Below are 50,022 nucleotides of genomic sequence, written 5' to 3' on the forward strand. Positions count from 1 at the left end.
TCTCCTCTTGCTTTTATTTGTGTACCTCATGACCAGAATGCAAACATCGATTTCACTCCGCCATCGTAAGAAATCTTTTTGTCCGTTCTTCCTTCGGATTATCAAATAGTTCCTTGGGGTCCCCTTGTTCGACAATGACACCGCCATCCATGAAAATCACTCGATCTGCCACTTCCCTCGCGAAATTCATTTCATGTGTAACGATGACCATGGTCATTCCCTCTTCTGCCAAATCTTTAATGACCTGTAGAACTTCTCTGACTAGTTCAGGGTCCAAAGCAGACGTAGGTTCATCATAGAGCATGACGGTAGGATTTAGAGATAACGCCCTAGCAATCGCCACGCGTTGCTGTTGACCCCCTGACAACTGGGAAGGATAATGATCACAACGATCTCCAAGACCTACTTTGCTAAGAAGGGATTCCGCTAATTCCTTTGCTTCGGCCGGTTTCACGCCATAAATAGTCAAGGGACCTTCCATCACGTTTTCAATGGCAGTCTTATTCGGAAATAGATTAAATGATTGAAAAACAAAACCAGTTTTCTTTCGTAACTCCCTAATCTCTTTCTTGCGTTTTCGATCCACTTTTCCACCTGTATGTAGTTCATGTGGACCGATTCTAATAATGCCTTCGTTCGGCTCTTCTAAATAGGTTAAACATCTGAGAAAAGTCGATTTTCCTGAACCGCTTGGCCCCATTATAACGACGACTTCACTTTTGTTTACAGCCAAATCGACTCCATCTAAAACCGGATTGTCTCCGAATGCTTTTTTAAGATTTTTAACTTCAATAACCTGCAAGATACCCTCCCCCTAAACCTAGATTTCCTACCTTCGTTATCGAACTAAATGCTTTGATGAGCGCTTTTCGAATTTATCCAGCAATGTAGTAAAGAACGTTATCAGAATCCAATAAATGGCTGCTGCTGTTAAATAAATCGTTAGCGGCTCAAACGTTTTTGCAATGATCAAACTAGACATTTGCAGTAGTTCAGTAACGGTTATGACAGAGACTAGCGATGTATCCTTCACTAGAACGATAAATGAGTTTGATAATGTCGGAATTGCAATCCGAAGACTTTGAGGGATAATTATCCTTCTCATCGCTTGCCCATATGTCATCCCCATTGAAATAGCAGCTTCCATCTGGCCCCTGTCGACAGCGAGGATGGATGCACGGAATGATTCAGAAAGATAGGCACCCGCATTTAGACTTAGTGCCATAATCCCCGAAGAAATAGGATCTAGTGAAATACCGATTTGAGGCAATCCATAGTAAATGACAAATATTTGTACAAGAAGTGGGGTTCCACGAATTACGGATATATAGATACTGGCGATTTGATAGACAACTTTGATCTTTAGAATTCGGATAATCGCTGTGGAAAATCCTATCACCAGTGCTATGAGTACTGATATACAACTTAAAAAAAGCGTCATGATTGTTGCTTTTAATAGGGAGGGCAATGAGTCAATTATTATCGTGACATCCACTACTTCACTTCCTTCCAGACTTTCTATCGAGCAAGCCAAATCACTCTAAATGCTAACCCTTAAATTCAATGTGAATTCCCAGCTCTTTTAGTTCTTCAATAAAAGGATCAAACCTCTCGTTAACAATGATTGTTTCTATAGGGACCACACCTGTTTCTAGTATCCTTTTCTCTGCAATCCACTTTGCCGCTAGTGCAGCGGGAAGTGCAGTTGTTTTTGCCATGGAAGATATATTTCGTTCATGGTCGTACACATCAACCATTTCCCATGTATAGTTTTTAGATTTTCCATCTTTAGTACCTTTAACTTCCACTCGAACAACCGTTACATCTTCATTTGATACCCCTACCATTTTTGGCGCAAGTATCTTCTCAGATATTTTTACGGGAGTAGTGATGACCCCTTCGACTTCAATTGGCTTATTATCTAAAAAGCCCAACTCACCTAATACCTTCATCTTCTCCCAATGGCCAGGATAGCGAACTGTTTTTTCAGTTAAGTTGCCCACTTTTCCTTTTAACGTGAATGCAGTGCTATGTGCATCAGTTATGACGGCTTCACAGTCACCAACCGGGTAAGGGAACGACATTGACTCAAGCTCTGAGAGGGCCGGTAATTCTACAATTTCACCATTTTTGATTGCGAATGCAGGCTTTGTATAGAGCCCTAATACACTTTCTAGTCGAAACACGACCTGGTACCAAAGTGGTGGAACTGGCCATCTAGGAATCCCCCCGCAAATCAGAACTGCTTCATCGGCTTCATCAAGCATTTCGATTCCTTGTGCTGCAAGGAAGTTTGTGATGCCAGGCGCAACACCACACCCTGGGATAATCGTGACTCCAGCCTCTTTTGCTTGAGTATGTAATTCTAGTTTTTCTTTAAACATGGACCCAACCAAATCTACTAAATGACATTGTGAAGCGATTGCAGCTTTTACAGCGGTTAAGCTTAACGAATGAGGGAGACATCCAACTGCTACATCCGATCCCTCGAGTACTTTTATGAAATCATCTTCCGTTGACAACGTTACCGTCTTTCCAAACACCTTTGGATTATCCGCAATTTCGAGACATTTATCGATACTCTCCTGTCTGACATCGACTGCCGTGACCGATTCAATTTCTTCGAATTTTGCCATTTCGCTAACGATTGTTGTGCCAATCATCCCAGTTCCTAAAACGACTACTCTCATATAATTTGTTCACCTCTGTCAATTTTTTATGAAAGAAAATCCTAGAGTAAACAACCTCCTGCTTCTGGTTACTCTAGGGAATTATTACTTGTCTAAAGGATCTGTTCCAAACCACTTTTTATAAATTTCTTTATAAGTTCCATCTTCTTTCATTTCCTTAAGTGCGTTATTCACTTTTTCTACAAAGTCTTCATTTCCTTTATTAACAGCCATTCCAATTTCATCTTTATTTAAGATGTCGCTGGTGACTTTAATCGGTAAGTTGTTCTCTTTGATGTTATAGTTCATTAGCAACTGGTCATTGATGATGACATCCAGGCGTTTATTCGTTAAATCTTGAATGTAATCGCTTACAGCTTTATACAACTTTACATCTGCACCATCAACACTGTTCGCAACTTCCTCAAAAGTTGTTCCCCCACCCACGCCTACTTTCTTCCCTTTAATATCAGCGAGTTCGGTTATATCATCTGTGTCTTCGCGCGTTACTAAAACAGAACCAGTCACAACGTATGGATCTGTGAAGTCTACGCTTTTTTTACGTTCTTCTGTGACCGTCATCTGACCAATAATAATATCGAATTTATCAGCTTTAAGTCCTCCGATTAGTCCATCCCATTTCGTTGCGATAAATTCAGCTTCAACGCCCAATCTTTTAGCGATTTCATTTGAAATGTCTACATCAAATCCTTGGAACTCGTCCTTGTCGTTGAGAAAGTTAAACGGTGGGTATGTCCCTTCAAAAGCTACTTTCATGACTTTAGAATCTGTGATCCGATCTGCCACAGCTGTCGTGACTGCTTTTTCAGCCTTTTCCTTACTTTTCCCTCCACACCCTGCAAGTACTGCCGCTAATACTAGTGATAAAATAGATAGCCACAACATTTTTTTCATCTTTACCCCTCCAAATTTAATATTTACGAGCGCTTTCAATTAGAGATTTACATCTCCACCTTTCACCTTGTCCGTATCGATTGTTTGTCCCACGCCATTGAGGTACAAGTTAGTTAACTATATGTCCAAGCCATAGGAATGATTCGTGAACCTTTCTTAATAAGACTACAAAAAATTCAAAAGCCGCCAGCACTACTGACGAGGATTCAGCGTCAATACTGCTGGCAGCTACTATATTCTAAATTTAATAGTTATCGATTTGTGCTCGTTGCAATTTCCCACTGTAATCCACGTAGACGGATTTCCATTCTGTATAGACATCAAGTGCAGCTACACCTGAATCTCTATGTCCATTTCCAGTCCCTTTTGTCCCTCCGAAAGGCAGATGGATTTCTGCTCCCGTCGTTCCCGCATTGATATAAACAATCCCTGTATCGAGATCCCTCATCGCTTGGAAAGCTAGATTGACATTAGCGGTGAAGATTGAGCTGGACAATCCAAATTCCACACTATTGTTCACTTCGATGGCTTCTTCCAGGCTGTTCACCGGAATAATTGAGACTACTGGACCAAAGATTTCCTCTTGAGCAATTCTCATATCAACCGTTGCATCGGTGAATATGGTTGGCGCATAGAAATTCCCAGTAACGAGTCCGCTATCTGTTATCATACTTCCCCCAGCAAGAAGTGTAGCTCCCTCTTCGAGACCGATTTTCACGTACTCATGGATTTTTCCTAGAGATGAACGATTGATCACTGGACCTACTTTTACTGTTTCGTCTGCCCCATCACCAAGCGATAATTCACCAATTCGGTCAACAAGCTTGTTCTCCAGGTCTTCTTTCACATCCTGATGAACGATAATTCGACTTGTCGCTGTGCACCGTTGGCCGCTTGTACCAAATGCCCCCCACAATATACCGTCAACTGCAAGATCGAGATCCGCATCTTCCAATACAATGACAGCATTTTTTCCTCCCATTTCTAGAGATGTTCTTTTCAATAGTTCTCCAGCACGGGAATTGATAGCACTACCAACCTCATTTGACCCAGTAAAAGAAATCAAATCGATATCCGGGTGTTCGACCATTGCATTCCCTACTTCTCTTCCGGAACCATTCACTAAATTCATCAGACCTTTCGGTAATCCTGCTTCTTCAAAAATTTTCGCGAATTCGTATGCGATGATTGGTGTTTCTGTTGCAGGTTTCCATACTACTGCATTCCCTGAAACAAGGGCCGGAAACGACTTCCAAGAAGCAATTGCAATCGGAAAATTCCAAGGTGTGATCAGTCCCGCAACACCGATTGGCACACGTACACTCATCGCGAATTTGTTGCGCAGCTCTGACGGAACCGTATCCCCAAACAGGCGACGGCCTTCTCCTGCCATGTAATAAGCCATATCGATCGCTTCTTGTACTTCTCCGCGAGCTTCGTCAATCACTTTGCCCATTTCACTAGTCAAGATTTGCGATAATTCTTCTTTCCGGTCTTTCAGTAGGGTTGCTATTGTATATAAGTATTCTGCACGCTCAGGTGCCGGAACAAGACGCCATTCTTTTTGTGCTTTTTTTGCAGCTTGGACCGCACGATCCACGTCTTCATCAGTTGACTGTGTGACTTCCCCCAACACTTTTCCGTTCGCTGGATTTAGCACGTCGACAAATTTACCGGAAGAGGATTCGCACCACTCACCGTCGATGTAGTTAAGAAGTTTTTTCGTGTCAATGCCTCCGCTATCCTTTGTCCCTTTTTTAGATGGATGAACAACTTGAATTCCTTTACGATTTATCATATAACTGCCTCCTTCAACATTTTACGTATCTGTTAAATGCTTTCTTTGATTCGATGAATTGCTTCGAATAAACGTTCATTCGGAACCGACAGTGAGATGCGGAAATACCCCTCTCCACCGGGGCCAAAGGCATTGCCGGGTGTAACGATTACGCCTGTTTTCTCTAGAACACTTGTGACAAATTCCGTTGAAGTAAAGCCTTTCGGAACTGGTGCCCAAACAAATAAACTTCCTTTTGGAGGCTCTACCTGTATGCCGATAGAGGAGAGACCATCCAACACGACAGCCATTCTTTCTTCGTAAATGCCGTTATGTGCTGTAACACAACTCTGGTCGCTATTTAAAGCAAATGCAGCTGCTTTCTGGATCGGCGTGAATTGTCCAGTGTCCGTATTACTCTTTAGGACTGATAGCGCTTTAATGATTTCTTTATTGCCAACTACATATCCGATTCTCCAACCTGTCATATTATAGGTTTTCGAAAGCGAACCGAATTCGACCGAACCTTTTTTAGCACCCTCGACCTGCAGAATACTTGGCGCGGTATAGTTCGAATACGTCACCATGTTATAAGCAGAATCATGAGCGATCAGGATGCCATGTTCTTTTGAAAAAGCGACTGCCTTTTTGAAGAATTCAATATCAACAGTAGCCGAAGTCGGATTCCCTGGATAATTTAAAAACATCAGTTTGGAACGGGTTATGACTTCTTGAGGAATTAAACTAAAATCTGGTTCGAAATTATTCTCTTTCAGTAAAGGCATGTCGTAATACTTTCCATTCGCTAGTAACGTTGCCATTCTGTAGACGGGGTAGCTAGGATCTGGTATCAATACCGTATCCCCAGGATCGATCAGTGTTGGAATCAGATGAGCAATCCCTTCTTTCGAGCCGATGAGGGCTAGTACTTCTGTTTCTGGATCGAGATCTACACCATATTGTCGTAAATAGAAATCAGCAATGGACTGACGATATTCAAGGCATCCTATGAAACTGGGATACTTGAAGTTCGCAGGATCTTGCATCTCTTCTACTAATTTCTCGACAATATGCGGCGGTGTTGGCAAATCAGGATCCCCAATTCCTAAATCGATCACATCCACTCCCGCCCCAATCATTGCAGCCTTCTTCTTATTGATTTCTGCAAACAAATACGGAGGGATTTGTCCCAAACGATTCGATTGATAGTCCAAAAAACCACCTACCTTATCTTTAATCTCAACACTATATGCCACAATAGAAACTCTATGATGTTTTGTTTCTAAATATGCCGCAGAAGTCTCTCTTTATTTGCTTTACATGATGAGGTTCACTATATTGTTTAATATGATAATTTTCAGATAAAAAAGATATTTTTGAGTAGACAGTGGAGGAATACGGCAGATTAAAAGCCATTGAGGATGAAGCGTAGGTTGATGTACGGTAGTTATTCACTGATATATTAAAAGCCGTCAACTGCCACGGAGGCAGTTAACGGCTCTTGAATTCCATTATTGTGCTGTAAATTTGTAGTTTCCAGATTTTTGTCGGTCAGTGCATCCAAGTTTCTAGATTATTTAAACGTTCTTGTTTGTTTCTTACACAGGCATTGGTCACTGTTTTAAATCAACATACCTGCGATTGTAGCACTCAACAGATTCGCCAACGTTGCAGCAATAATCGCTTTCATTCCCAGCTCTGCAATGTCCTTTCTTCTTGAAGGTGCCATTCCTCCCAATCCGCCGACCAACATAGCAAAAGATGAAAGGTTTGCAAAACCACAAAGTGCAAAACTAATCATGGCTACACTTTTAGGTGACAGATCATCTATTTCAGGTGCAAATGAGGAGTAGGCAACAAATTCGTTCAGTACGAACTTCTGTCCAATAAAGGACGCTGCCTGTACGGCTTCATCCCAAGGAATTCCAATGACAAAAGCAAGTGGAGCCAATAGATAACCTAATAACTGTTCTAGTGTTAACGATTCAAAACCAAATACACCACCAGCAGCTCCAATTATCGTATTCAGTAAAAAGATAAGAGAGATAAAGGCGATGAGCATGGCACCCACACTTATTGCTATTTTCAAGCCATCCATGGCTCCTCGTGATGCTGCGTCGATGACATTTACCGATTCATCGTCTTTAACCATTTGAACATCTTCGTTTAAATCAATTGGTTCTGTTTGAGGAATGATTATTTTCGCGAATAACAATCCAGCAGGTGCGCCCATAAATGCTGCAGCCAATAAATAGTCTAGAGGGACACCCATAATTGCATATCCGCCTAAAACAGCTCCTGACACACAAGCCATCCCACCTACCATAACTGCAAACAATTCGGATTTGGTCATTTTCTCAATATAAGGTTTGACTACCAATGGGGCTTCAGTTGGACCTAGAAAGATATTAGCTGCTGCTGACATTGACTCAGTCTTACTAGTTTGTAAAATTTTCGACAAAATTCCACCGATGACTTTGGTTGCAAACTGCATAATCCCAAGATAATAAAGAACTGAGATTAATGAAGCGAAGAAAATGATAATCGGCAACACTTGAAATGCAAAGGTAAAACCGGCATTATCTGCGTTAAGGACGCCACCAAACACGAATTGGATTCCTTCATTGGAAGAGTCAATCACGGTTTGAACAAGTTTTGAAATGAATTGCAAAATCGTTCTTCCAAATTCCCATTTCAACACGATAAATGCAAAAATCAGTTGGAAGGCTAAGGCGCCTATAACGGTTCTTGGATTGATGGATTTTCGGTCTTTAGAAAGTACTAGTGCAATTGCTAATATGCTGATAATCCCTATAATTCCCCAAATGTATTGCATCGTCTCTCTCCCGTCTTGCAAATAAAATCTATAGAAGCGCTATACAATCTTTTGTTTTTCACCTTGTCCAAGTAACTGACGCTCGCATCCTTTATAAACAGGTACTTGTCCGCTTGTACCAGCCACTTGAACTGTAGTTAATGTAATTTCCATATGCCGATCAAATTGAACATTTCCGCCAGTGATCATAATGCCTTCAACTTAAAAATTGTGAAGAGCTGTTAAAATCGCTATCGTGTCGACACCAGCTGTAACTGTATCAATAGTAGCGAGTTTTTTCTCCATCATTTTGAGTTTTCCCCCGTTACTTTCTTCGCTAAGTCCGTCATGTAGTCAAAGAAAGCATCGCGATTCACATCATACACTACATTCACCGGGCGACCTTCAGAGGTTTCAACTGTACGTCCTTGGCTCGGTCCTTCTGTGATGACAACACTGTTAATTGTTTGTACCTTAACAAGATCACTGTTGCCAACAAATGCAGTCGTTAAAACATCCCATAAATAGTAAGTCGAATTTGTTGAAAAGTGAACTAGAGGTGGAACCATTGCATAACATTGACCGAGGAAGTCGACGCCAATATAGTTTCGCTCTTTAGCCCAACGTTCTCGCACATCTAAAGTCAAAGGTACTTGATTAGTACTTTCAAGCGCGACGAGATCGATTTTTATATTAGTTTCCCATACTCGTGCAGCAGCTTCCGGATCCCAAAACACATTCCACTCTGCCGTTCCGTCATGCTCGGGTTCATGTACATTCCCAGCTTCTCTAAATGTACCTCCCATCCAAACCAATCGCTCAATCTTCTCTTCAATCTCTGGTGCCTCATCCAATGCTCGTGCAAGGTCAGTAAGAGGTCCCGTGAATAATAACGTTGTTTTTCCAGTGGTATTGCTAAGTTTATCTATCATATGAAGATGCGCAGGCATGTCTGCTACAGGTGTATTGACTTCCCCGGATTCATTTAAAATCGGTAGTGCATCTACAAAAAATGCATGCATGCGCCAATCTGATGGAAACGAGTTTTTTCCGCGCGAATTAGATTTGGCTACTTCGAGACCACCTTCACCAAAGCGATCGATGATCTTTCTGCTGGCTACTACCGCCGGCTCCAAATAGCAATCCGCTGGAATAACCGATACCCCTGTCAATTCCACATTCTCCATCTTAAGTAGTAAAAATAATGAAACCAGATCATCGACTCCGCCATCATGATTAAAGTAAATTTGTTTTTTCGTCATTTTAGATTCCCAACCTTTTTACTAATTATTGTTTGTATGAATAGTTAATAACATAATAATTGGATTAAAGCCTTGTGTTGATTTGAAACTTTGGAAGGCAATCATTCATAAAAAAGTACAGGTCCCAATTCAATTTTCTGTACTCTAACAATTCCATGGAGGGTATGAGTAGCTCCCTCATAAAAGACTTAAAGATACGCTTGTGGACTTATGAAATTCAAGATGTCAACTTAAATTCGAGATAATTGCAAAAAAACCCAGGTAAATACATACCCAGGTTACAGATTTACAAAAAGAAGAAAGAAATGCATTTAATGATAAACACGATAACTAGTCATTCTTTAATGTAGTCCGGTAGTTTACGGTTACCCGGTAGAAACGCTCAAGCCATATTCTTAAGCATATACATTCATAAATATAATATTAATTATTTCAATGTATAATTTTTAGCATGAAAGCATTGAACTAGTCAATGGATAACACGAAAGTTGTTATATTGCGATATTTCAACGGTTTGAAATCACCTCATAAAAATAGCGTTATCCGATTGGACGACCCCAACTGGAAAACGCTTTCTTAACTAATTTATTTTTATGAACGTTTGTGACCATCTATTAGAAAGGAATCCTCTAGGGAAAACAGATGCTAACATTATGAGCTTTGATGTTATCAAATGTCTGTATCAGCCACGATAGAGTCTCACATAATTCACTAGCAGTTACCTCTGTACTATTCGTTACAGTACTCACAACTATTTACATAGTTTATTTGCATATATGTACTATTATTAAAAAACTCTTCAATGGGTACTATCAACACACCTGAACTATCGATTCTAGTAATAAGATCTTCTTTCGTTAGAAAAAACAAATCTTTTTCTGGAACATAAGTTTCGATCCAGGTCTGTAAGATGTTTTTTGTTGGTTTGATTTTCATTTTATCCCCCAAGATGTTCATATTTATATGGTGACAATTGCTTTTTCTATTAGATTGAACGGATATAATTGTCGACTGTAAACATATGTATCCCATCAAATGGGAGGAATTTCATTCTATAGATACATCAAACAAATAAGTCGCTCTTCCATGGTCCCACACTACATTCACTTCATAAATATAATACCCCGCTTTCCGTGGCAAGGTCATTTCATTGTCTTTAAGTTCAACAATCGCACGGGAATGATCTTCACTCAATTGATGGATTGAGATGGAAGAAGGATTTTGATCGATTTTAATTTTCAATTTCCCACCTTGTTCACCCTGCAAGGTATCGAATTCCTCAGTTTGCTCATGAATCTCTGAACTATCAATTTTTCTGAGCTAAAAATTCTTTTCTCGCCATTCGAATTCACCTACAGCCATTGTATACTCTTGGTCATCTAAGATAACTGTTCCTTGTGCTTGTTTGTAAGTAGTGTTTGACGCTATTCCAGTACAACCAGCTAAAATCGTAATGATTAACAACAAAAGTAATATTCTTTTCATTATCATATTCTCCTTCTAACTGGCGCTTATGTATCTAGTTGACGCTAAGTCTCATTGCGAATTAGCGTCCTTATTTTAACAATTTGAAACCTGACTACTCCATCTATAATAAATAAATTTTACCTTTTGGCCATTCATATCAAATTCTTCAACATCGCATGCCGTCTGTTTAAATCCGTTTTTCTCTAATACTTTTTGAGAAGCTATGTTATTAGTTGTTGTCACAGCCTTCACTTGTTTTACATCTTGCTGTCCTACTATTTCTAGTAATAATTCCAGTGCTTTTTTTGCAACACCTTTCCCTGTATGTAGGTGTCCCACTCTATAGCCTAAATGAGCGATTTTATGAGTCACATCAATATCTACTAAGTTAATTCTTCCAAGAATAGAACTATTTACATCTTTAATTAAGTAGAAACTGGAAATCCCTTCGGCTTGTTCTTCAAGTAAGGTTTCATGCCTAATTTTAAAAACCTCTGGCTTATAGTAGTCATCTCCTCGAGTAGGTACCGTTTCTTCGAAAAAGTTTCTGTTTTCAAGTTCAAACTTATACAAATCTTCCGCATCTACGCCTGTTAACCTCTCAATAAATAGATTCATCTCACCTATCCACCCATCACTTTTCTTCTAATAAGGATATAATCTTTTCATTTTGTTTGATAATTATATGGAGTTCTTCTCCATTTTTTAATGAATCACTTTCCCTCACTGCAGAACTTCTTAATACCCTCTTAATAAAAAGAAAAAATGATATAAAGAATAAGACTAATAGTCCCAATACAATGATTAAGTAAATAAGTCCGTATATTTCAAAACCACCTTTAGAAAATTTAATGAGGGAAATATTCCATGGGTTCATTAAAATGGACGAAGCCATTTTTCTTATAGTAATTAAAGGAATCTTCACTTGGCCATACGATTACAAATTCAAAATTATTTTCTTTTACCCACTTATTCACTGAACTTAATACATGACTTCCAATCCCTTTATTTCTGTATTCAGGCACAGTATAAACATTTGTCATGTATGCAAATGGATGTGTTGTCTTGCCTGGACGAGGTACCTTTTGTATTAACTCCACGTAAATGTGAGATACAATCTTTTCATTTTCTTCCGCAACCCAAACAAACCACTGGCTACTGTTAAGTGCATCATCCAAAAACGTTTGGCATTCATCTCTAAAACCCTCATACGATTCCTCTTTCTTACTTTCGTCATACTCGACGGTAAAATCCCATCGCATTTTTATTAATTGTTCAACGTCTTTTGTTTGAGCAAGTCGAATATCCATCGGATCCTCCTAAACTTAACTTATATAGTGGTACACGAAGTAGAGTTCTAGTTCACTTATTCTGAAACAATTTTTCACAATTCTGGTTGGAGTAGCGAAAATATTAGAGCATCGTGTGATTGATTACCTTGGTATAAGTAGCCACGTAGTTTCCCTTCCTCTGAAAAACCAAGTTTTTTTAACAACAAGATGGATGGACTATTTTGCGGATAAGTAACGGCTCCCATCCTATACAACCCTATCTCATCGAATGAATATCTTATTATTTCCTTTACAGCTTCAGAAGTGTATCCCTTTTTCCAATAGGAAGGATGCAACTCGAAACCAATTTCAGCTTTTTTGCTCCATTTGTTAAGATTGTTCAGGCCGAGCGTTCCAATAAATTCCCCTTTATCTTTGGTTACTATCCCCCATCTTATCCCGCGATTATTATTGAATGTCCTCTCAAAAGATTCAATGATCCGGGAGGCTTCTTCTATACTTTTCAGGCTGTCCATACCATAGTACTTAGTAATTTCATCTCGCGACATAATTTCATAGAAACTCTCGATATGGTCCTTCGTTACTTGTACTAATTTGAGTCTTTCTGTTTCTAATTTTGGAAACTCCATATTTCTTCCTCCCTTATCTATGAAATCCAACATATTTATAATTAGATTGGCTATCTTTTTTTACAAACGTAGATCATCTCATAACTATCGTTAGTTAATGGACTTTCATTCCAATCTTTATACACGTTGATAATCTCAAAACCATGTAAAAACAAAATTCTATCCATTTCTCTAGGGAATACATATCTTAAACTTATGTTTGTTCTCTTTTCGTCTACAACTTCACCATCATTGGCTTTGTATCTTCTAATAGTTGTATAGTGTTGAACTTGATTTAAAGAATCATAGGTACTTAGCGTGTAAACATCCACTCGATTCAGTGTTTCAGAATCCGTATAGGATTTCCAATACTCTTCCGTACATGATTGCAACAATTCTTCAACACTCGGAAATCTTGTACCAAAAATGAAAACTCCGTCAATTTCTAAATGCTTATATACAGAGGTTAGTAATTCATCTTGCTCATCGTTTGTTAGGAAATGTTGAAATGAATTCCCTACTGAATAGATCAAACTACTTGTTATCGGCAGATTCAGTTTAGTGCAGTCTTGCTCCACCCAATCCACCTTCAAATTTAGCTTTGTTGATTTCTTTTTAGCCTCCTTCAACATTCCTTTATGCATATCTATACCCAGAAGTTTATATCCACTTTTCGCTAAAGGAATTGTCAGTCTACCCGTACCACAAGCTAAATCAATAATAGTTCCTTCTGTTTTCGATGCCCAATTTAATAAAAATGGTAGTTCTGATAAATACGCCTCATTTTCTTTATCATATAAAATTGGATCATCATATTCTTCAAAATTAGTTAACGTCATTTTTAGTCTCCTGTTATTACATATTTTTTTGTCCTGTTTCAATGTTGTTATTAAAAATCCGTGCCTCTGTAAAGACTATGGTCAAACCAACTTTTCAATAACTTCTACTTCTACTTGCACACCATACTTCCTAAAATACAGACTTAATCTCTTTTAATTTTCTTCATTCCGATATAACAATCCTCTTATCTAGATTTAGAATATTTGCTAATTTATGTCCATCAATTACAAAAATCATCGTACTTCTAGCTATTAGTGATTCCTTTTTTCAAATTCTCGATTTCCTCTTCAATCCTTTCTAGCTCAATTCTGGCGTATAGCGGTTTAATTTCTTTAAGGGTCCGTGCAGATACCTCGATCTCCTCCCAGTTCATTTCATTAAGTCCTAGCATTTCTTGCACACGCTGACTTGAAAATGGAAGAAACGGATTTAGGAGCTGCGCAAGATTTGAAATGATGTAGATGCAATTCGCCATTGTCCGGTTACATGCAGACAAGTCTTCTTTAACTTGAATCCATGGCTTTTGATCATCAAAATATTTGTTTGCATCTCGTACAAACTCAAAAATATGCTCTAATGCATTTTTTAGATGAGCATCCTCGATGAGTAAACCAACATCTTGATAGAGATTTCTTGTTTTCGCTCTAATTTCTGTATCTATCTCTTCCACGAGTATTTTTCCCTCATAATACTTTTCGATAAATTTAAGTGTACGATTTATAAAATTGCCATAGGCACCTAGTAATTCACTGTTATGACTATACACAAATTCTTTCCATGAAAAATCAGTATCTTTGTTTTCTGGTGCATTGATTGTCAAAAAGTACCTCAGTGAATCTGCATCATACTTCTCCAAATAATATGGAACCCATACTGCCCAATTCTTACTTGTCGATAGTTTTTGTTTTTCCAATGTTAAATACTCGTTAGAAACAATGTGAGAAGGGAGTGCAGGATTATTAATGCCCATTAAAATAGATGGCCAAATGATTGAATGAAAAGGGATGTTATCCTTCCCATGTACATAATAAGAGACAGTTTCCTCATTCCACCAGTCTTCAAGTGATTCTCCATGCTGTTTCGCCCACTCAATACTTGCCGTTAGATATCCTGCGACGGCTTCAATCCATACATAAATTTTCTTTCCTTCAAAGCCTTTAATGGGCACTTCAACACCATTGGGTAAATCTCGGGTTACAGCTCGATCTGGAACTCCTTCGTTTAAATACCTTGTGGTCAAACGAATCGCATTTTCACGCCACTTCCCTTCCTTCTTTGATTCCTCTACAAATGTCTCTAGTCGTTTTTGGAATTCACTAAACAAGAAGTAAAAGTGCTCTGTTTCTTTAATAGCAGGTGGATTTCCACAAATTTTACACCGTTTTTCGATTAAATCTAGTGGATCTAAAATCGATGAACACGCATCACATTGGTCCCCCCTTGCTTTAGCTCCACAATTCGGACAAATCCCTTCAACAAACCGATCTGGCAAGAATCGATGATCTGTTTCGCAATAAGCTTGTTCTATCGTCTTTTTATATAGATGTCCGTTCTTATATAGTTTTAAGAATATGTTTTGTACGGACTCATGATGATGTTTGGCGTCAGTACGTGTGTAGAAATCATAGGAAAAACCTAGCTTTTGAAAACACTGCACAAATTCTTCGTGATACCGGTTAGCTATTATTTCTGTAGTCGTATTCTCTTGGCTAGCACGAATTGAAATCGGGGTTCCATTACAATCACTACCTGATACATAGAGCACTTTTTCTCCTTTTTGTCTGTAATATCTTGCTAAAATGTCTCCTGGCAATAACGCAGCGATATGTCCTAAATGCAACGAACCATTTGCATATGGCCAAGCTCCTCCAATAAATATTGTCATACCTTTCCCCTCCCCAAAATAAAAAACCTCGCCCTTAGACATAAAGAATGTCTAAGGACGAGGTTTCCTCGTGTTACCACCTTAATTCGCTAACAAGTTTTATCATTAGCCTCAGTAAGTACATCGTATTACGCATGTACTTTGACATTTATAACGAGTGTCACATCTCGTCAAAGTCTATCTCATTAAAATGAAAGTCGACTTTGCTGCTCAAAGGCCATTTTCAATCAACTATTTCCTGCTTCTTTTCAGATTCCGAAGCTCTCTGTTAGAAAATTGGGGTTGACTTACTTTCCTTGTCATCGCTTTTTAAATTCTATTTCACTTATTATTGCACAAACACTGAAAATTTAAAAGTCTTTATTACTCCAAAATATTACATTTGTTCAAAGTAACTTATTTCTCCCCCACTTCTCATTCCGCTTTTAATTTTTTCAATGAAGTGGAATACAAGTTAGATTTGGATGGTCGTATGTTGTACACAAATAAGGTACTGGCAACTACAGCCATACTCCAAGAACCGGTAACGACAACCACTCTGATAGAAATCATTTCTGATGCTAACCCGAAAATGACAGTTAGAAGGATGATTAGGAATGCCTCAATAACCCCATAAATACTTCCGATTCTTCCCATCACATGTACAGGTATATTGTTTTGATAGAACGTATAAAAACCAGTATTTGCAAAGGCCGAGGCAAACGATAAAACAAAACAACCAACAATTGCTATAAAAAAAGTAGTAGATGATGAGAATACGATATATCCCACTGCAGTGAACAGGGATCCTACTCCAATTAACCATGAAGTAGGTACCTTTTCGACAGTGAATGTATTCGTTATCGAACCCATTAATAAGCCTGCACCTGCGCTACTTACCAGAAGTCCGTAATCCCTTTCAGATAAGGAGAGTACTCGGGTTGCAAATGCAGCTTCCAAAGAATCTGTAGCTGTCATCAATACGATCATGACACTAAACAAAAAATAAATAAGCATGGTATATGAATAGTTTCGAGTAAACTGTATGACCAGTTTCCAGTCGTCTTTCAGTAGACCAACAGTCAACTTCCTATCTTCTGTTCTTGAAAATTCTTCATCCGCCTCAACATTAGGCATCGCCATTGTAATAAACGCTGACACAAGTAAAGCAACGGCATTCAAGTATATAGCCATATTGGGTGTCCCTATTGCAAACATAATTCCGGCTATCGCTGGACCGGTAAGAAAAGCTCCTGAATCGAGCAAACTTCGTAAGGCGTTAAAACGTTTTCTCTGCTCCATCGGAATTAGCTTTGTAATATAAGTCATTGATGTTGGATGATACATAGAACTCGCCATTGTGATAAAAAATACCATGCTATAAATAAGAACAAGAGATGAAAAGTAAGGCAATATAGCAATTAGACACGCTTGAAAAAAACTAAGAATAATCATGAGATATTTCTTATTTCGACGATCAATAAGGCTTCCGGACCAACTATTCGTAAGTAGGGTCGACAAAGCTCTTATGATATACAATCCTGAGACTGCCATTGCTGATTCAGTTAGGTTAAGAACAATTAAATTTAAAGCGATGAAGTAAATCCAACTTCCAACACTTGAAATCCCAATGCTGAATAGCAGAATGGAGGGGTACCGCCAACCGTCAATTATCCTTTTAACACTCATTTAGCTCCCCCTTATATTAAATTTAACCAACAAAAAAATCCCACCTCCAAGACATGTGTCTTGGAGGCGAGATTCTATAATCGCGGTGCCACCCCAGTTTATTAATATGTCACCATATTAATCTCATCAAGTACAACACGAAAAACATGCGTATACTCTAGCTCTATAACAGGAGCTCCTGGCACCTTATCCCCTATTGTAGGTTCCGAGATGCTGCTCAGAGGTTTGCTTCAATAATTATTTCTTACTCCTTTTCAGCTACCGGAGCTCTCTAGAAAGAAAACAATTATTTACTCTTCTCTTCGTCGCATTTGATTTTATGAATAGTATCACTAAAAACTCTTTTAGTAAAGGGTCACTATATTCATGCATTCTTTTCGCGTGTCATTTTGAACATCAAATTCACATATATGATTAAACATTTAAGACTGTTTCTTTTACATTCCTATAGAATTGTCATCTTTCCTATAGCTCTAAATCATTTTGGAAATTGAGTACAAAGTGATGAGCCTCGTCATAAACAGCAAATTCGTATCCTTGGTCTTTGAAAAACTTAAGAATCCCAGGGAGTGCCTCCAAAGTTTGTGGTTTTTCGTGCATCAAGACAATTTCCCTATCGGTGGTGGCACCCTGTTTGATATTCCGCAAAATTTGAGAGGGATTACCCGCCAGTTCCCAGTCTTTCGAATCGATGGTCCAATCCCAAACTTTAATATGTGCATCAGCAAGTTGTGATCGCATCTGTTCGTTTTTCAACCCTGGTGCTGACCCATAAGGGGGACGGACTAAGTGAGGGTTCGTTCCTGTTATTTCGTGGACTAAGTCTAGTGTTTCAACCATCTCAGGCACAAATTGCTGGTTGGTGTAAAGCGTTTTGTAATTGTGAGTCATGCTGTGGGCGCCAATGTAATGGCCTTCATTTACGGCACGTTTTACACTTTTCTGTAAGTGTTCTTTCTTTAAATTGCTTCCTTGCATGAAGAACGTTGCTTTCACTCCATGCTCCTGCAAGATATCTAAAAACTGCTCAGTCAACTTGCTAGGGCCATCATCGAACGTCAAATAGACTACTTTTTCCGGCGTTTTTTCTTCAACAACAGGTTTTTCTACAATAGGTCCTTCTTTAACCGGTTCTTCCTTATCGGACTCTTCAGGTTGGGGACTGGATTCTTCTGACTGATCGATTGTTTCTTGTGAACTTGATGATTCATCTGGCGTACTTGGGAGTTCACGTGCAGAATACGATTTCCCGACAAAAAACCCGGTGCCAAATAGAACGAGTAGAAGAATTACGAAATATCGTTTTTTCAACCTCTTCCTTTTCCTAGTCTCTTGTTGATTTAATGCACTCATTTCAAACAAATCCTCCTGTCACATTGTGAATATTCTCATGGTGAATGGGTCGTTCTTTTAGCTTATGTAGGATTAGAATTTCTTCTATTAAAAATAGAGACAACAGCAGACGAAATCAGTCATCTGCTGCTGATAAAAAGCAAATTAGCGAATATACGTATCACCTACAAGGACATCACTCAAGATATCTGAAGGAATCTCAAATGTGACAATTCCCATGTAACCAGGTGCTACTTCGTACTTGTCAAAAGAAATCACGAGTTTATGATCAGCGGTAATATAGAAGTCTTGATCAGCTTGGATAGTCATGAATTCGAGATTTGACCCATCGAATGCGAAATACGAAATGTCCTCGTCGTCCGCCATTTGTTGCTTCATTTCTTTTGTTAAATAGGAACTAATTACTTCTATATAGGAATCATCCTTGAAAAGACTTGGTAGGCTAATTAAAATATTATTATGCTTATCAATCGTATCGTATTTCATCGTAGTGGAAGATGATCCAACTGTATTCACATAGTAGCGAGCAATCGATAACATTTGCTCTGTATCCGTTTTTACTTCATACCCAGTATCTATGCCTAAATGGCCAGCACCGACCTCCTCCATGTCCGCGACTTCTTCTTTAAATTGCTTAAAGAGCTCTTTGTTTTCTTCGGTGTACTTTTCATTCAACGATGCTTGCAATCCTTCGTCTTCCAACCCAGTAATAGCAGGTGTTTTAAGTTCCGCTTGATAAGTCTCTTTGTCCATCGTTAAGGTCTGTACTGTGAAGACTTCCACTATGGCACCAAGGACAGGTACATTCGCCATCGATTGAGCCAAGGCGGGACTGACATTGACGCTACCGATGAATAATGCTGATGCTGCAGCTACACCAATCGACCACTGCTTCAAAGGAGAATGCTTCTTTTTTGTGGCTTTAGCTCGTTTTATAGACTGTTTCACCATTTCGTCCAATTCAGAAGGGATTTCAATATCATCATATTCCTTCTTAAGTTTGTTTATCTGTTTCATCCTAAATCCCCTCTCCAATTTCTAAACGTAATTTCTTTAAAGTTCGGTAAAGCTTTGTTTTGGCTGTATTTACATTTTCCCCAAGAACAGACGCTACCTCTTCAATTTTAAGGTCTTCAAAAAAACGTAAAACAATTAACGACTTTTCATTAGGTGTGAGCGCATCAAGCGCATCTAGCAAATCCATATCTGTCTGCTCGTCTTCTGCTTTCGGTAAGTAGCCATCGAGAATTTCGTCGTCCATCACCGTCATTCGCTGATGTTTCCGGATGAAATCGATGGAAGTGTTTACCAGAATTCGATAAAACCAAGTCTTTAAATACTTAACTTCATCCAGACGATCAATGGATTGTAGTGCTTTAAAAATCGAGTCTTGTACAATATCAAGTGCATTTTCTTTGTTTTTCACATAGCTGTATGCAAGACGGTAATGAGCATTTTGATTTTCGATTAAAAAACGCTCTACCAGTCCGAACTTTTCATTTTTTGTCATGACAAATGATCCACCTTCTCCAGTTTTAAACATGTCGCGCTCACGTCTTACTTGTTTGACGGGCAGCTTCTGAAAAAAGTTTGGACTGAACCAAAATTTTATGGAAAACATGTAGCTCGTCTTTTCGATAAAAGTTTAACAACGTGAACTCTTCACAACTTGAGCTTACTTTACAACGAATATTCATGATTGGATCCTACACACTCTGTTTTCTCATGTAGTCAGAACCTTCTTACAAAAAAGGATTTCCCTAGAGCATAGCGAAACTATTACATATATCGATGGAAGGAGATTTTAATACATGAAACCACCTACTGCTAAACGAATCCCACATCCTCATGAATTGCATGGCGATGTACGCGAAGACGACTATTATTGGCTAAAGGACCGCAATAACCCTGAGGTCATCAAGTACGTAGAGGACGAGAACCGTTATTACAACGAAATTATGGAACCTCTCAGGGAACAAACCGAAGAGATTTTTCAGAGTATGGTGGACCGCGTGCCTGAATCAGAAGTTGACGTTCCTGTGCAACATGGGCCATATTTCTACTACTCCCGCTTGGACAAAACGAAACAATACCCGATCTATGCACGTAAGAAGGCATCTAGCCGTGAACTACTATCTGAAGTACATGAGGAAGTAGTGCTCGATCTGAATAAATTGGCTAAGGCAAGTGACTATTTAAGTGTGACAGCACTAAAATGGAGTAACGATCATCGCCTTCTTGCTTATTTAGAAAATAGGGATGGCACAGATCGCTATACCATCTTTGTGAAAGACCTGGAAACAGGAGAACTTGTACCAGACCGGATTACGGATGTGTTTATCTACGGCAGTGTGGAATGGAGCAGGTGCAGTGAGTATATATTCTATATTACAGTCGATGAGAATGAGCGTCCTAGCCGCTTCATGCGCCATCGTTTAGGTAGTGACCCAAATCAGGATGAACTGCTCTATGAAGAAAAAGATGAGACGTTTACCCTCTATATGAACAAATCTCAAAGCGGCAAATACATTGTTGTGCATGCGGATTCGAAAACGACGAGTGAAATCCGTCTAATTGACGCCGATGCTCCACTCTCCCCTCTGCAACTAGTAGATGCGCGACGTGATGGTATCGAATACGACGTCGAGCACTGGGGTGAGGATTTACTGATTCTATCGAACGAAGGAGCCCAAAACTTCCAACTGCTTCGTTCTCCACTCAACAATTTGCACACTCGTGAAAATGTCGTTGACTATAGCGAAAATCGCTATCTTCAGGCGCTATATCCTTTCCAGGACAAACTATTTGTCGCTGGACGCGAAAACGGACTGACGCAAATCTGGGAACTAAAAAATGGTCAGTTGGAACAGATTCAATGGGATGAGCCGCTCTATTCCGTTTCAGTTAAATCAAATCAAAGCTACTATGCTCCTGAAGTGTTACTTGTCTTCGAATCGATGCTTACGCCAGAAACAACGTATGCACTCGATCTGCTCACTGGAGAAAAGCAGTGTTTACAAGTAGCTCTTGTCAGCGGTGAATATGATTCTTCAAACTTCTGTCAAAAACAATTGTGGGCTACAGCTGAAGATGGAGTAAAAGTTCCATTGAACCTTGTTTATAAAGAAGGAGCATTCGATAATGGACACGCTCCCATTATCCTGTCTGCGTATGGTTCCTATGGATCCAACAGTGACCCAAATTTCAGTCCTTATCGACTTCCTGTATTAGAAAAAGGAGTTGTGTTAGTCACAGCGCAAGTGCGCGGAGGATCGGAAATGGGGAAACATTGGTACGAGGATGGAAAAATGCAGAACAAGCGCAACACATTTACGGATTTTATCGCTGCTGCAAATTATCTGATTGAGGAAGGTTACACAACTTCGGACCAGCTAGCTGCTCGCGGTGGTAGTGCGGGTGGATTGCTGGCAGGAGCTGTCGCTAACATGGCTGGTGATTTGTTTAAAGTCATCGTCCCTGAAGTGCCGTTCGTCGATGTTGTCACTACGATGCTCGACACTACCATTCCCCTCACTACACTGGAATGGGACGAATGGGGAGATCCGAGGGAATCAGAAGATTACTTTTACATGAAGTCCTACAGCCCGTATGACAATGTGGAAGCGAAAGAGTATCCGCACCTATACGTCACAACTGGTTTGAACGATCCCCGTGTCGGCTATTGGGAACCTGCAAAATGGGTTGCCCGCTTAAGAGAAATGAAAACCGACGACCATATTATAGTGATGAAAACCAATATGGGTGCAGGTCACTTCGGGGAGTCAGGACGTTTCAACCAATTGAAGGAAGTCGCGGCGTTATATGCGTTTGTGTTGGATAAAATCGGGACTGGTGTAGAGTTGAATGTCCAGGGTGTTGTCAAATAAGTTACTAAAACTAATCTGGTGGAGAAAGCATACTGCTTTTCTCCACCAGATTTCTATTTGCACTCCAATAAAAGAGGAAATTCATGGAATACAATTCATTTGTCCAAATACCTGCATTCACACTCGACGATTTCTTTTCTCCGAACGATCAGCTTGACTTCCTGTCCATTACAATATATAGTCCTATTTGAACGCTTGAAACTATTTTTGTTTTTACAGTTTACACCCGTCAGGAGGAAGAAGTATGAAAGCACGGATCATGAAAGCTTTTTTAGAAGAAGTGCATGAGAAAAGTATGAAATTCACGATGGATGATCTTGCCAAGAGGCTTGGCATCAGTAAACGTACGCTGTACGAGCAATTCGCTTCAAAAGTGGATATCTTGGATGCAATCATCGACTCAACACTTCAAGAATTCGACGAAAAGACCGAAGCGATCATGCAGAGTCCTCACTTGACCTTAATTGAAAAAATCAAGAAGACTATGACTGTCATTCCTAAATACAACGACTTCTATACATGGCAGATACTCGAACAAATGAAAAAATCGTATCCTGACCAGTGGTCACGCATCCATGCGGCTTTGAACGAATGGGATGAACTACAGGAACTGATCGAACAAGGCATACAGGAAGGACTCATTGCAGACCACAACGTACCACTCCTTATGAAACTGATTATCGAAGCGGCCAATGCGACTATGGATCGTCAATTTTTCTTGGAGAACCGTATTACTGTTGAAGAAGCTTTGGATGAAATTGTCGATATCCTACTGTATGGAATGGTAAAAGTGGATCGTATGTAAAAAAACCGACACGCTGTTCGGTTTTTTTCCTTGACTCTGTAAACTAATAAAACAAAAATAGTTTTTATGTTTCACAATGAATGAATTGAAAGTAGGATGGAATTATGAACCTCTATATGAAAGAGGGAATTTATCAACAACGACAAATAGATCATAACCAATATAAATGGAGAGGTGGCTTGTGCAATGGGTAAACAGACTAAACAACTAAATGACATCGACAGCCAACCTGTTGGACGCATTTTTTTGCGTTACCTCATCCCATCGATGATCGGTATGTTGCTGATGGCGGTAAACATTGTCGCAGACGGAATCATGGTCGGAAACCGGCTTGGCGCAGAAGCACTTGCAGGTGTAGGAATCGCGGCTCCTGTCTACTCGATTTTTCTTGCTGTATCTCTTTGGATCGGCATTGGGGCGGCAACAAAATACTCCATGGCGATGGGTGCGAACGATCCGGAAGAAGGACGTCGAATATTCAGCCACGCCCTCGTGTCAATCGTTCTGACTACACTCTTCATCGGTCTACTCGCATTTCTTGCCCGCACACCGCTTGCTTACCTTCTTGGAGCGAACCCGGACACAATCCAATACGTTTCCGATTATTTATATGTCATATTACTCTTTGGCGTCATTTTGACTGTGGAAAACATGTTCAGTATTTTTGTTCGAAACGATGGCGGCCCGAATCTTGCGATGGTTGCACTTATTTCGACATCCGTTTTAAATATCATCCTAAACTATCTATTTCTGTTCGTCTATGACTACGGTGTCAAAGGAGCCGCTTTCGCGACCATACTCGCTTCAGCGCTCGGGATGCTGATATTGGCGTGCCACTTCCTGAAGCGTTCCAATAATTTAAAATGGGTTCGATTTTCGTTCGATAAAACATTATTTGTCGCTATCGTCGTTATCGGCTTCCCAAGCTTCCTGTCAGAAGTAGGAATATCCGTATTCACGATTTCGCACAATATCGCGTTCGAGCGGTCTACAGGCACTGTTGGAGTTGCTGCATTCTCAATTTTGAACTATGTGCACAGCGTCATGCTCATGTTGTTCCTCGGACTAGGCAGTTCGATCCAACCACTTATCAGCTACTACCAAGGTTCAAATAATGAGCAACGTAAAAGAACCACCATGAAGCTCGCGATGGCGACTGCACTCGGAATAGGCGTCACCTTCTTACTCGTCGGACAATTCGCTGCAAGCCCGATCGTCTCGTTGTTCGGTGATTTTCCTGAAGAGGTCACAACACTTGCAGAGTCGGGAATCCATCTGTTCTTCATCGCCTACTTGTTCACGGGCATGAACTTCGTCATGATGACCTATTACCAATCAGTCGGTAACGTCAGGATGGCGACTTGGATTACCGCCTCTAGAGAAATCCTGGTTATGCTCGCATTTCTCATCATTCTACCTGCACTCTTCGGTACGAATGGGATATGGCTGTCCATCCCTGCATCAGAATTTGTCGTCTTCGTCGGGGTTTGGCTGTATCAGCTTAATGCTGAAAAATCACGTTGAGTGGCAATGAACAAGTCACTTGGAGTACTAAGGATAGGTTCTAGCAATTCAGCATTTTTTCCAGTAAGCACTCAAGTTCCTTAGACTCTTTTACTAAATGCTTCTATCCCAACCACTTAAACTATCTGTAAAAGCTGGACGTATCCAATACGTTCAGCTTTTCTTTTGATCCGGATTATTTCCAGGTGTTATCAAGATATAGACAGTGAAAAAGAACAACAATCAAGGATTATATAAAACCTATTCCATCAACTAAACGTCTGAACCGTTTCCAAAACTAGTATTACATGGGCACTGTTTTATGCTTATTCCAGTAATTCAAGTGCAGACTCTAACGATAGTTGCCCAAGGTCGCCTTCTTTCCGTTTACGAACGGACACCGCCTGATTCTCCACTTCCTTATCACCGATTACCCAAGCAAACGGAATTTTGGCTTTTGCCGCTTCCCTCACTTTATATCCAAATTTTTCAGATCGGTCATCCACTTCTGCACGATAGCCTTTTTCTGTAAGTATCCGTTTAACTTCAAACGCATAATCAAGATGAGCATCCGCAATTGGTAAAATACGAATCTGTTCAGGTGCCAGCCATAATGGAAATGCACCTTCGTAATGCTCAATTAAAATCGCAAGAAATCGTTCTATGGATCCAAAAATCGCACGATGAATAATGATCGGATGATGCAGCGAATTATCTTCACCTATATACTGACAATTGAACTTTTCGGGCATTTGAAAATCTAATTGAACCGTACCACACTGCCAACTTCTGCCGAGCGAGTCGAGAATATGAAAATCGATTTTCGGACCGTAAAACGCACCATCTCCTTCGTTCAATGTATACGGCATCCCCCGTTGCTCAAGAACATTTTCAAGTGAACGTTCCGCCTGATCCCATAATTCAACAGAACCCATGAAATTTTCTGGTCTTGTTGACAGTTCAACCTCATAGTCGAATCCGAACTTCGAATACATTTCGTGAATGAGATCCAAAACTCGATCGATTTCCGGTTCAATTTGGTCTTCCCGGACAAATAGATGCGCATCGTCTTGCGTGAATGCCCGGACTCGTAATAGACCATTCAACGATCCAGAGAGCTCGTGGCGATGAACCAATCCTAATTCTGCATATCGAATTGGCAGCTCTCGATAACTGCGCCGCTTATGATTAAAAATCAGCATCGCTCCTGGACAGTTCATCGGTTTAAGTGCATATTGCTGATTATCGACTTCCGAAAAATACATATTGTCCTGGTAATGATCCCAATGACCGGATGTCTCCCATAATTCTTGTTTCATCATAATTGGTGTCTTAATCTCTTTGTAATTCGCTTTGCGATGTTCATCTCTCCAATACTCTTCCAACGCATTGCGCAGGATCATTCCGTTGGGCAAATAGAATGGCATTCCTGGAGCTTCCTCAGATGCCATGAATAATTCCAGTTCTTGACCGAGTATACGATGATTTCTTTGCTCTTCCTTTGATTGAATGGACATGTTAAAACGCCTCCTGAAATTTTTATATATAAAAAACCGCACTCCTCCCTGGAAAGGGACGAATGCGGTCGTGGTACCACCCTGTTTTTGCAGATGCCAATAGCATGCCTCTGCACTTCATTGCGATAACGGTTTCCCGGACACGGTTTCATGAAATTCCATGGTTCTCCATGTCAGCTTCAAGGCGGTAAATCATCTCTCGTTTCTTCAGGACTTTCAGCCGATGGTCCTGTTCTCTGGTAAGAACTAAAGAATAATTCATGTCCTTGTCATAGCATTTAATATTCAATTGAAAAAACCGCATTCCTCCCCTGTATAAGGGACGAATGCGGTCGTGGTGCCACCCAAGTTTCCGCATGCCAAAAAATGCAGGCATGCGCTTAAGTCGATAACGGTTTCCCGAACATGATTTCATGCACGTATGCAGTTCCTCATGTTAGCCAGAAAGGTGGTAAATCACTCGATTCCGCTCAAGGTTTCCAGCCAATGACCTTGTTTTCTGGTAGCGAAATTATGAAATGATTCATGTCCTTCTCATTGCAAATATATGGATACGAAGCTTTGTTTATGGATTATAGAGTGAGTTTTCTGAGATGTCAAGAGGAATTCTTAATTTGTGATTTCAGAGGTGAAACAAATGGATGATCACTGTGCGTCGAAGAAAAGTGTAAACAGAGCTTATTACTAACTATAGAGCATACTATTAGTACACGCCACAATGAAACTTATGACCATGTAAAACGTATCATGAATACAATTATAACAAACAGAATATTATGCACGTCATTTCTTAGCTTTATAAAAAGTGTAAAGAAACTATAGGTAGACTTGAAAAAAACAGAAGAGTTAGAGCTTGCTTCAACTTACGTATTATATTGACTATAATTTTATAAATAAAATAAGAAGGTGGGAGATGTTTTGAAAAGGAAATTCAATCTATTGATGAAGATTATCGGATTGGAACTTTTAGTGATTTTCTTTTTCACAGTGAATGGGATAGTTGTTACTATTAGTGAGCCTTCCAACGAATTTTTAAAGTATTTAGGTATAGTCCCACTAGCATTAGGAATTATGGGTTATCTATTTATAACAAAGAAATGGGAATTTTACTTTTCCAAGAACAAGCTGCTGCCCGCGAGAAGAACCATGTTATTTTCTGCACCATTAGTGCTGATAGTAATCCTATTATTCATTGGTAATGGAGGGATTGAAAGCACTCCTATTAATATGTTGTTCGTGGTGCTTGCAACTCAAATTGCAGTCGTTTCGTTCGTTGAGGAGATGGTATTCCGAGGATTCATGATGAATATGTTTAGCAAGAAAAATTTCAAGGTTGCTGTATTCGTTACCAGTGGTCTCTTTGCAATTACGCACTCTTTGCAGCTGCTCAGCGGCCAATCATTAGAAGATACCTTGTTGCAAATCGCCTATGCATTCTTTATAGGAATGGTCCTTTCACTATTACGAGTAAATAACCAATCTATCATTATTGCAATCGTCTTTCATGGTCTCAATAACTTTATTATTATATCATCACAAAATACGGGATCTTCACTTTACACGGTTGTTATAGTTTCTATTTTAATTCTATATACTATTTATTTGTGGGTAAGAGCGGTTAGGCTTTCTAAAGAGAATCCTTGAAATTCCAATCACATGAGGATCCAACTTTTAGATAAAAAGAGCGGAATTCTGTTAAGATGTTGAAGTTTTAATAGTGATACCAAATTCTAAAAGAGGTTTGTCAGCTAGTTCTTTTCTTACTATCTGTAAGAGTAAACTTTCTGATTGTGCAAATTATCTAGTTAATCATTCATTGCTAACTGATAAATTACATCTCCTACCTGTCGATTCTTGTGCTATCTCCATTTTGAAATCCTCCATTTATTTTTAATTCTTACAATGACAACATCAATTCTTAAATTTGATTGATAAATGCTATTCCGTTAAAAATCTGGCCATATTGAAGTGCACCTTGTATTCCTTTATTGTACCCATTAATGAAAATAATAAAGTGTTAAGTTTAAAACCCATTCCATTCTCTAATTCAAACTGAAAATGTCCGAAATTATTTCATCACTGCCAGGCGAAAACATAAATATCGAGAATGAAATACATAATACCCCAACAAATATCAAGCCGAACTTTTTGTTTTTAAGTAGCCCTTTGAATAATAAGAATATTCCTACAAATAATATTAAGAAATACCAAACCCCCAAATATTCACCTCATTTCAAATCTAATAATAGGACGTTACAACTCGTTAAAAGTTCTGTATATTCAGATTAAATAAGGTAGAACATTTCTATAAAATCATCACAAGTCTATTCTGGCATTGTGAAGTAATTAGCCCGATTGGGATATCGATGCAATCGCATATAAAGCACTCGGGCCGCATCTAAACTAAATTTATTTTCTTTCCAGAACTTTAATAAGCTTAACTAGCCAATATAATACCACCCACGGTAGTATAAACTTCGTAGTCCATTCAATGAACCTTGGAACAAAATAGACTGCATTTATTCCTAGAATTCCTAGAGCAAACCAAAGCCCTAACATTATCACTACAGCGATTAATATATTTGTTGTAGATTTATCCATTCCTTTTGACTTTCTTGATAAATTCCGAATAGCTAGCACAATTAATGTGACAACAGCTAACAGAATAATTAACTGGATTACAACGATCTTTAAATCCTGCCAATAATCATAAAATGTAAGTTCTCCAAAGTAACACCCCCCTGCAAAGTCAATAGAATACTTCCTCGAATCGGCTCGTTTAAAGCACAACTTTCTTCCGTTACTGCCCCTTGTAAATGGAACTAAAACGTCAGGCTTTGAAAAAGCGAAATCGTTAGAACTAATGCCGATAAAGATCCTGCAGACAGTAATGTTATCATTTTTCGCCATTTTATCTCTTTTGAAGTTTTTACAGCCTCTGGGGGAACCGCAATCCATATCACAGCAGAAACTATGGCAAATATCGAAATAACTTCATTAGACATAGTTAATACTACTTTATTATTCTATTATAGGGCTGGATTCCAATATAGACCATATCAAATTCATTGCAATCGCTCCCGATTCGGGAATAGTCCTTCTTCCGCAACTTCCCCAGTTTATAAGACAGGCGTTATTGAAATGTATCAGGTTCGTCTATAACGATACTTCCCGATACATTAATCTTGTCCCAGATCCACGCCTGATAAATTCGATCGAGTTCAACTCCTAATTCTTTTTCATCCAGACTTTCATCAATCTCTAATTCTTCAAAAGTAAATGTCTCTCTTGCCTCAGTACCTTCGAATGTACTACTGGTAAATGAAAAAGTTACTGTTTTAACCAGTTCACTCAACTCCCACTAATCATTACTTTTTTCTGAATCTGGCCCGATTGTTATGTAATCCTTCATGTTAATTTTAAAAATCAGCGTTATCTAATTCTTCGTCAGTATTCTTATTCATTAATCTAATTACCCCACCAGTTAATGGTTCTTCGCTTTCAAAATACCAGATATACAAACCTTCTAATCGGAACCTTTCTATCTCATCTTGCGGCAACATCGCCAAATTGAGTATAGTGGCTTGTTCTTCATTGACTTGCACAATTCGGTCATCACCTTGCTTGATTAAACCATAGATCAAATTCTCACCATGCCCTTGGAATCCATTTAGACTATCACTATCATAATTTCTTTTACTGGCCATTGGACTCCAAGTCAGCGTATCTACTTTCCATCCAAACATTCTTTTTTGAACATAAACAGCACCCAAGTTTTCCTCGTTTTTTATAAAAAAGAAAAGTGCTTTGTCATTTAACTTGTATCCAGGTATTATGGACAAATCATTATCAATTTCAAATAGTGCTTCTTGAGATTCAGAGTATGAATTTGTTTTTTCAGATAGTACCCAAACAATAGCTATAATTACTGCTACTAAAAGGGCAGTTAGTAACCACCTTTTCATTAATTCACTCTCCTTCCTAATACAACTAATTGGCCCGATTGAGACACTAACCTTCTGCCGTTAAAGCAACCGATAATTTAAGATCACTACATCACAAACTATTAATTTTCTAATAAAACATCGAATTCTTTAACATAGACTGCATTTCCAGTAATCTCTATGTCGTAATTATCTTCATTCTTAGAAACTTGTACCATGACTCGCCCATCTTTATCAATTTCATGACCTTGCTCAACTATTAGATTTAACGGTTCTTTAGAATTGTTATTTATGTATTTAGCATAGTATGCACCCATTACACCTGAAGCCGTCCCAGTTACCGCATCTTCAATCGTGCCTGAATATGGTGAAGAAAAGTGTCTTGCGTGCATGTCAGCGCCAGAATCATAGGTTCCCATACAAAATGGATGAACAGATGCTTTTGGCATTTCTTTCAATACAGCAGGGAACTTTTTATTATCTGGTTTCATTTTTTCAAAAGTTTCTAGTTCTTTAATTGGGATTAATAATGTCCAGACACCCGTGCTACCGAACAGGACTGGTAAATCATCATCAAGATCCTCTTGTTTTAATCCAATTGAGTTGGCTAAGTCTTTCTTCGAGCCTTTAAACTTTTCAAACTGTGGTGTAGCCTGTTTCATTGTAATATAAATTTCATTATCAACAGTTAAATTTATTTTTATTGGTAAAATTCCCGCCCTTGTTTCAATTGTAATATCTGTTTTGTCACCCAATAATCCTTTCGTTTTTAACGCAAAGAGAGTTGCCATGGTTGCGTGACCGCATAAATTCATTTCATGACCTGGCGTAAAAAAACGTATTTTCAAGTCTGCTACTTCTGATTTTACAGGAAAAGAAGTCTCGTTAAATCCAGCTTTTAAAGCTATCTCTTCCATTTCTGCATCTGTCAATTCATCCCCGTTTAAAACCACTCCGGCAGGATTTCCCTTATTAGGTATTTTACTAAAAGCATCATAATGATATACCTTGATCGATTTCACAACCCATTCCTCCATTAGTCAATTTATTACTCCGTAATATTTTACCGTTCATTACTAAGTTCTTCCCCAACTAAATGGCCCTTCAACGGCATAATCCTTATTCTAGAATTGCCCCCTTAAGCTGAAGATGGGTTTTATCCACTTATTAGGAATACTCTTCAGGTTTAAGTGTATAAACTACTTCACCTTTACTATTGTAAGCAATATATTCAGCTTTATAGATATTATTATTTTCAGTTTTAAATAGTCCAAACCTTTCACCAGAACCTTTGGATAGAAGGTCAAAATCATTTAATATTTTCTCGCCTATTTTGATTCTAACTTTACTTATTTCATTATCAAATACTCTAAGTAGAACAGTATTTAATTTTTCTTCCTTGTTAAATGGAGACTGGAAAAATGAAAGATGAATAGGTTCATTAATTCCCTCCGGTTCAAAGGTGAAGTCCTGTTTGAATTTCCAAGAAAATAAAGATTTCTCGAGATACATTTCGCTTTCTGTACCATCATCATTTTTGATAAAAGCTATAGATTTATTACCATCCAATAATTCAATATGCTGTATGTTTATATTATTCCCACGGCTTTCAATTTCATTTGTAAGTTGTTCCTTATTAATTCCTTGAGGAAGAATTAGTAATACTAAAAAAACTATCAAGGCAATAATAATCACTAAGCATTTTTTAGATTTTAAGATGTTCATACATTCTTCTTCCTCTCGATAGCCATTGTAACTAAAACTCTTATGAGAAGACGTTTCAAAACATCACCCCAGTTATCCGTTAATTCGTAATCTGGCCCTATTCTGGTACAACTTTTATTCCGTTAATGCTCCGTTTGATGAAAGTTGGTTCTGATTGGATATTATTTCTCAGTAATTTACATAATTTAATGCTTTTCACTATACTTACTTTTCTCAAGAACTTCATCGGAAGACATATTAGTCCAATCAGTAATTGAAACATTGGTATTTTCGTCTATAAAGCTTTCCATTATTTTGTTCCCGATTTTATAATTTGCCCATCTGGGAAGTCCTTTTACTCCATCGCCAAGGAAAAAAAGATCTTTAATTAATGAGTCAGTTGAACTTACGTTTTTCTGAAGTACTTGCCATGTTTGAATTTCATCTTTGCCTGTTGAAAAATCGCTCCATGGCGTTTGAATTTCTGGGTAGATGATTCGTGCGAACGTATCTGCTTTTCCTTCCACCAGGACGAAATCTAATAAGGAATCATCCATTGCAAATTTTTTATTTTCGAAAAAGACTGTATGATGATACTCATGTGCAACTGAAAATTTTAAATTGCTCTCTTTAAGGAAAGGAGGAGCAATTTGGATTGTCATAAAGCTTTGATCCCAGGCAGCACCTGCCACACCTTCGTTTCGTCTTAAAGTAAACGCGTCATCTGGATTGGCAGGAAGAACATAGACGTATTTTGTAACTCCGGGCTGTAGCTGGTCAGCTGAATCTTTTAAAGCATTAATTATCAAATCCTTGATAGTATCATGGTTTTCAATTAGTGATTGTAGATACTTATCTAAAAGAGCCGGACGCGTCGGAGTTCCAAAGCCCCACTGTTGTAAAATCCATTGGCCATCTCCACCACCTAGTGGATTTATAACAGTTTCCATATATAATTCATCTAAATTGTCTGGTTGTTCTTTCGCCTTTTCAACATAGTCTATAAAATTTTGATAAAAATATATTATTTCAAATACTTGACCATTATATGTGAATGTATTAAAGTTTGGCACATTTTTTTTAGTTGCTACTTCTTCCTTCACTGAGTTCTGTATGGCTTGTTCTGAAGCCTTTCCATTATTTTCACGTGATGGACTAGACTCTTCAGGGTCATTACTACAACCTAATAGAGACAATATTGACAAAGTAAAAAAAAGAACTATTAATTTTCTCATTTTTTCCCCCTAATCCCCCGTTTGATGAATGGACGCTTTATTTATAGTACTCCCCGTTGCTTGGAGCGGAAGACGGATGACTCCGGAGGGATCAGCGAAAGCCGTAACGAAGAACGGCTTTTGCGAACAAAAGCGAAGCGTTGAGAGCATATCTTTGCACTCGCCTTGAGACCCCTCTGGGCGCATGCTTTTCGCGACCGAGGAGACTCAAGACATTCCCCTCGAAAAGCGTGCCGTCTGGAGCGGAAAGCAACAGTATGTATACTTCATAATGGCCCGTTTATTGCATTGCCACACAATCCATTTGTTTACACTATTGTATCAAATTTTCTAATTAATTATCGAACTTTATTTCAAATAATCAAACTTTTTACAAATTCATACCTAACAGTTGCAATAGTTAACTTCAGCTATAATTGCTATGACTGTCTTCCTGACCAATCAAAAAAAGTGACCGCCCATTCCCTTTGTCAAAGGAACTAAATGGAGGTCACTCTTTTAAAAGCTTTTTGTAAACTACGTATAACCGCTCTTCATGCGTTCAAGCTACTGTGATTTTACGTTTATTCTGAACATCCATCATAGTAAATTGATAAAACATGGTGTTTTTACCTATAACTGATTAGAACTTTATCAACCTCTTTTCAGTTTCCGATACCGTCCTCCAGCCACAAGTATGGCTGAATACAGAACCAGCACAATACCCAACACTTGCCACCCATGCAGCTGATCATGGAGAAACAAGACACCCATCAGTACAGCCACTATCGGTTCATTCGTCGCCAAAATGGATGCCTTCCCTGCTTCCAAATATTTTAGTCCAGATGTATACAATACATATGCGGCAACTGTTGAAACCAACGCCAACAGCAAAGCCGAAATCCACACATCGGCATACTGAAATTTATCCACCTTACCAAAAATATCACTCGTCAATAACATGAAGATACTTGTATAGAAAAACGTATATGTAGTGATGGTCAACGCAGAGTATCGTTTTGTGACTGGTTTTGTAAAAATACTATAAAGTGCATAGCAAAAACCTGAAAGAATTCCCATGAATAGCGTCTTACCCGGAATACTTTGCGATCCTAGCGGGAGTAGTCCTACCACAAAAGCACAACCGGTAATCGCAAACGCAAGCGCCCACCCTTTGCGAATCGTTAGAGGTTCCTTAAAGAAGATTCGAGACAGAATCGTGACGAACAAGGGACCGGTGTACAAAAGCGTCACCGCTAGGGACAAGCTTGATTGAGAAAAGACTTCGAAATAAAAGTAGTTAAACAGCGCAAGACTGAAAATCCCCGCGCTCGCGAAGAAAAGATGATCTTTTAAGCGAGTGCGCAACTGATCTCTGAAAAATAAAACCATGACCAGAAGCAAAAAGATAAAACTAAAAATCCCCCTGATGGCCACAACATCCCAAGCCGTGAAACCTCTTGCATACAACGGTGCGATGAATAATCCAATCAGCCCCCAGCAAACTGACCCCGCTATAGTCATCAGATAAACTCTAAGTCCTGGTTGTGTTTCCATCCCTCTCCTCCTACTCATATAGCTATGTATTTTCCAAATTTAATCATACAATATTCAATCAGTGATATATAGACTAACTTGAAATGTACGCAAGGTTCTATAGGAGACCCCCTTGCTTATATAGATGACAAAATGCACCATATCCTCTGAAGAATACACAAACAAAAAAGTAACCACCTTGCATGCTCACTGATAAGCATGAAAGGTGGTTACCCAAATAACTATCTAACTAACCAATCATTTTACTTCAGAATACGACTATTTACAGTACTTTCTGTACAACAATCTCATCCTCAACTAAGTCGACATTCACTTTACCAACAGACTCATTCTCCAATAAAAGATCTGTCAGAGGATCTTCGATTTTATCTTGAATCACTCTTCGTAGTGGACGAGCCCCGAAACGTTTGTCATAGCTTAACTTCACGAGTGATTGCTTCGCTTCTAGTGTGATGTTGAGGTTGATATCATTTTCTTCAATATTATCTTGAAGATCTAACAGCATCAAATCTACAATCTCTAGCAAGTTTTCTTCTGTTAACTCATTGAATGCAACAATCGCGTCGAAACGGTTCAAAAATTCCGGCTTAAAATAATCACCTAACGTTTCTAGCATCGTCACCGACTCATGTTCTGTCTGATTAAATCCAACGCTCACTTTTTTAGCAACGCCTGTTCCTGCATTGCTTGTCATAATGATGACCGTGTCTTTGAAACTTACTGTACGACCATGTGAATCGGTTAATCGACCGTCCTCCATAATTTGAAGGAACATATTTTGCACATCGGGGTGTGCTTTTTCAATTTCATCGAGTAACAATATTGAGTAGGGATTTCTGCGAATCTGTTCCGTCAATTGACCGGCTTCTTCATGACCAACGTAACCCGGAGGTGAACCAATGATTTTGGAAATCGCATGTTTCTCCATATATTCACTCATGTCCAGACGGATTAACGCATCGCGAGAACCGAATAGCTCTTCCGCCAATACTTTTGTGATTTCTGTTTTACCAACGCCCGTAGGTCCCACAAATAAGAACGATCCGATTGGGCGATCTTTTGACTTCAAACCAGCCCGACTGCGACGAATCGCTTTTGCTATTTTTTCGATCGCTTCAGACTGACCAATGACTTTTTTGCCAAGGTTTTCGGCAAGTCCTTTCATTTTCGCTTGCTCTGCAGCTTGAAGTTTCGTCACCGGAATACCCGTCTTCTCTTCTACAATCAATTCAATATCCGCTATAGCTACTTCAGAATGCCCTGCTTCTCCATTTTGTTTTGTTTCATCTAATTTTTGTCGTAATTGCACTTCTTCTGCTCGCAAGTTTGCTGCCTTTTCATAATTTTCCTGATCTGCTGCATGCTCTTTTTGTTGAACAATTTCTTGCAGGCGCATTTCAATTGAGTCTGAATCACCAGCTGATGTCTGTTCCAGGTTTAATCGTGCTCCCACTTCGTCCATCAGGTCTATTGCTTTATCCGGCAAAAACCGTTCTTGGATATAGCGTTGTGATAGCGACACAAATGCTTGTACCGCTTCATCTGAATAGCTTACGCCATGAAAGTTTTCGTATCGATCTTTAATACCGTTCAAAATCTTAAACGTATCTTCTGCAGAGGGTTCTTTAACGATGATTGGCTGGAATCGACGTTCGAGAGCAGCATCTTTTTCAATTTGTCGATATTCATTAAGTGTTGTTGCCCCGATCAGTTGTAACGTGCCTCTAGCCAAAGCTGGCTTTAAGATATTTCCTGCATCCATCTGAGATCCTTCGGTTTTTCCAGCACCAACTAGTAAGTGAATTTCATCCACGAACAACAAAACATCTTTACGCATTTCCAATTCTTCAATCAACTGCTTCATCCGCTCTTCAAACTGTCCTCGGATTCCCGTATTGGTAACTAGTGATGCAACATCCAGCACGTATACTTTTTTGTTTAGCAATTTCGCTGGTACATCACCTTCATGAATTTTCACTGCAAGCCCTTCAGCAATCGCCGTTTTACCTACACCTGGTTCCCCAATCAGAACTGGATTATTTTTATTTCTTCTATTTAAAGTTTCGATCACGCGCTTAATTTCCTGATTACGTCCTATGACTGGGTCTATTAATCCTTCTTGCGCATCGTCAGATAAGTTCTTACCCAATTGGTCTAATAACCCTGGTTCGTGACTTTCTGGCTCTCTCACTTGCGTATATGTTTGTTTCGCACCATTTGCCTGATTAGATTCATTTGAGAATGATGGTACGTTGCCCGCACTAAGTTGGCCATTTAATTCGTGAAAGCAGGAACTGCATAGATTTACCTGCATCGCTTGCTGATTCACTTGTAGCCGTAAACTCATAGTTGCTTGGTTTTTTTCACAATGTTGGCATTTCATATTAAGTTCCTCCTTAATGTTTTAAAAATTTGATTTGACTTTGACTATCTTTAACCTTGACTCTATTTTACGCTGACCTTATTTGACATTCAAGAAATTTGCTTGTGTTGTTTTAATAAGTTATGTCATGTTCTTCAAGCATTCAAATCACAATTTCTTTTAAAAAACACTGAAAACAATGTCTTTTGCGTTTGGTTGAAGCTCTTTTATATAATTAATGAACAGAGTAAAACAGTTGTAAGATTAACTACTTAGCAGTATCTTTCAACACATACTCATTCGAAACTGATGAAAGAAGGAATTAGCAGTCTATGAATATTCTTATTAAGCTGATTCAAGTAGCATTTCTTTATGGATTTTATGTAATCGGAAGCTGGTTACATGACTTCTTCCACATCCCGCTTCCAGGTAGCATTATAGGGCTGTTGTTAGTATGGGGAGCATTAAGCACAAATCTTCTAAAGTTAAAATGGATAGAATCCGGAGCACATTCCCTGTTATCGGTTTTGCCTATATTTTTCATCCCTGCGACAGTTGCCATCATGAATTATGGTCATTTCTTTTCTGGGAAAGGCAGCTTATTAATCCCCATCACGATTGTTAGTACGTTTTTAACGATGGGCGTGGCTAGTTTTATAAGCCAATCGATTGCGAAGCGGTTGGACAAGAGGAAGGAGGAATCTGAATGCAACTGATCATCCTTACATTTGGATTCATACTTTTGACGATTGCGGTCTATTTTGCAATGACTGTACTCTACATGAAGGTCCATTTGCCGTTTTTAGTACCTATTATTACAACTACAATCGTCATTATCGTGATTCTAGTTCTTTTTAATATTCCTTATGAAACATATATGTTTGGTGGACAGTGGATCGATAAGCTACTCGGCCCTGCCGTAGTCTCGTTGGCAATTCCGTTATATAAACAAAGAGATTTGTTAAAACGTCAAATCTATCCGATTATAACTGGAGTTTTGGTTGGATGTTTAACAGGCATGGTTACTGGTGTGTGGCTCGCGAAAAGTGCAGGGTTTTCAAAAGAACTAGTTTTATCCATTTTGCCTAAATCGATTACGACTCCGATTGCGATGCAAATTGCGACGCAAGTAGGTGGAATTCCGGCACTTTCAGCTGTGTTTGTCATTATTGCGGGAATCAGCGGTGTACTACTTAGCCACTATTTTCTCGCGTTCTTTAAGTTGGACAGCACACTTGGCCGTGGAATTGGGTTAGGCGTTGCAACCCACGCAATCGGAACGTCAAAAGCGATTGAATACGGTGAGCAGGAAGCTTCGTTGAGTTCTGTCGCCATGACACTCTCTGCAATTTTCGGATCGTTACTTGGACCTATGATTGCATTGTTATTTTATTGATAAAATCATTATTGTTAACGCGTCTCTTTACGAGGCGCGTTTTTTTGTGATGAAACTAATAGAATGGCCATTTAATTGACCTTATATCTGCTCGATAAAAGACATTGAAGATTAATTGTTCATATAGGGACATTTAACAAGCCATAATGATTCTAAAAGCTTGACGTATAAATTCATAGTAAAGTAGCATGTACATCATATTAATTTGAATAATGTGTACAAGGAGGATGCAATGTGCCAGATTTAATTATTACAAATGCCGTAATTTTAAAACTAAATGCTAATAATGAACAAGCCCGTTCTTTAGCGGTGAAAAATGGACGAATTACAGATATTTGGGATACACCTACTCCCCCTGCAGGTACAATAGCAATTTCTGATCGCACAAAAATCATGGATTTAGAAGGAGCAACCTTAATACCAGGATTCATCGACACTCATAACCACATTTTGTCTTATGCGTTATTGAGGGATATGGTAGATTGCAGTTCACCACTCAATCAGAGCATCGATGATCTATTAAACCAGATTTCTTCCAAAGCGGAACAACTACCGGATGGTCAATGGATACAAGGATTTGGGTACGATGATACACTTCTATCGGAACAACGTCACCCGACTAGGAAGGAACTTGATCAGGCTGCTCCTAATCATCCTGTCTACATCAACCATTCTTCCGGTCATATAGCAGTAGCTAATTCACTAGCACTATCACTAGCACAGGTACCTGAAGACATTGAAGATTCTTCGAAGGGTCATTTCGGAAGGGATCTCGATGGGCGTTTAAATGGAGTGTTGTATGAACATGCAGCGACATCCTCTGTCAGTCAAGCAATCCCAGAAAAAAAAGAAGAAGATTTGATTGAATTGCTTGGTCAAGCAGCTGAAGAATACATTGCCCAAGGTATTACTATGAACACAGTTGCAGCTATAGGTATGTCTAATAACCCTCGTAAGGAATTGGATGTTCATTTAAAAGCAGGAAAAACGAATGTAAATCCTATGCGCACTCAGTTGTTGATCATCCATTCTCTTTTACAAGACGATGGGATGTTTAGTCACTATTCGGCGAAGGAACTTGATGAAGAAATACAGGAGAAGTCAAATGGCCGTGTAAGCTTAGATGGGGTGAAGCTGTTTCAAGATGGATCAATACAAGGTTTGACCGCCGCTTTACGAGAACCTTATTTTTGTGATGAATCCCTTACCGGAACGCTTATCCACGAGCAGACTTCCTTGAATGAGCAGCTATTGAATTTCCATCAAAGAGGGTTTCGTATCGCCATCCACGGAAATGGGGACAAAGCAATTGAATCGATTTTGAAAGGGTATGAGTATGCACTACAAAATACCCCTCAACGCGATCATCGCCACCGTATTGAACACGCTCAAACTGCAACTATTGAAGATTTGAATAAGATGAAAGAACTCGGCGTTGCCAGTTCCTTTTTCATAAATCATGTTTACTATTTTGGCGATCGGCATGAGCGGTTATTTCTCGGACCTGAACGTGCTAAAAACATGAATCCCCTGAAAACAGCTTCTGAAAAAGGCATACGATTTACAGTACATTCCGATTGTCCCATTACACCAATCTCTCCTTTGTTCTCAATTTGGGCTTCAGTCAATCGCCTGACAAAGGAAGGTCATGTTCTAGGTGAGGATGAAAAGTGTGACGTCATTACAGCACTAAAATCGATGACGATTTACGGTGCAGAACTCAATTTCGATGAGGAGTCATCAGGCAGCATTGAAGTCGGCAAGCGCGCAGATTTCGCAGTTTTAGACGCAGACCCAACCTCCATTGACCCTCTTTACATTAAAGATATAAACGTACTTGCTACCGTTATCGATGGAGAACTCGTATATGAACGAGTGTGAAGACTAAATTTCACTGTAGCTATCACTCTATTAGCAGATTTCTAATACATTCACCAGGTGTGAAAGCACCTGGTGTTTTCTATTCTATACTGTCTTACTACTTCTTTACGATTTCTATATTTTATCCGAGTCATTCCCTGGCCCCCCATCTATGTGTTTTGAATCACATCGTTGTTTCCTATGAATGTATTTTCATGAATTCCCCCCATTAAATTCTCACCTTAAATTATCAACCTGAATAGTTGTTACAATTTTTATAAAACGATAAACTTACATAGACGAACCATTTCGAAAGGAGAATACATATGACGTATAAACCAGACACAGCTGAAACAAAAGAACTTATCCAACAACTCGTATCAATTCCAAGCCCATCAGGCTACACAAAAGAGGTAATTGCTTTTGTTGAGGGATACTTGAAGCAATACAATGTAGAAACAAAGCGCAACCGCAAAGGCGGCCTCATTGCTACATTACCAGGTAAAAACAACGAAGAGCACCGGATGCTTACTGCACACGTCGATACGCTGGGCGCTATGGTGAAAGAGGTCAAGAGCAATGGACGTCTGCGCCTCGATTTGATAGGCGGCTATAACTACAATTCAATCGAGGGTGAATATTGTCAGATTCACACATCCTCGGGCAAAACAATTACAGGTACGATTTTAATGCATCAAACATCTGTACATGTCTATAAAGATGCTGGCAAAGCAGAACGAAACAAAGTGAATATGGAAGTGCGTATTGACGCTAAAGTCGAGAATGAGAAAGAAGTCCGTGCACTTGGTATTGAAGTGGGTGATTTCGTGTCACTCGATCCACGTGTTGAGATTTGTGACAATGGGTTCATCAAATCACGTCATCTGGATGATAAAGCCAGTGTCGCTATTCTACTTCAGCTCATTAAACAAATTCACGAAGAAAAAATCACGCTACCTTATACAACACATTTCCTAATATCAAACAATGAAGAAATCGGTTATGGTGGTAACTCCAACATACCTGCTGAAACTGTTGAGTATCTAGCGGTCGATATGGGTGCTATGGGAGATGGCCAATCTACGGATGAATATACAGTATCCATTTGCGCTAAGGATGGCAGCGGCCCCTATCATATAGGTCTGCGTAATTCACTTGTTGAGTTAGCGAAGCAACATAACATTGCATACAAGCTTGATATTTATCCGTATTATGCTTCAGATGCATCCGCAGCTATCAAAGCAGGACATGACATCATCCATGGTCTGATAGGTCCAGGTATCGATTCTTCCCATGCGTTTGAACGTACTCATGAGGAGTCCTTGGATTGTACGCTGCAGTTGCTCTATCATTATGTGCAGTCGGATATGCAGCGATATTAATAGTCAAAACGAAAAACCCAGTGACCTGTAACTTTTCAGGGCATTGGGTTTCCTTATGTTTAGATATCTAAATCATTTCATGCGTAATCAAGATAAGACTGTCTGCAGATAGAGAGACATCTTCGAAGGCTTTACCTAAATCATTGACTACATTAACAAATGAAACGAGCTCATTTTCAATAGTGTTGTTTTGATGTTCGGTCTCGTCCATCGTTTTTAATATCTCTTCAAATTGAACTTCTGTTTCGTTCATCCTACTATTTCCCTCTTTTACCGCAGTCCTTATTTTTTCGATTGATTGAGTTAACTTCTCCGTTTGAGAATTTGTATCTAAAATCAATGTAGATACATTTATAATTGATTTTTTCGTTTCCTCGGAAAGTTTACGTACCTCTGCAGCTACAACCGCAAAACCTTTTCCTGCATCCCCTGCACGCGCTGCTTCTATTGCAGCGTTAAGTGCTAACAAATTAGTCTGGTCTGCAATGTCAGTTACGATTTTTATAATCCCTTGCATTCTGGACGATATATCAAATAATGATTTTACATCTCCTGATATATCATTGACAAAGAAATTGATATTCTCCATATTTGTACTTTGATGGTTCAATTGTTCTTTCCCTCTCAAGGATCGTTCCTTTGCCAAAGTGGACAATTTTGAGCCTTCATTAGCCATGTTAGCAATTTCATTTGACTGAAATCTTAGTTGTTGAAATGAAGCATTGGTTTCTTCAGATATAGCCGCAAGGTTTTCCGAAGCACTAGTTACTTTGTCTTTTATCCTATTTTGTTCTTTTTCTTCTTGATCTCTTACTTTATCAATCTCATTATCATACGCTTCAAGAACTAGTTGTTGTTCAATATTCAATATTTTGGATACAGCCATTATCGCTAGAACACATTCTTCTTTATCCTCTATATTCTCATCAATGATATTCAGTAAGGATAGAAGAAGATCCTGAAATGCACACATATACCATTTTGTTTTTAACCCAATTTTATAATGGATTTGGGCAATACGGATTCTTTTTTCAAAATACGTATGGTCAATAACCCCATCAAACATTTCAGTAATGTGTTGTTTAAGAGTTAATTTCAATCGATCGGTCGAACTATTACTATTGACGATATTTACCAATGAAGGCTCCTTTTCTAAGTTTTTATAAAACCTATCCATAATTGGATCAATCTGCTCAATAATAAATGGTTGTAGGCAATTGATAATACGAAGATCTTCTTTTGTTAAGTCAATCATGTTTAACTGATTTTCAATATCGGTATCCTTAGGTATGTATAATTCCGACTTAGCTTTGTCACTTAACACCTTAACACCTGTTTTTTTCTGTTTTTTAAAAATCAAAGAAGTTCCCGCCAATCTACCCTAATTTACGATCAGGGTATATCATACCACCCCCGCAACAAAAAGTAATTAATTATATTCATGACCTTAGACTTATTTTCGCGTGTTGTATACCATGTCATTTTATGAACTAAAAGGCACCACGTATCTATTCTGTTTCTACTTTCAATTGCTGCCGTCTCACAATTTTAACTTCTAGTTGTACTTTGCATAGGCAACTATCACCAATGTGGGACCATGTGAGAAGACTAATCTTCGGATGAATACACAGTTTCCATATGCAGATAGTGCGCGAGCGGCCGTATCATCTTAGACTGGCAAACTGCATTTTTTGAGTTATTCTAAAAGAACGACCTTGCATACAAGCTTGATATTTATCCGTATTATGCTTCAGATGCATCCGCAGCTATCAAAGCAGGACATGACATCATCCACGGACTGATTGGACCAGGAATTGATTCTTCTCACGCGTTTGAACGCACGCATGAGGAGTCGTTGGAATGCACATTGCAATTACTCTATCATTATGTGCAATCGGATATGCAGCGATATTAATACTACAGTGTAAAACCAGCGACCTTTTTCTCGGGTCGCTGGTTTTTAATATTCTTTACGAGGATATAGTTGTTGTGGATTTCTAATTAGGTGCATGCACATTTCTTACAGTCAAAGAGATGAAGTAAAAAAACCAATGGAGATGCTGGCTTTATTTCAAATTTATTTTAGTCCTCTCCTTTTCAATTCCTTTTCTTGTTTTTTAGCCTTTTCCGTTAGGATGTACGAGTTTTTATATACACCATAAACAATTAGAACAAATGGAATTGCCGCCACTAGTACACCAGAGAAGGCTCCAATGCTTGCTGGATTGAACCAGGTGAACTGAATACCAATCGTGTGTAAAAACAAAAAGACAGCTGAAGCCAAACCACCAAACAATCCGATATACTGTTTTAATTTATCTGCATTCACTTGAATCCCTCCTTTCTTAGCTACTCTTTCAGAAGAAATGTGAGCGTGTGTATACCATCTTTTTATACATCTTCCATTGGCTACTATCTATTTTATGCATAGAAAAAAAGACATCCTATGAGGGATGTCCAGCAATGCCTGTTAACTCTTAATTTCTGATCTCGTAATCCCCTTAAAGGAACCTTTTTCACATTCAGGATTACTTTCTCCACCTGTGCTTTAAAACAACATTCCTTTTAATCCACTGTTACTGACAGTTCTTTCACTTTTACAGAAGGTGAACCGTACCCGCCCGGAACGAATTTCAAATCAGATCCAACCGATACGATTCCATTCATATAGTCATAGAAGTTTCCTGCAATAGTCATTTGTTTCACAGGAGACGCGATTTTTCCATCTTTAATATAGAAGCCTGATGCGGCCACCGAGAAATCACCTGAAATGGTACTCGTTCCTGAGTGAAGGCCCGACAAATCTGTGATTAACACGCCTTCCTCTATTGTAGCCATCAATTCTTCCTGGCTTTCTTCTCCTGGGGCAATGTATAGATTATCAGGTGCAACGGATAGCGTACTCTTATAGGACGCTTTACTTGCATGACCTGTTGAGTCAACGCCTTCTTTTTTAGCAGTTTTCCGATTATGAAGAAGTGTTTTTAAGGTGCCATCCGAGATGATAATCGTTTTTTTAGTTGCAACGCCTTCTCCGTCGAAATTTCTACCTAATAACGCTTCAGGATGGAAAGGATCATCTACAAGACTAAAGTTTTTCGCTCCAATTTCTTCACCAATTTTGTCTTTCAACAATGACTGGCCTTTCTGCGCTTCTTCAGCGGAAAAGATCGGTGTAAATGCTGCTAATAAAGAAGCCGATGCATCATGTCGCATAATAATCGGATACTTCCGTGATGGAATCGATTTCTCTCCTAAACTTGAAATTGCTTCTTTCCCTGCTTCATTAGCAATCTCATCAGCATCCAAGGAATTGAAATCTCTTGTCAATCGCACCGCGCCACCTGTCTTCATTTCTTCCCCATCTTTAGCAACGGCGTAAATGAAAACAATAAGTCCATTCGTTTTGTCTTGTAAAGAAAGTCCTTTGTTGTTTGTAAGAACTCGATCCTGTGAAAAGTCTTGTAGTACACAATAATTTACCGAGACAATACGTGGATCATAAGCGAGAGTTTTCTTTTCTACTTCTTTTATAAAAGCGATTTTTTCTGGAATTGAGACATTCGCAAGCTCATCACTATAACGGGAGTGCTCTGAGTAGTGTTCACTTCCTCCAAAGATATCCGTTCCGTCATCTTCATCGAGCGCGTCTGCATTCGCTTTTGCACCCTCGATTAAGAAAGAAATGGAATCATCATCAATTTTTTCTGTGTACGCATAGCCCATTTTCCCATTGTACAAGCCTCTGAATCCAACACCGCCTTCTTCAGAAGTTTCATAGCTATCAATTTCCCCTTCAAATATCTTCACTTGAAACGAGTTAGATTTTTCATAGTAAACCTCTGCCTCATGAAAACCAACATCCTGTGCTTTTTTTAAAAGTTCTTCCTGAAATAGTTGAATGTCCATTGTTATTCCCCCTTTGTCCCGCCAACGGTAATCTCACTGACACGCAACATGGGTTGGCCGACATTTACGGGGAGACTACCACTGACAGACCCACACATCCCTGCACCATGCGCCAAATTGTTGCCGACTTTATCGACTAGCTGCAAAGTTTTCGCACCATTCCCAATAAGCGTTGCACCACGAATAGGACGACCGATCTTACCATCTTTCACCAAATACGCTTCAGCAACGGCAAAGTTGTAATCCCCTGTTGCTGGATTCACTTGACCGCCACCCATATATTTCGCGTAAATCCCATTTTCTGTAGATGCAATGATTTCTTCTGGTGTCGATTTCCCTGGTGCAATATACGTGTTCGTCATCCGTGAAGTTGGATTAAATCGATACGATTGCCGACGAGAAGAGCCAGTCGCTTCCGCATTCATGCGACGCGCATTGAATTTATCAATCATATACCCTTTTAAAATCCCATTTTCGATCAACACATTTTTACGTGTTCTTTCACCTTCATCGTCAATTGTCAGAGAGCCCCACTCATTCGGGAGCGTCCCATCATCAATATACGTCACGATATCAGGAGCAACCTTTTCACCGATGCGATTCGCGAATACAGAGGTGTTCTTCGCCACCGATGTCGCCTCAAGTCCATGGCCGCACGCTTCATGGAAAATCACACCACCAAATTCATTGTCTATGATTACCGGGAACTTTCCGCTTGGACACTCATCCGCACCAAGCATAGTCACTGCAATACGTGACGCCTCTCCTGCGTAATGTTGAAGATCCAGATTTTCGATGAATTCAAAACCAGCATGTGCTCCTGGACCGTAGAACCCACTCTGCATTTCCGCACCTTCTGAAGCTGTCGATTGAATCGCAAGTCGTGAATGGACACGTTTATCCTCTACGAACTTGCCTTCTGAATTGGCAATTAAGACATTCTGTTCCTCATCATAATAACGAAGTCCCACTTGGCGGATGCGCTCGTCATAATTTCTTGCAATTTCGTTCGCCTTTCTCATCACTGCTACTTTGCGCGCATTCTCAACGGTTTGTGGCAGTTGAGCAATGGTATGAATCGGTTTTATAACTTCCTTTTGTAAGGGATGGATAATCCCATTTCCGCCTCCACTAATTGCTAGAGCAGCTCGCTTCGCCGCTTCTATCAACCCCTCTTCAGTGAAGTCAGAGGTGTACGTATACACATTTTGAAGTCCTGAGAAAATCCGTATACCAATTCCGAAGTCACGCCCCGATATACTTCTTTCAATCTTGTCACTTTGTAACTCAATCGAATTCACAAACTTGTCTTCTATGAAAACCTCAGAGAAATCACCGCCAGTCGATAACGCGGCTTCTAACACATTTTCTATAATGGATTGTTTAATCATTCCTCATTCCCCCTCCATTTGGATTATAACCTACATTTTGTTAGAATACATTGATTTAGGTAACTATTCAGTTTTATAATCCCCCACTACTAGTACAGAGCAGAATTAGCCACCGTCAAAACCGGCAAAGCACACACACGTCCTATGCTCCACGTGAAAATGGCCACCTTCTATTTAGGCAGCCTTCCATTGTATTCTCAGGAATATCTCAATTTTCATGAACTATTACATAAGTAGTCAATCTAATAATATTCAGACGAGAAATGACATTCGTTTTAGATATTCAACTTATCGTTTATACTTAGACTCATAACTTCACTATGGAGGATTAGACAATGGAATTTAAAAATATCGATCAACAAATCATTCAGAAGTATAAAGAAGATGAAACTTTTATGGTGAGACTATTTGTCCAATGGTGTGCCAATCATGACCTTGACTCACAAACTCTCTATCAAAAAGCATACCCAGCACAACCGTTAAATGTACTCTTAAAAGAAGTGTTGGAAAATGATGATGGATTTGACGAACTTCACATCGACAACGAAACGATGCTGGATGTTCTCCAAATGTTCGGAAATGACGACCTAGCATTTGTAGTAGCTGATGAAATTCAGCGTTTGAAAAAGTGATTTGTACATACAGTCAAAAATAGTTAGTAAGGTATGCTGCGCACCAAACTTTCATGTTTGTTAAATCATTCATGTCTGTTTCGGACGCAGCAACCTTTTAATTTACTTCCCGTAAAAGCTCTCACTTGGACTTCAAACTAAATATGATTAGTAAAACACCAGCAAACAGACAGACAATCCTCGTCAAAGAGATCTTTTCAGTGAGCCCACTCAGTGCAACCCCTGTTGTGACAACCAATATAACTGGGCCCACTAAAGCGAGCATGCTATTAATGTAGAAAGCCTTCTCTAAATCATTGTACTTGTACATTAATGCAGCAGCTGATATTTCTATACTCCCTGAAATCACCCTTAACAAAATGATAAAAAGTAACGCCCTTTCAATAACTGTGACCACATCCCCTGTAGTATTCACACTTACTATATGCAACCTGTCCACGCAATATTTGAAAGACCTTCCGTTGTATAACTAGGAAACAGTTCTGAGTAGCGTCTGATATTATTCATCCACTGACTTAAATGCCAATTTAGAATCTGAATGCCTTTACACCAGGTCTTACTTTTCATTCAAACATTCATGAATTTCCCTGTAATTTTATAAAATTAACGCGAACAAAACAGCCTAGCAGAATGGATCTGCTAGGCTGAATTAACTTTAGCTATTTGCACATGAAACTTATGTGTTCGCCAACCATATCACTCAGGCTTTTTCATCAAGTTAAACCGTTCCACACGTTCTTCAAACCCAGCATCCAGCAATGCCTCCACTTCGATTTTCCCGAACAGATCAAAATGGGGGTAATCTTTTTTGTAGTCAATCCATTCAGGCTTTAACCCATATGTTTGTCCCCACTCCATCAGGCGATCGAGATTCGCACAGCCTACCTTTGTCACAGTCTTGCAACCCGGAAAACGGTCATCTAGCCAGTAATGGGTAAGAAACGCAATCTCTCCAGCACGGACCGCCTCTTTCCAAGCACTCAATTCTGTACGATTAGTTCCGAACGCCATCAGTCTGTCCCCCACTGATTTCCGTTTCTTTTTTACTGTTAAACATGTCATCACCTCTGTTGTACATTATACAAAACAATAGCGTACCTGCGCCTATAACCTTCGTGATTGCTCAAACATTCATTATTGTTTCGTGTACTTCTCTTTTAAGATTGTGGCATCTCATTTTTCTGCTTTTTCTTAAGAGAGTTCCAAATTTTAATTGACACCGCAAATACAAATACTAATGATCCTATAACAAAGACTAGACCACCTGTAGATTCAGTAAGGCTACTGCCAATATAACTATATAATATCCTAAGAGGAGTACTCGCAATAATTATGGTTATCATGTAGGTTAAATATTTTATACCTACGGAAGCTGATAAAAAACAGATTACATCGGCTGGTGCTATCGGACAAATAATTCCTAGTGCTAGAAATTTGTAATTGTGAGTTTCCAACAAACCGTTCAACTCCGAATGTCGATTCATTAAATACTTTTTCAACCTATTACCAGCAAAACTCTTAGCAATTACATAAACCAAGCTTTCACTCACTACGATTCCTACTGTTGATAATAGAAAAGCGTCAATTGGACTGAAGCATACTCCAGCTAAAATCATAAGAGTTGTACCTGGGATAAGAAATAAAAGCCTAATAATCCATAGAGCTATAAATAATAAGAGTGCATAATTCTTGTTTTTGGAAACGAACTCTTTCACCGTATTCACATCAAGTGTCACTAAATCTAAGTAATTTAATATACAGACAAATAAAATCCAAATGGCAACTATAATAAAATTCTTTTTCAAATTTTCTCTTCTCCTTAAGTCTTTCCATATATACATAGTAAGAAAGGAAGATTAAGAAATACACCTTGAAATCATTAAGGATTCTTAAGTTTTTCAATATATAGGGCTTATTGAATTTACTTAAGTAATCTAAGGAATGAACCACAGTGCTTACCTACAATTCTGATTGGCAAATGACACGGAATCTTGAGTAAAAGAATCGTTTCCGAAATAAAAAGGGATGTATAGATATTACCTATACATCACATGTTCTATCGTTTTAACTGATACGCGCCAAAAACCTTGTTCCCTAATCCAGAAAGATGTGGCTCATCACCCTAACACACATAGTCTTTCACTTGTAGAGCGTCTTATACATCTTTACTCTGTACAGGTTGTTCAACAGTAAAATTCATCCAACCATCCTTGTATTCCGCACGAATTTTGCCATTATGAAGTTCTACGATTCTTTTGGAAATCGAAAGCCCAAGGCCAGCCCCTTGTGCATCTATTCTCGCCTAATCTCCCCTAAAAAACCGTTCAAACAATTTCAGACTGTAGACAAAAGGGTTGGAAATCGAAATGATTTCCAACCCTTTTGATTTTTGTTCGTATAAATCTGCA

At 39.0% G+C, this 50,022-nt stretch carries 46 protein-coding genes, 2 pseudogenes, 1 riboswitch and 2 other annotated features; of the genes and pseudogenes, 10 read left to right on the plus strand and 38 right to left on the minus strand.

Annotated features, from left to right (window positions below; genetic code table 11):
* Nucleotides 1-52 precede the first annotated feature (52 nt).
* The 21 genes from RL70_RS14525 to RL70_RS14615 all read right to left on the minus strand — a co-directional run bounded on the left by RL70_RS14525 (nt 53) and on the right by RL70_RS14615 (nt 20,061).
* Complete coding sequence (locus tag RL70_RS14525) at nt 53-802, minus strand: amino acid ABC transporter ATP-binding protein (RefSeq protein ID WP_039044126.1); 750 nt, start codon at nt 800-802, stop codon at nt 53-55.
* 36 nt (nt 803-838) lie between these two features.
* On the minus strand, nt 839-1,495 hold the full coding sequence (locus RL70_RS14530; RefSeq protein ID WP_039044127.1) for an amino acid ABC transporter permease: 657 nt from the start codon (nt 1,493-1,495) through the stop codon (nt 839-841).
* Nucleotides 1,496-1,547: 52 nt separating this feature from the next.
* A complete protein-coding gene (locus RL70_RS14535; protein ID WP_039044128.1) occupies nt 1,548-2,690 on the minus strand; it encodes a saccharopine dehydrogenase family protein in 1,143 nt (380 codons plus the stop codon).
* An 84-nt stretch (nt 2,691-2,774) separates the two neighbouring features.
* Complete coding sequence (locus RL70_RS14540; protein WP_039044129.1) at nt 2,775-3,584, minus strand: transporter substrate-binding domain-containing protein; 810 nt, start codon at nt 3,582-3,584, stop codon at nt 2,775-2,777.
* 244 nt (nt 3,585-3,828) lie between these two features.
* Nucleotides 3,829-5,382, minus strand: a complete 1,554-nt coding sequence (locus tag RL70_RS14545; protein ID WP_082003436.1) for an aldehyde dehydrogenase family protein — start codon at nt 5,380-5,382, stop codon at nt 3,829-3,831.
* A 32-nt stretch (nt 5,383-5,414) separates the two neighbouring features.
* Nucleotides 5,415-6,575 carry an LL-diaminopimelate aminotransferase gene (locus tag RL70_RS14550; protein ID WP_039044163.1) on the minus strand — a complete coding sequence of 387 codons (1,161 nt, stop codon included), beginning with the start codon at nt 6,573-6,575 and terminating at the stop codon, nt 5,415-5,417.
* 407 nt (nt 6,576-6,982) lie between these two features.
* On the minus strand, nt 6,983-8,197 hold the full coding sequence (locus RL70_RS14555) for a NupC/NupG family nucleoside CNT transporter (protein WP_039044130.1): 1,215 nt from the start codon (nt 8,195-8,197) through the stop codon (nt 6,983-6,985).
* Between the two features lie 39 nt (nt 8,198-8,236).
* Nucleotides 8,237-8,386, minus strand: a complete 150-nt coding sequence (locus RL70_RS18420) for a hypothetical protein (RefSeq protein WP_369795244.1) — start codon at nt 8,384-8,386, stop codon at nt 8,237-8,239.
* 95 nt (nt 8,387-8,481) lie between these two features.
* Complete coding sequence (locus RL70_RS14560) at nt 8,482-9,438, minus strand: nucleoside hydrolase (RefSeq protein WP_039044131.1); 957 nt, start codon at nt 9,436-9,438, stop codon at nt 8,482-8,484.
* Between the two features lie 327 nt (nt 9,439-9,765).
* Nucleotides 9,766-9,867, minus strand: a riboswitch (purine riboswitch).
* A gap of 618 nt (nt 9,868-10,485) precedes the next feature.
* A complete protein-coding gene (locus RL70_RS14570) occupies nt 10,486-10,704 on the minus strand; it encodes a hypothetical protein (RefSeq protein ID WP_039044133.1) in 219 nt (72 codons plus the stop codon).
* Nucleotides 10,705-10,758: 54 nt separating this feature from the next.
* Nucleotides 10,759-10,923, minus strand: coding sequence for a lipoprotein (locus RL70_RS17940; protein ID WP_156137985.1), 165 nt, complete (start codon nt 10,921-10,923; stop codon nt 10,759-10,761).
* Nucleotides 10,924-10,998: 75 nt separating this feature from the next.
* On the minus strand, nt 10,999-11,523 hold the full coding sequence (locus tag RL70_RS14575) for a GNAT family N-acetyltransferase (protein WP_039044134.1): 525 nt from the start codon (nt 11,521-11,523) through the stop codon (nt 10,999-11,001).
* Between the two features lie 16 nt (nt 11,524-11,539).
* Nucleotides 11,540-11,800, minus strand: coding sequence for a DUF4083 family protein (locus tag RL70_RS17630; protein WP_369795245.1), 261 nt, complete (start codon nt 11,798-11,800; stop codon nt 11,540-11,542).
* The gene (locus RL70_RS14580; RefSeq protein ID WP_039044135.1) at nt 11,754-12,215 is read right to left on the minus strand and encodes a GNAT family N-acetyltransferase; all 462 of its coding nucleotides are present in this window, start codon (nt 12,213-12,215) and stop codon (nt 11,754-11,756) included. Before RL70_RS14580 ends, RL70_RS17630 begins: the two co-directional genes overlap by 47 nt.
* A 74-nt stretch (nt 12,216-12,289) precedes the next feature.
* On the minus strand, nt 12,290-12,826 hold the full coding sequence (locus tag RL70_RS14585; RefSeq protein WP_039044136.1) for a GNAT family N-acetyltransferase: 537 nt from the start codon (nt 12,824-12,826) through the stop codon (nt 12,290-12,292).
* A gap of 50 nt (nt 12,827-12,876) precedes the next feature.
* The gene (locus tag RL70_RS14590; RefSeq protein ID WP_039044137.1) at nt 12,877-13,644 is read right to left on the minus strand and encodes a class I SAM-dependent methyltransferase; all 768 of its coding nucleotides are present in this window, start codon (nt 13,642-13,644) and stop codon (nt 12,877-12,879) included.
* 245 nt (nt 13,645-13,889) lie between these two features.
* On the minus strand, nt 13,890-15,530 hold the full coding sequence (gene metG, locus RL70_RS14595) for a methionine--tRNA ligase (RefSeq protein ID WP_039044138.1): 1,641 nt from the start codon (nt 15,528-15,530) through the stop codon (nt 13,890-13,892).
* Between the two features lie 50 nt (nt 15,531-15,580).
* Nucleotides 15,581-15,842: a binding site (T-box leader), on the minus strand.
* A gap of 102 nt (nt 15,843-15,944) precedes the next feature.
* Nucleotides 15,945-17,198 (minus strand): MFS transporter, encoded by a 1,254-nt coding sequence (locus RL70_RS14600; protein WP_039044139.1) that lies wholly within the window; start codon nt 17,196-17,198, stop codon nt 15,945-15,947.
* Nucleotides 17,199-17,257: 59 nt separating this feature from the next.
* Nucleotides 17,258-17,513 (minus strand) — a binding site (T-box leader).
* A gap of 150 nt (nt 17,514-17,663) precedes the next feature.
* On the minus strand, nt 17,664-18,551 hold the full coding sequence (locus tag RL70_RS14605; protein WP_052245994.1) for a polysaccharide deacetylase family protein: 888 nt from the start codon (nt 18,549-18,551) through the stop codon (nt 17,664-17,666).
* 144 nt (nt 18,552-18,695) lie between these two features.
* Nucleotides 18,696-19,568, minus strand: coding sequence for an anti-sigma-V factor rsiV (locus RL70_RS14610; RefSeq protein ID WP_039044140.1), 873 nt, complete (start codon nt 19,566-19,568; stop codon nt 18,696-18,698).
* 1 nt (nt 19,569) lies between these two features.
* Complete coding sequence (locus RL70_RS14615; RefSeq protein ID WP_039044165.1) at nt 19,570-20,061, minus strand: RNA polymerase sigma factor; 492 nt, start codon at nt 20,059-20,061, stop codon at nt 19,570-19,572.
* Between the two features lie 301 nt (nt 20,062-20,362).
* Here RL70_RS14615 and RL70_RS14620 point away from each other — a divergent pair, with 301 nt between their 5' ends.
* The 3 genes from RL70_RS14620 (at nt 20,363) to RL70_RS14630 (ending at nt 24,767) form a co-directional block, all read left to right on the plus strand.
* A complete protein-coding gene (locus tag RL70_RS14620; protein WP_039044141.1) occupies nt 20,363-22,438 on the plus strand; it encodes a S9 family peptidase in 2,076 nt (691 codons plus the stop codon).
* Nucleotides 22,439-22,682: 244 nt separating this feature from the next.
* A complete protein-coding gene (locus tag RL70_RS14625) occupies nt 22,683-23,243 on the plus strand; it encodes a TetR/AcrR family transcriptional regulator (RefSeq protein WP_039044142.1) in 561 nt (186 codons plus the stop codon).
* Between the two features lie 186 nt (nt 23,244-23,429).
* Entirely contained in the window at nt 23,430-24,767 is a 1,338-nt protein-coding gene (locus RL70_RS14630; RefSeq protein ID WP_039044143.1) for an MATE family efflux transporter, read from the plus strand.
* Nucleotides 24,768-25,072: 305 nt separating this feature from the next.
* On the opposite strand, the gene thrS is transcribed toward RL70_RS14630, so the two are convergent.
* Nucleotides 25,073-26,293, minus strand: coding sequence for a threonine--tRNA ligase (gene thrS, locus RL70_RS14635; protein WP_304413267.1), 1,221 nt, complete (start codon nt 26,291-26,293; stop codon nt 25,073-25,075).
* Between the two features lie 912 nt (nt 26,294-27,205).
* Between thrS and RL70_RS17635 the strand changes: the two genes are divergently transcribed.
* Nucleotides 27,206-27,907, plus strand: coding sequence for a CPBP family intramembrane glutamic endopeptidase (locus RL70_RS17635; RefSeq protein WP_082003440.1), 702 nt, complete (start codon nt 27,206-27,208; stop codon nt 27,905-27,907).
* 765 nt (nt 27,908-28,672) lie between these two features.
* Here RL70_RS17635 and RL70_RS18235 read toward each other — a convergent pair.
* The 8 genes from RL70_RS18235 to RL70_RS14680 all read right to left on the minus strand — a co-directional run bounded on the left by RL70_RS18235 (nt 28,673) and on the right by RL70_RS14680 (nt 37,065).
* On the minus strand, nt 28,673-29,173 hold the full coding sequence (locus RL70_RS18235; RefSeq protein WP_052245996.1) for a hypothetical protein: 501 nt from the start codon (nt 29,171-29,173) through the stop codon (nt 28,673-28,675).
* Nucleotides 29,174-29,396: 223 nt separating this feature from the next.
* Nucleotides 29,397-29,618 carry a hypothetical protein gene (locus tag RL70_RS14650; protein ID WP_231567286.1) on the minus strand — a complete coding sequence of 74 codons (222 nt, stop codon included), beginning with the start codon at nt 29,616-29,618 and terminating at the stop codon, nt 29,397-29,399.
* A gap of 64 nt (nt 29,619-29,682) precedes the next feature.
* Nucleotides 29,683-30,228, minus strand: coding sequence for a hypothetical protein (locus RL70_RS14655; protein WP_039044145.1), 546 nt, complete (start codon nt 30,226-30,228; stop codon nt 29,683-29,685).
* A gap of 101 nt (nt 30,229-30,329) precedes the next feature.
* Nucleotides 30,330-31,229 (minus strand): PhzF family phenazine biosynthesis isomerase, encoded by a 900-nt coding sequence (locus tag RL70_RS14660; protein ID WP_039044146.1) that lies wholly within the window; start codon nt 31,227-31,229, stop codon nt 30,330-30,332.
* A 145-nt stretch (nt 31,230-31,374) separates the two neighbouring features.
* Nucleotides 31,375-31,932, minus strand: a complete 558-nt coding sequence (locus RL70_RS14665; RefSeq protein ID WP_039044147.1) for a hypothetical protein — start codon at nt 31,930-31,932, stop codon at nt 31,375-31,377.
* Between the two features lie 185 nt (nt 31,933-32,117).
* On the minus strand, nt 32,118-33,146 hold the full coding sequence (locus RL70_RS14670; protein WP_039044148.1) for a DUF2268 domain-containing protein: 1,029 nt from the start codon (nt 33,144-33,146) through the stop codon (nt 32,118-32,120).
* 633 nt (nt 33,147-33,779) lie between these two features.
* On the minus strand, nt 33,780-34,682 hold the full coding sequence (locus RL70_RS14675; RefSeq protein WP_039044149.1) for a DMT family transporter: 903 nt from the start codon (nt 34,680-34,682) through the stop codon (nt 33,780-33,782).
* Between the two features lie 262 nt (nt 34,683-34,944).
* Entirely contained in the window at nt 34,945-37,065 is a 2,121-nt protein-coding gene (locus tag RL70_RS14680) for an ATP-dependent Clp protease ATP-binding subunit (RefSeq protein WP_039044150.1), read from the minus strand.
* Nucleotides 37,066-37,376: 311 nt separating this feature from the next.
* On the opposite strand from RL70_RS14680, the gene RL70_RS14685 reads away from it, so the two are divergent.
* The 4 genes from RL70_RS14685 (at nt 37,377) to RL70_RS14700 (ending at nt 41,682) form a co-directional block, all read left to right on the plus strand.
* Nucleotides 37,377-37,760 (plus strand): CidA/LrgA family protein, encoded by a 384-nt coding sequence (locus tag RL70_RS14685; RefSeq protein ID WP_039044151.1) that lies wholly within the window; start codon nt 37,377-37,379, stop codon nt 37,758-37,760.
* On the plus strand, nt 37,751-38,440 hold the full coding sequence (locus RL70_RS14690; protein ID WP_039044152.1) for an LrgB family protein: 690 nt from the start codon (nt 37,751-37,753) through the stop codon (nt 38,438-38,440). Before RL70_RS14685 ends, RL70_RS14690 begins: the two co-directional genes overlap by 10 nt.
* A 234-nt stretch (nt 38,441-38,674) precedes the next feature.
* Entirely contained in the window at nt 38,675-40,321 is a 1,647-nt protein-coding gene (locus RL70_RS14695; protein ID WP_039044153.1) for an amidohydrolase, read from the plus strand.
* Between the two features lie 305 nt (nt 40,322-40,626).
* Nucleotides 40,627-41,682, plus strand: a complete 1,056-nt coding sequence (locus tag RL70_RS14700) for a M42 family metallopeptidase (RefSeq protein WP_039044154.1) — start codon at nt 40,627-40,629, stop codon at nt 41,680-41,682.
* 67 nt (nt 41,683-41,749) lie between these two features.
* On the opposite strand, the gene RL70_RS14705 is transcribed toward RL70_RS14700, so the two are convergent.
* Nucleotides 41,750-43,042, minus strand: coding sequence for a globin-coupled sensor protein (locus RL70_RS14705; RefSeq protein ID WP_039044155.1), 1,293 nt, complete (start codon nt 43,040-43,042; stop codon nt 41,750-41,752).
* 252 nt (nt 43,043-43,294) lie between these two features.
* On the opposite strand from RL70_RS14705, the pseudogene RL70_RS17645 reads away from it, so the two are divergent.
* Nucleotides 43,295-43,597: pseudogene (locus RL70_RS17645) on the plus strand (peptidase M42); the annotation flags it as partial.
* A 162-nt stretch (nt 43,598-43,759) separates the two neighbouring features.
* Here the strand turns inward: RL70_RS17645 and RL70_RS14710 are convergent.
* The 3 genes from RL70_RS14710 to RL70_RS14720 all read right to left on the minus strand — a co-directional run bounded on the left by RL70_RS14710 (nt 43,760) and on the right by RL70_RS14720 (nt 46,982).
* Nucleotides 43,760-44,011 carry a phage holin gene (locus tag RL70_RS14710; protein ID WP_039044156.1) on the minus strand — a complete coding sequence of 84 codons (252 nt, stop codon included), beginning with the start codon at nt 44,009-44,011 and terminating at the stop codon, nt 43,760-43,762.
* A gap of 236 nt (nt 44,012-44,247) precedes the next feature.
* Entirely contained in the window at nt 44,248-45,591 is a 1,344-nt protein-coding gene (locus RL70_RS14715; RefSeq protein ID WP_039044157.1) for a TldD/PmbA family protein, read from the minus strand.
* Between the two features lie 2 nt (nt 45,592-45,593).
* Nucleotides 45,594-46,982 carry a TldD/PmbA family protein gene (locus tag RL70_RS14720; RefSeq protein ID WP_039044158.1) on the minus strand — a complete coding sequence of 463 codons (1,389 nt, stop codon included), beginning with the start codon at nt 46,980-46,982 and terminating at the stop codon, nt 45,594-45,596.
* 335 nt (nt 46,983-47,317) lie between these two features.
* Here RL70_RS14720 and RL70_RS14725 point away from each other — a divergent pair, with 335 nt between their 5' ends.
* Nucleotides 47,318-47,614, plus strand: coding sequence for a hypothetical protein (locus tag RL70_RS14725; RefSeq protein WP_039044159.1), 297 nt, complete (start codon nt 47,318-47,320; stop codon nt 47,612-47,614).
* Nucleotides 47,615-47,735: 121 nt separating this feature from the next.
* On the opposite strand, the gene RL70_RS14730 is transcribed toward RL70_RS14725, so the two are convergent.
* From RL70_RS14730 to RL70_RS17650, 4 genes and pseudogenes are all read right to left on the minus strand, one after another.
* Nucleotides 47,736-48,011: a YqhV family protein gene (locus RL70_RS14730; protein WP_197054129.1), complete on the minus strand. Its 276-nt coding sequence runs from the start codon at nt 48,009-48,011 to the stop codon at nt 47,736-47,738.
* Between the two features lie 299 nt (nt 48,012-48,310).
* Nucleotides 48,311-48,625 (minus strand): hypothetical protein, encoded by a 315-nt coding sequence (locus RL70_RS14735; protein WP_039044160.1) that lies wholly within the window; start codon nt 48,623-48,625, stop codon nt 48,311-48,313.
* A gap of 146 nt (nt 48,626-48,771) precedes the next feature.
* The gene (locus RL70_RS14740; RefSeq protein WP_039044161.1) at nt 48,772-49,419 is read right to left on the minus strand and encodes a TVP38/TMEM64 family protein; all 648 of its coding nucleotides are present in this window, start codon (nt 49,417-49,419) and stop codon (nt 48,772-48,774) included.
* 350 nt (nt 49,420-49,769) lie between these two features.
* Nucleotides 49,770-49,949 (minus strand): annotated as a pseudogene (locus tag RL70_RS17650) (ATP-binding protein); the annotation flags it as partial.
* Nucleotides 49,950-50,022 lie beyond the last annotated feature (73 nt).

Source organism: Sporosarcina sp. ZBG7A (genome assembly GCF_000813425.1).
Taxonomy (GTDB): domain Bacteria; phylum Bacillota; class Bacilli; order Bacillales_A; family Planococcaceae; genus Sporosarcina.

Coding starts and splice junctions, on each gene's coding strand:
- RL70_RS14535 (WP_039044128.1), bottom strand. CDS start 2,690: ATGAGAGTAGTCGTTTTAGGAACTGGGATGATTGGCACAACAATCGTT.
- RL70_RS14540 (WP_039044129.1), bottom strand. CDS start 3,584: ATGAAAAAAATGTTGTGGCTATCTATTTTATCACTAGTATTAGCGGCA.
- RL70_RS14545 (WP_082003436.1), bottom strand. CDS start 5,382: ATGATAAATCGTAAAGGAATTCAAGTTGTTCATCCATCTAAAAAAGGG.
- RL70_RS14555 (WP_039044130.1), bottom strand. CDS start 8,197: ATGCAATACATTTGGGGAATTATAGGGATTATCAGCATATTAGCAATT.
- RL70_RS18420 (WP_369795244.1), bottom strand. CDS start 8,386: ATGATCACTGGCGGAAATGTTCAATTTGATCGGCATATGGAAATTACA.
- RL70_RS14560 (WP_039044131.1), bottom strand. CDS start 9,438: ATGACGAAAAAACAAATTTACTTTAATCATGATGGCGGAGTCGATGAT.
- RL70_RS17940 (WP_156137985.1), bottom strand. CDS start 10,923: ATGAAAAGAATATTACTTTTGTTGTTAATCATTACGATTTTAGCTGGT.
- RL70_RS14575 (WP_039044134.1), bottom strand. CDS start 11,523: ATGAATCTATTTATTGAGAGGTTAACAGGCGTAGATGCGGAAGATTTG.
- RL70_RS17630 (WP_369795245.1), bottom strand. CDS start 11,800: ATGGCTTCGTCCATTTTAATGAACCCATGGAATATTTCCCTCATTAAA.
- RL70_RS14580 (WP_039044135.1), bottom strand. CDS start 12,215: ATGGATATTCGACTTGCTCAAACAAAAGACGTTGAACAATTAATAAAA.
- RL70_RS14585 (WP_039044136.1), bottom strand. CDS start 12,826: ATGGAGTTTCCAAAATTAGAAACAGAAAGACTCAAATTAGTACAAGTA.
- RL70_RS14590 (WP_039044137.1), bottom strand. CDS start 13,644: ATGACGTTAACTAATTTTGAAGAATATGATGATCCAATTTTATATGAT.
- metG (WP_039044138.1), bottom strand. CDS start 15,530: ATGACAATATTTATTGGAGGAGCTTGGCCATATGCAAATGGTTCGTTG.
- RL70_RS14600 (WP_039044139.1), bottom strand. CDS start 17,198: ATGAGTGTTAAAAGGATAATTGACGGTTGGCGGTACCCCTCCATTCTG.
- RL70_RS14605 (WP_052245994.1), bottom strand. CDS start 18,551: ATGAGTGCATTAAATCAACAAGAGACTAGGAAAAGGAAGAGGTTGAAA.
- RL70_RS14610 (WP_039044140.1), bottom strand. CDS start 19,568: ATGAAACAGATAAACAAACTTAAGAAGGAATATGATGATATTGAAATC.
- RL70_RS14615 (WP_039044165.1), bottom strand. CDS start 20,061: ATGACAAAAAATGAAAAGTTCGGACTGGTAGAGCGTTTTTTAATCGAA.
- RL70_RS14620 (WP_039044141.1), top strand. CDS start 20,363: ATGAAACCACCTACTGCTAAACGAATCCCACATCCTCATGAATTGCAT.
- RL70_RS14625 (WP_039044142.1), top strand. CDS start 22,683: ATGAAAGCACGGATCATGAAAGCTTTTTTAGAAGAAGTGCATGAGAAA.
- RL70_RS14630 (WP_039044143.1), top strand. CDS start 23,430: ATGGGTAAACAGACTAAACAACTAAATGACATCGACAGCCAACCTGTT.
- RL70_RS17635 (WP_082003440.1), top strand. CDS start 27,206: ATGAAGATTATCGGATTGGAACTTTTAGTGATTTTCTTTTTCACAGTG.
- RL70_RS18235 (WP_052245996.1), bottom strand. CDS start 29,173: ATGGCGAAAAATGATAACATTACTGTCTGCAGGATCTTTATCGGCATT.
- RL70_RS14655 (WP_039044145.1), bottom strand. CDS start 30,228: ATGAAAAGGTGGTTACTAACTGCCCTTTTAGTAGCAGTAATTATAGCT.
- RL70_RS14665 (WP_039044147.1), bottom strand. CDS start 31,932: ATGAACATCTTAAAATCTAAAAAATGCTTAGTGATTATTATTGCCTTG.
- RL70_RS14670 (WP_039044148.1), bottom strand. CDS start 33,146: ATGAGAAAATTAATAGTTCTTTTTTTTACTTTGTCAATATTGTCTCTA.
- RL70_RS14675 (WP_039044149.1), bottom strand. CDS start 34,682: ATGGAAACACAACCAGGACTTAGAGTTTATCTGATGACTATAGCGGGG.
- RL70_RS14680 (WP_039044150.1), bottom strand. CDS start 37,065: ATGAAATGCCAACATTGTGAAAAAAACCAAGCAACTATGAGTTTACGG.
- RL70_RS14685 (WP_039044151.1), top strand. CDS start 37,377: ATGAATATTCTTATTAAGCTGATTCAAGTAGCATTTCTTTATGGATTT.
- RL70_RS14690 (WP_039044152.1), top strand. CDS start 37,751: ATGCAACTGATCATCCTTACATTTGGATTCATACTTTTGACGATTGCG.
- RL70_RS14700 (WP_039044154.1), top strand. CDS start 40,627: ATGACGTATAAACCAGACACAGCTGAAACAAAAGAACTTATCCAACAA.
- RL70_RS14715 (WP_039044157.1), bottom strand. CDS start 45,591: ATGGACATTCAACTATTTCAGGAAGAACTTTTAAAAAAAGCACAGGAT.
- RL70_RS14720 (WP_039044158.1), bottom strand. CDS start 46,982: ATGATTAAACAATCCATTATAGAAAATGTGTTAGAAGCCGCGTTATCG.
- RL70_RS14725 (WP_039044159.1), top strand. CDS start 47,318: ATGGAATTTAAAAATATCGATCAACAAATCATTCAGAAGTATAAAGAA.
- RL70_RS14735 (WP_039044160.1), bottom strand. CDS start 48,625: ATGGCGTTCGGAACTAATCGTACAGAATTGAGTGCTTGGAAAGAGGCG.